Source organism: Stenotrophomonas sp. CASM114 (assembly GCF_049384325.1).
Classification (GTDB): Bacteria; Pseudomonadota; Gammaproteobacteria; order Xanthomonadales; family Xanthomonadaceae; genus Stenotrophomonas; species Stenotrophomonas muris.
In genome coordinates this window covers 1-55,867 of sequence record NZ_JBMRGJ010000014.1, presented here as the reverse complement: position 1 = coordinate 55,867, position 55,867 = coordinate 1, and the positions used below count along the sequence as shown (strand labels likewise).

55 protein-coding genes and 1 tRNA gene (1 of these 56 cut by a window edge) are annotated in these 55,867 nt (G+C 66.7%); 23 read left to right on the top strand and 33 right to left on the bottom strand.

Annotated elements, in window-relative coordinates:
* The 3 genes from VG566_RS14065 to VG566_RS14055 form a co-directional block, all read right to left on the bottom strand.
* Positions 1-264, bottom strand: the 5' end (the start) of a protein-coding gene (locus VG566_RS14065; RefSeq protein ID WP_014646937.1) for a linear amide C-N hydrolase. Its footprint begins 789 nt before the window's first position; 264 of the gene's 1,053 nt are visible here — the first part of the coding sequence; the start codon lies at positions 262-264; its stop codon lies off the left edge, out of view.
* A gap of 67 nt (positions 265-331) precedes the next feature.
* Complete coding sequence (locus VG566_RS14060) at positions 332-745, bottom strand: DUF6691 family protein (RefSeq protein ID WP_032957674.1); 414 nt, start codon at positions 743-745, stop codon at positions 332-334.
* Positions 742-1,179: a YeeE/YedE family protein gene (locus VG566_RS14055; RefSeq protein WP_032957673.1), complete on the bottom strand. Its 438-nt coding sequence runs from the start codon at positions 1,177-1,179 to the stop codon at positions 742-744. The genes VG566_RS14060 and VG566_RS14055 overlap by 4 nt, the downstream gene beginning before the upstream one ends.
* A gap of 86 nt (positions 1,180-1,265) precedes the next feature.
* On the opposite strand from VG566_RS14055, the gene VG566_RS14050 reads away from it, so the two are divergent.
* Positions 1,266-1,589: an ArsR/SmtB family transcription factor gene (locus tag VG566_RS14050; protein ID WP_032957672.1), complete on the top strand. Its 324-nt coding sequence runs from the start codon at positions 1,266-1,268 to the stop codon at positions 1,587-1,589.
* Between the two features lie 3 nt (positions 1,590-1,592).
* Here VG566_RS14050 and VG566_RS14045 read toward each other — a convergent pair whose 3' ends face one another.
* The 5 genes from VG566_RS14045 to VG566_RS14025 form a co-directional block, all read right to left on the bottom strand.
* The gene (locus tag VG566_RS14045) at positions 1,593-2,021 is read right to left on the bottom strand and encodes a BLUF domain-containing protein (protein WP_053494381.1); all 429 of its coding nucleotides are present in this window, start codon (positions 2,019-2,021) and stop codon (positions 1,593-1,595) included.
* An 83-nt stretch (positions 2,022-2,104) separates the two neighbouring features.
* Positions 2,105-3,238 carry a hybrid sensor histidine kinase/response regulator gene (locus VG566_RS14040; protein ID WP_032957670.1) on the bottom strand — a complete coding sequence of 378 codons (1,134 nt, stop codon included), beginning with the start codon at positions 3,236-3,238 and terminating at the stop codon, positions 2,105-2,107.
* A complete protein-coding gene (locus VG566_RS14035; protein ID WP_046430340.1) occupies positions 3,235-3,810 on the bottom strand; it encodes a chemotaxis protein CheB in 576 nt (191 codons plus the stop codon). The genes VG566_RS14040 and VG566_RS14035 overlap by 4 nt, the downstream gene beginning before the upstream one ends.
* Positions 3,810-4,634, bottom strand: a complete 825-nt coding sequence (locus VG566_RS14030; protein ID WP_075076806.1) for a CheR family methyltransferase — start codon at positions 4,632-4,634, stop codon at positions 3,810-3,812. The genes VG566_RS14035 and VG566_RS14030 overlap by 1 nt, the downstream gene beginning before the upstream one ends.
* Positions 4,631-7,744: a response regulator gene (locus VG566_RS14025; RefSeq protein WP_241883811.1), complete on the bottom strand. Its 3,114-nt coding sequence runs from the start codon at positions 7,742-7,744 to the stop codon at positions 4,631-4,633. Before VG566_RS14025 ends, VG566_RS14030 begins: the two co-directional genes overlap by 4 nt.
* Positions 7,745-7,895: 151 nt before the next feature.
* Between VG566_RS14025 and VG566_RS14020 the strand changes: the two genes are divergently transcribed.
* Both VG566_RS14020 and VG566_RS14015 read left to right on the top strand, forming a co-directional pair.
* Positions 7,896-9,059 carry a two-component system sensor histidine kinase NtrB gene (locus VG566_RS14020; protein ID WP_401733632.1) on the top strand — a complete coding sequence of 388 codons (1,164 nt, stop codon included), beginning with the start codon at positions 7,896-7,898 and terminating at the stop codon, positions 9,057-9,059.
* Complete coding sequence (locus VG566_RS14015) at positions 9,049-9,408, top strand: response regulator (RefSeq protein ID WP_014646927.1); 360 nt, start codon at positions 9,049-9,051, stop codon at positions 9,406-9,408. Before VG566_RS14020 ends, VG566_RS14015 begins: the two co-directional genes overlap by 11 nt.
* A gap of 85 nt (positions 9,409-9,493) precedes the next feature.
* Here the strand turns inward: VG566_RS14015 and VG566_RS14010 are convergent, their stop codons facing one another.
* Entirely contained in the window at positions 9,494-10,387 is an 894-nt protein-coding gene (locus tag VG566_RS14010; protein ID WP_241883810.1) for a helix-turn-helix domain-containing protein, read from the bottom strand.
* A 146-nt stretch (positions 10,388-10,533) separates the two neighbouring features.
* Between VG566_RS14010 and VG566_RS14005 the strand changes: the two genes are divergently transcribed.
* The gene (locus tag VG566_RS14005) at positions 10,534-11,094 is read left to right on the top strand and encodes a GNAT family N-acetyltransferase (RefSeq protein ID WP_241883809.1); all 561 of its coding nucleotides are present in this window, start codon (positions 10,534-10,536) and stop codon (positions 11,092-11,094) included.
* Positions 11,095-11,101: 7 nt separating this feature from the next.
* Here the strand turns inward: VG566_RS14005 and VG566_RS14000 are convergent, their stop codons facing one another.
* A complete protein-coding gene (locus tag VG566_RS14000; protein WP_041863362.1) occupies positions 11,102-11,566 on the bottom strand; it encodes a GNAT family N-acetyltransferase in 465 nt (154 codons plus the stop codon).
* 630 nt (positions 11,567-12,196) lie between these two features.
* A complete protein-coding gene (locus tag VG566_RS13995; RefSeq protein ID WP_262216699.1) occupies positions 12,197-13,069 on the bottom strand; it encodes a hypothetical protein in 873 nt (290 codons plus the stop codon).
* An 839-nt stretch (positions 13,070-13,908) separates the two neighbouring features.
* Here VG566_RS13995 and VG566_RS13990 point away from each other — a divergent pair.
* On the top strand, positions 13,909-14,388 hold the full coding sequence (locus tag VG566_RS13990) for a tyrosine-type recombinase/integrase (RefSeq protein ID WP_239517629.1): 480 nt from the start codon (positions 13,909-13,911) through the stop codon (positions 14,386-14,388).
* Between the two features lie 91 nt (positions 14,389-14,479).
* Here the strand turns inward: VG566_RS13990 and VG566_RS13985 are convergent.
* A tRNA-Arg gene (locus VG566_RS13985) sits at positions 14,480-14,556 on the bottom strand.
* A 183-nt stretch (positions 14,557-14,739) separates the two neighbouring features.
* On the opposite strand from VG566_RS13985, the gene VG566_RS13980 reads away from it, so the two are divergent.
* From VG566_RS13980 to VG566_RS13950, 7 genes are all read left to right on the top strand, one after another.
* On the top strand, positions 14,740-16,272 hold the full coding sequence (locus VG566_RS13980; RefSeq protein WP_014646923.1) for an aldehyde dehydrogenase family protein: 1,533 nt from the start codon (positions 14,740-14,742) through the stop codon (positions 16,270-16,272).
* Positions 16,272-17,111, top strand: a complete 840-nt coding sequence (locus VG566_RS13975) for an SDR family oxidoreductase (RefSeq protein WP_241883808.1) — start codon at positions 16,272-16,274, stop codon at positions 17,109-17,111. The genes VG566_RS13980 and VG566_RS13975 overlap by 1 nt, the downstream gene beginning before the upstream one ends.
* Before the next feature lie 300 nt (positions 17,112-17,411).
* Entirely contained in the window at positions 17,412-17,696 is a 285-nt protein-coding gene (locus tag VG566_RS13970; RefSeq protein ID WP_014646921.1) for a DUF4190 domain-containing protein, read from the top strand.
* 4 nt (positions 17,697-17,700) lie between these two features.
* On the top strand, positions 17,701-18,471 hold the full coding sequence (locus VG566_RS13965) for a class I SAM-dependent methyltransferase (RefSeq protein ID WP_049406336.1): 771 nt from the start codon (positions 17,701-17,703) through the stop codon (positions 18,469-18,471).
* A gap of 8 nt (positions 18,472-18,479) precedes the next feature.
* Positions 18,480-19,535 (top strand): quinone-dependent dihydroorotate dehydrogenase, encoded by a 1,056-nt coding sequence (locus VG566_RS13960; RefSeq protein WP_049471279.1) that lies wholly within the window; start codon positions 18,480-18,482, stop codon positions 19,533-19,535.
* A gap of 8 nt (positions 19,536-19,543) precedes the next feature.
* Positions 19,544-20,605: a UDP-N-acetylmuramate dehydrogenase gene (gene murB, locus VG566_RS13955; RefSeq protein WP_241883807.1), complete on the top strand. Its 1,062-nt coding sequence runs from the start codon at positions 19,544-19,546 to the stop codon at positions 20,603-20,605.
* Between the two features lie 32 nt (positions 20,606-20,637).
* Complete coding sequence (locus VG566_RS13950) at positions 20,638-21,525, top strand: DMT family transporter (RefSeq protein WP_241884042.1); 888 nt, start codon at positions 20,638-20,640, stop codon at positions 21,523-21,525.
* A 110-nt stretch (positions 21,526-21,635) separates the two neighbouring features.
* On the opposite strand, the gene VG566_RS13945 is transcribed toward VG566_RS13950, so the two are convergent.
* From VG566_RS13945 to VG566_RS13925, 5 genes are all read right to left on the bottom strand, one after another.
* The gene (locus tag VG566_RS13945) at positions 21,636-22,640 is read right to left on the bottom strand and encodes an aminoglycoside phosphotransferase family protein (RefSeq protein ID WP_032959991.1); all 1,005 of its coding nucleotides are present in this window, start codon (positions 22,638-22,640) and stop codon (positions 21,636-21,638) included.
* Between the two features lie 99 nt (positions 22,641-22,739).
* Positions 22,740-23,774, bottom strand: a complete 1,035-nt coding sequence (locus tag VG566_RS13940; RefSeq protein ID WP_197561180.1) for a heparan-alpha-glucosaminide N-acetyltransferase domain-containing protein — start codon at positions 23,772-23,774, stop codon at positions 22,740-22,742.
* Positions 23,771-24,361, bottom strand: a complete 591-nt coding sequence (locus VG566_RS13935; protein WP_241883806.1) for a TetR/AcrR family transcriptional regulator — start codon at positions 24,359-24,361, stop codon at positions 23,771-23,773. The genes VG566_RS13940 and VG566_RS13935 overlap by 4 nt, the downstream gene beginning before the upstream one ends.
* A gap of 98 nt (positions 24,362-24,459) precedes the next feature.
* Positions 24,460-25,263, bottom strand: coding sequence for an APH(3')-II family aminoglycoside O-phosphotransferase (locus VG566_RS13930; protein WP_241883805.1), 804 nt, complete (start codon positions 25,261-25,263; stop codon positions 24,460-24,462).
* A gap of 40 nt (positions 25,264-25,303) precedes the next feature.
* Positions 25,304-25,810 carry a DUF2938 domain-containing protein gene (locus VG566_RS13925; protein WP_032959996.1) on the bottom strand — a complete coding sequence of 169 codons (507 nt, stop codon included), beginning with the start codon at positions 25,808-25,810 and terminating at the stop codon, positions 25,304-25,306.
* A gap of 55 nt (positions 25,811-25,865) precedes the next feature.
* On the opposite strand from VG566_RS13925, the gene VG566_RS13920 reads away from it, so the two are divergent.
* The 4 genes from VG566_RS13920 (at position 25,866) to VG566_RS13905 (ending at position 30,060) form a co-directional block, all read left to right on the top strand.
* The gene (locus VG566_RS13920) at positions 25,866-26,531 is read left to right on the top strand and encodes an ArsR/SmtB family transcription factor (protein ID WP_032959997.1); all 666 of its coding nucleotides are present in this window, start codon (positions 25,866-25,868) and stop codon (positions 26,529-26,531) included.
* A 14-nt stretch (positions 26,532-26,545) separates the two neighbouring features.
* A complete protein-coding gene (locus VG566_RS13915; protein WP_049406436.1) occupies positions 26,546-27,274 on the top strand; it encodes a GNAT family N-acetyltransferase in 729 nt (242 codons plus the stop codon).
* 28 nt (positions 27,275-27,302) lie between these two features.
* Positions 27,303-28,019 carry an SDR family NAD(P)-dependent oxidoreductase gene (locus VG566_RS13910; RefSeq protein WP_241883804.1) on the top strand — a complete coding sequence of 239 codons (717 nt, stop codon included), beginning with the start codon at positions 27,303-27,305 and terminating at the stop codon, positions 28,017-28,019.
* Between the two features lie 94 nt (positions 28,020-28,113).
* On the top strand, positions 28,114-30,060 hold the full coding sequence (locus VG566_RS13905; RefSeq protein WP_329855626.1) for an EAL domain-containing protein: 1,947 nt from the start codon (positions 28,114-28,116) through the stop codon (positions 30,058-30,060).
* Here VG566_RS13905 and VG566_RS13900 read toward each other — a convergent pair.
* Positions 30,057-30,668 (bottom strand): TetR/AcrR family transcriptional regulator, encoded by a 612-nt coding sequence (locus tag VG566_RS13900; RefSeq protein WP_014646907.1) that lies wholly within the window; start codon positions 30,666-30,668, stop codon positions 30,057-30,059. The two genes, VG566_RS13905 and VG566_RS13900, sit on opposite strands and share 4 nt — an antisense overlap.
* 104 nt (positions 30,669-30,772) lie before the next feature.
* On the opposite strand from VG566_RS13900, the gene VG566_RS13895 reads away from it, so the two are divergent.
* Together VG566_RS13895 and VG566_RS13890 are read left to right on the top strand one after the other, a co-directional pair.
* The gene (locus VG566_RS13895; RefSeq protein ID WP_241883802.1) at positions 30,773-31,849 is read left to right on the top strand and encodes an MBL fold metallo-hydrolase; all 1,077 of its coding nucleotides are present in this window, start codon (positions 30,773-30,775) and stop codon (positions 31,847-31,849) included.
* 166 nt (positions 31,850-32,015) lie between these two features.
* Positions 32,016-35,135, top strand: coding sequence for a discoidin domain-containing protein (locus VG566_RS13890; protein WP_241883801.1), 3,120 nt, complete (start codon positions 32,016-32,018; stop codon positions 35,133-35,135).
* A 57-nt stretch (positions 35,136-35,192) separates the two neighbouring features.
* Here VG566_RS13890 and VG566_RS13885 read toward each other — a convergent pair whose 3' ends face one another.
* The 9 genes from VG566_RS13885 to VG566_RS13845 form a co-directional block, all read right to left on the bottom strand.
* Positions 35,193-36,170, bottom strand: a complete 978-nt coding sequence (locus VG566_RS13885) for an ABC transporter substrate-binding protein (protein ID WP_014646904.1) — start codon at positions 36,168-36,170, stop codon at positions 35,193-35,195.
* A gap of 16 nt (positions 36,171-36,186) precedes the next feature.
* Positions 36,187-37,932 (bottom strand): amino acid ABC transporter permease/ATP-binding protein, encoded by a 1,746-nt coding sequence (locus VG566_RS13880; RefSeq protein ID WP_277877549.1) that lies wholly within the window; start codon positions 37,930-37,932, stop codon positions 36,187-36,189.
* Positions 37,929-38,480 carry a GNAT family N-acetyltransferase gene (locus VG566_RS13875; RefSeq protein ID WP_100449926.1) on the bottom strand — a complete coding sequence of 184 codons (552 nt, stop codon included), beginning with the start codon at positions 38,478-38,480 and terminating at the stop codon, positions 37,929-37,931. Before VG566_RS13875 ends, VG566_RS13880 begins: the two co-directional genes overlap by 4 nt.
* Positions 38,477-39,697 (bottom strand): M20 aminoacylase family protein, encoded by a 1,221-nt coding sequence (locus VG566_RS13870; RefSeq protein WP_423172653.1) that lies wholly within the window; start codon positions 39,695-39,697, stop codon positions 38,477-38,479. The genes VG566_RS13875 and VG566_RS13870 overlap by 4 nt, the downstream gene beginning before the upstream one ends.
* 4 nt (positions 39,698-39,701) lie before the next feature.
* Entirely contained in the window at positions 39,702-41,045 is a 1,344-nt protein-coding gene (locus VG566_RS13865) for an LLM class flavin-dependent oxidoreductase (protein ID WP_046430278.1), read from the bottom strand.
* Between the two features lie 18 nt (positions 41,046-41,063).
* Positions 41,064-42,041, bottom strand: a complete 978-nt coding sequence (locus tag VG566_RS13860) for an MsnO8 family LLM class oxidoreductase (protein ID WP_197557308.1) — start codon at positions 42,039-42,041, stop codon at positions 41,064-41,066.
* Between the two features lie 14 nt (positions 42,042-42,055).
* On the bottom strand, positions 42,056-42,418 hold the full coding sequence (locus VG566_RS13855) for a DUF3088 family protein (RefSeq protein WP_053494460.1): 363 nt from the start codon (positions 42,416-42,418) through the stop codon (positions 42,056-42,058).
* A 156-nt stretch (positions 42,419-42,574) separates the two neighbouring features.
* Entirely contained in the window at positions 42,575-43,156 is a 582-nt protein-coding gene (msuE, locus tag VG566_RS13850; RefSeq protein WP_241883799.1) for an FMN reductase, read from the bottom strand.
* 117 nt (positions 43,157-43,273) lie between these two features.
* Complete coding sequence (locus VG566_RS13845) at positions 43,274-45,850, bottom strand: TonB-dependent receptor (protein WP_241883798.1); 2,577 nt, start codon at positions 45,848-45,850, stop codon at positions 43,274-43,276.
* Positions 45,851-46,180: 330 nt separating this feature from the next.
* Here VG566_RS13845 and ftrA point away from each other — a divergent pair, with 330 nt between their 5' ends.
* The 3 genes from ftrA (at position 46,181) to VG566_RS13830 (ending at position 48,286) form a co-directional block, all read left to right on the top strand.
* Positions 46,181-47,182, top strand: a complete 1,002-nt coding sequence (gene ftrA / locus VG566_RS13840) for a transcriptional regulator FtrA (protein WP_241883797.1) — start codon at positions 46,181-46,183, stop codon at positions 47,180-47,182.
* 94 nt (positions 47,183-47,276) lie between these two features.
* Positions 47,277-47,711, top strand: a complete 435-nt coding sequence (locus VG566_RS13835) for a BLUF domain-containing protein (protein ID WP_041863350.1) — start codon at positions 47,277-47,279, stop codon at positions 47,709-47,711.
* 107 nt (positions 47,712-47,818) lie between these two features.
* Complete coding sequence (locus tag VG566_RS13830; RefSeq protein ID WP_241883796.1) at positions 47,819-48,286, top strand: chemotaxis protein CheW; 468 nt, start codon at positions 47,819-47,821, stop codon at positions 48,284-48,286.
* 11 nt (positions 48,287-48,297) lie between these two features.
* Here the strand turns inward: VG566_RS13830 and VG566_RS13825 are convergent, their stop codons facing one another.
* From VG566_RS13825 to VG566_RS13815, 3 genes are all read right to left on the bottom strand, one after another.
* Positions 48,298-48,798, bottom strand: a complete 501-nt coding sequence (locus tag VG566_RS13825) for a hypothetical protein (RefSeq protein ID WP_014646892.1) — start codon at positions 48,796-48,798, stop codon at positions 48,298-48,300.
* A 92-nt stretch (positions 48,799-48,890) separates the two neighbouring features.
* Positions 48,891-49,478, bottom strand: a complete 588-nt coding sequence (locus tag VG566_RS13820) for a TetR/AcrR family transcriptional regulator (RefSeq protein ID WP_241883795.1) — start codon at positions 49,476-49,478, stop codon at positions 48,891-48,893.
* Positions 49,479-49,600: 122 nt separating this feature from the next.
* Positions 49,601-50,545, bottom strand: coding sequence for an AraC family transcriptional regulator (locus tag VG566_RS13815; protein ID WP_241883794.1), 945 nt, complete (start codon positions 50,543-50,545; stop codon positions 49,601-49,603).
* Between the two features lie 108 nt (positions 50,546-50,653).
* Between VG566_RS13815 and VG566_RS13810 the strand changes: the two genes are divergently transcribed.
* Positions 50,654-51,493: an oxidoreductase gene (locus VG566_RS13810; RefSeq protein ID WP_241883793.1), complete on the top strand. Its 840-nt coding sequence runs from the start codon at positions 50,654-50,656 to the stop codon at positions 51,491-51,493.
* Between the two features lie 47 nt (positions 51,494-51,540).
* On the opposite strand, the gene VG566_RS13805 is transcribed toward VG566_RS13810, so the two are convergent.
* From VG566_RS13805 to VG566_RS13795, 3 genes are all read right to left on the bottom strand, one after another.
* Positions 51,541-53,310 carry an oleate hydratase gene (locus VG566_RS13805; protein ID WP_241883792.1) on the bottom strand — a complete coding sequence of 590 codons (1,770 nt, stop codon included), beginning with the start codon at positions 53,308-53,310 and terminating at the stop codon, positions 51,541-51,543.
* 140 nt (positions 53,311-53,450) lie between these two features.
* Positions 53,451-53,975 carry a GNAT family N-acetyltransferase gene (locus tag VG566_RS13800; RefSeq protein ID WP_014646887.1) on the bottom strand — a complete coding sequence of 175 codons (525 nt, stop codon included), beginning with the start codon at positions 53,973-53,975 and terminating at the stop codon, positions 53,451-53,453.
* 200 nt (positions 53,976-54,175) lie between these two features.
* Positions 54,176-55,270 carry an FAD-dependent oxidoreductase gene (locus VG566_RS13795; RefSeq protein WP_164110220.1) on the bottom strand — a complete coding sequence of 365 codons (1,095 nt, stop codon included), beginning with the start codon at positions 55,268-55,270 and terminating at the stop codon, positions 54,176-54,178.
* Positions 55,271-55,350: 80 nt separating this feature from the next.
* On the opposite strand from VG566_RS13795, the gene VG566_RS13790 reads away from it, so the two are divergent.
* Positions 55,351-55,806 (top strand): MarR family winged helix-turn-helix transcriptional regulator, encoded by a 456-nt coding sequence (locus VG566_RS13790; RefSeq protein WP_032958112.1) that lies wholly within the window; start codon positions 55,351-55,353, stop codon positions 55,804-55,806.
* Positions 55,807-55,867 lie beyond the last annotated feature (61 nt).

The window sequence follows — 55,867 nt, the reverse complement described above, 5'->3', positions numbered from 1 at the left end:
CACGTCGTAGCCGGTGGCCACCACCGAACCATAGCGCGCTGTCCAGGCCAGCGACTTCGGTCCGGCCTGGCCGGTGCGCGCGATGCCGCGCGGCAGCACATAGAGGTTGGTCGCCACGTCGACCTTCCAGTCCATCGAGCGTGCGGTGATCACATCACCGTTGTCACCCAGGTACACCGCGCGCGTGCAGGCCAGCGCCGGTGCCACCGCAGCGGCCAGTGCGACCGCCAGCATTGCCCTGCCCGTCCACTTCATCCGTACCATGTCGTTGTGCTCCTTTCCCCGTGAACCCCGGATCTGACCGCACGCAGGGTGACACAGGGGTGAAGCCTCAGCGTACGACCCGATCGTGCAGCCAGAAACCTGCAAGCATTGCAGGCACGAACCACAGCGCTTCACGCGATGCGACTGCCAGCCCGGCGATGGCCGGTCCCGGGCAATAGCCAGCCCATCCCCAGCCGATACCGAACAGTGCGGCGCCCAGCAGCAGGCGCGCATCGACATCACGCGCACTGGGCAGCTGGAAGCGCACCGCGAACCACGGCTGCGCGCGGCGCAGCACCCAGCGCTGGCCGACCGCACTGACGAGCAGCGCCGAGCCCAGCACCCACACCAGGGCGGGATCGAAATCACCTGCAATGTCGAGGAAGCCGAGCACACGGCGCGCGTCGGTCATCCCCGAAAGCGCCAGCCCCGCACCGAACAGCGCACCCGCCGCTGCCGCGGCCCCTGTCGCGCGGCTCATGCCAGGCCTCCGCCGTGGCGGATCAGGAACGTCGTCAGCATCGCGCAGGCCATGAACACCAGCACCGCCAGCAGCGAGCGCTTCGAGCCGCGAGCCATGCCACAGACGCCGTGACCACTGGTACAGCCACTGCCCAAGCGGGTGCCGAAGCCCACCAGCAGGCCGGCGCCGATCAACTGCCAGGCAGGCAAGGCATCGCGCAACTGTACCCGCGGCAACCCGTCGGGCAGCGACTGCCACCACAGCACCAGCCCGGCCGCCGCGAGCAGGCCAGACAGGAAGGCCCAGCGCCATCCGCGCTCGCCTTCCGCTGCGCGCAGGCTGCCTGCGGCGATCCCGCTGATACCGGCCACACGCCCGAGGGTGGCGAGCAGCAGCACTGCGGCGGCGCCGATCAACCCACCGCCGGCTACCGCAGTCCACGGCAGGTTCATGCCCTGCCCTCATTCACGCCCTTCATGGGATTGCCCTTTTAATTAGATTTATCTAAATTAGACACGTCTAAACAAAAAGGTCAACCATGCCCAGCACCCCGCTCGACAGTGCCGCGATGGCCAAGCACGCCGCGCAGGCCGCTGCCCTGCTCAAGCGCCTGGCCCATCCTGCCCGCCTGCGCGTGCTGTGCCGCCTGGTCGAAGGCGAAGCGCCGGTGCCGGAGCTGCAGGCGCTGACCGGATTAAGTGCGTCCGCGCTGTCGCAGCACCTGGCTGTGCTGCGCGATATGGACATCGTGGCGACCCGGCGCGAAGCGCAGGCCATCCACTACCGCATGCAGGAAGGGCCCGCATTGGGCGTGCTGCAGGCGCTGCATGCCGCCTATTGCGGCGGCGGCACCTCGGGCTGACGCTCAGCCGGCGTGCAGTGCTGGCTGCACAACGTTGTCGAGCAGGTCCACCGGCGTCGGCGCGGAGCGATCACCCTGCAGCGTACGGGTAAAGCCCGACCAGTCGCTGGATGACAGCTGGCGCAACAGCGCCTGCTCCACCGGCAGCGCACGCATCGACCAGTACGGAAACTGGCGCTGGCCCAGGCGGCCGCGCGCCAGTTCAATGATGTCGATATGGCTGCCGGCCTGCAGGATGCGTTCGTAGACCGAACCGATGCCATCCGGCGGCCCTTCGATGTACTGCAGGAAACGCCCGCCGTCGTGCAGCAGCACGCCGGTCACGCCGGCCATCTTGTTGAAGCGGGCCGCATCGTCGACCAGCGCCTGCAGCCGTCGAGCGGAGAGATCCGGCAGCGCCCGGCTGACATAGGCGATCGCACGCAGTGGCATGGTGCTTCCTTGGCAATATCTGCCGCCACGGTAGCAGTTGCGGACGAGCCCGTCTCAGATCCACGCGTCGCTTGCTGAAGGATTCAGCTGGCCGCCGTTGCCGGGCTTTCAGAGCGCCGTGGCAGCGTCGCCTCGAACACCACCTGCCCCGCCTCGTTGCGCGCGCCGATGTGGCCGCCGTGCGCGCGGACGAACTGATCAACGATGTACAGGCCCAGCCCCAGGCCATTGCTGGGGTGGAAACTGGCCTTGAACGGCTCGAACAATCGCGGCAGCAGCGCGTCGTCGATCCGCCCGGCGTTGCTTACCCGCAGCAGCACGCTGCGCGGATCGCGGCCGTCCACCTCCACCCTCGCCTCGCTGCCATGGGTAAGCGCGTTGCCGACCAGGTTCGCGGCGACCTGGCCAAGCCGATCCAGATCACCCTGCAGACGGGTATCGCCCTGCATGTCGAGATGCACCCGTGCGTGGCCGTGGGCGCTGCCCGCTTCGGCCACCACGGCACGCGTCACTTCCGCAAGATCGCAGGCACTTGCCTGCAGGCGCAGGCCGCCGCTGCGGATCCGCGAAAAGTCCAGCAGCTGCTCGACCATCCGCGCCATGCGCAGGGTGCTGGCTTCCAGGTGCTTCAGGGTCTGCTGCGCACCGGCATTGTCCTCTGGAAGCTCCAGCGCCAGCTTGTCGGCACACAGCAGGATCGCCGACAGCGGCGTGCGCAGGTCATGGGTGAGCACGGCCGCCATCGTCTCGTTGAGCTTGAGCGAACGTTCCAGCGCCTCGTTGCGCGCCTTCAGCAGCTGGCGCTGCTGGTAGAGCTCGATGAAGACGTTGACCTTGCTCAGGATCACCTGCGGTGCGACCGGCTTGTGCAGGAAATCGACCGCACCTGTTTCGTAGCCCTTGAAGGCACGCACCGGGTCATCCGGCGAGGCGGTCAGGAAGATGATCGGCACATCGCGGCTGCGGTGCGAACCGCGCATCAGCTCGGCCAGGGTGAAGCCATCGATCTCCGGCATGTGCACATCCAGCAATGCCAGCGCCACCTCGTGCTCCAGCAGCAGCTCCAGCGCCTGCGCACCCGAGCCCGCAAGCAGCAGGTTCACGCCCTCGCGCTGCAGCAGCGCCTGCATGGCTACCAGGTTCTGCGGCACGTCATCGACGATCAGCAGGTTGACCGGGGTCTGCGACTGCGCAGGGTCCGGTGGCAACAGGTTCATGCAAACAACTCCTTCAGGCGACGGCACATCAGTTCAAGGGGCAGCACGGCATCGGCGCCAGCGTGCTGCAGGGCGGAGGCCGGCATCATCGATGCCTCGGCCTCCTCGGGACATTGCAGCCAGGCGCGGCCACCAGCGGCGCGCACGGCGGCCACGCCTTCGCTGCCATCACTGCTGGCACCGGTCAGCAGCAAGGCCAGCACCTGCGCGCCGAACACCGCTGCCGCCGACTCGAACAGCGGATCGATGGCCGGGCGAGAAAACAGCACCGGGGCGTCCACCGACAGCGCCAGCGAACCGGCGTCTTCCACCAGCAGGTGATAGTCCGGTGGCGCAAAGGTCACCGTGCCAGGCTGCAGCGGCTGCTTGTCTTCGGCCTCGCGCACCGGCAGCGCGCAGTACGGCGCCAGCACTTCGGCGATGCGGCTGCTGCGATCGCGTGGCAGGTGCAGCACTGCCAGCACCGGCGCCGGCAGTGCCGCAGGCAGCGCGCCAAGCACCGTCTGCAGCGCTGCGACCCCACCCGCAGAGGCCCCGATCACCAGCACGGCCGGTCGTATCGGCAGGCTCATCAGGCGACTTTCCGGTACAGGCGATGCTCGCGCGAGCAGACCTCGAACGCACCGTGGTGGCGCCCGAACTGCAGCGACTCCTTGCTGCCCAGGCCAAGGAAGCCGCGATGCACCAGCGCATCACGGAACAGGCCCACCGCGCGATCCTGCAGGTCGCGGTTGAAATAGATCAGCACGTTGCGGCACGACACCAGGTGCACTTCGGAGAACACGGTGTCGGTGGCCAGGCTGTGGTCGGCGAACACCACGTTGCGGCGCAGCTGGCGGTTGAACACCGCGCCATCGTAGGCCGTGGCGTAGTAGTCGGAGAGCGAAGCGGTGCCGCCGGCCGCCAGGTAGTTGCGGCTGAACTGGGCCATGCGGTCGATGCCATAGGCGCCGGCTTCGGCGGTGGCCAGCGCTGCCGGATTGATGTCGGTGGCGTAAACGATGCTGCGCTCGAGCAGGTCTTCCTCGTGCAGCAGGATCGCCAGTGACCACACTTCCTCGCCCGTACTGCAGCCAGCCACCCACAGCTTCACCGAGGGATAGGTGCGCAGCACCGGCACCACCTGCTCGCGCAGCTCACGGAAATAGGCCGGGTCACGGAACATCTCCGAGACCTGCACGGTGAAGAACTGCATCGCCTGCGCGAACAGGTCCGGCTCGTGCAGCAGGCGGTGCTGCAGGTCGGCCAGCCGCTCGCACTCGTAGCGCTGCATGGCCTGGCGGATGCGCCGCCGCAGCGACGATACCGCGTAGCTGCGGAAGTCGTAGTGGTAGCGCTGGTACAGCGCTTCCAGCAGCACCTTCAGTTCCAGGTCGAACAGCGCCTGCTCGTTCATTGCCGCGAGCACCAGACACGGCACAACGAGACCAGCTTGTCGACATCGATGGGCTTGGCGATGTAATCGTTGGCACCGGCCTGCAGGCATCGCTCACGGTCGTCCGGCATGGCCTTGGCGGTCAGCGCGATGATCGGCAGGTCCTGCAGGTGGCGCTGCGCGCGGATCTCGCGCATCGCGGCCAGCCCATCCTTCTCCGGCATCATGATGTCCATCAGCACCAGATCGACCTCACGCTCGGCCAGGCGATCCACCGCTTCCTGGCCATTGCGCGCGATCTCCAGCGTGACGCCGAGCGGTTCGAGCACGCTGGACAGCGCGAAGATGTTGCGGACATCGTCTTCGGCCAGCAGCACGGTACGGCCATCGAGCACGGTGTCGCGACGGCGCGCTTCGCGCAGCAGGCGCTGCTGGTCGGTCGGCAGGCTGGCCTCGACGCTGTGCAGGAACAGGGTCACTTCATCCAGCAGGCGTTCCGGCGAACGCGCACCCTTGATGATGATGCTCTTGGAATAGCGGCGCAGGCGCTGCTCTTCCTCGCGGCTGAGCGCGCGGCCGGTATAGACGATCACCGGCGGGAAACCGACCTCATCGTTGCCGGCCATGTGTTCAAGCAGGTCGTAGCCGCTGCCGTCGGGCAGCGACAGGTCCATCACCATGCAGTCGAACGTGACCGTGCTGAGCTGTTCCAGTGCACCGGCCAGGGTGCCCACCGCGACGATCTGCAGCTGGTCGCGGCCCAGCAGCAGTTCCAGGTTGCTGCGCAGCTCGCTGTCGTCCTCGACGATCAGCAGGCGCCGCACGTCGCGCTGGCTGGTCTGTTCCAGCTGCTCGATGGCCGTCACCAGCCGCTCGCGCGTGGTCGGCTTGATCGCGAAGCCGATCGCGCCCAGCTCGCGCGCCACCTGGCTGCGGTCCGTTGCCGAGACCACATGCACCGGGATGTGGCGGGTTTCGGGGTTGCGCTTCAGGCGCTCCAGCACGCTCAGGCCCGACACGTCCGGCAGGCCGATATCAAGCAGGATGCCGTTTGGACGCAGCTCACTGGCAAGTGTCAGCGCTTCTTCCGCCGTACCCGCCACCACGCAGTCGAAGTCCAGTTCATGGGCCAGGGCCACCAGTGCTTCGGCGAACGTGGCATCGTCCTCGACCGCCAGGATCAGGCGCCCGGCGCGCTGGCGGCGGCCGCGGTCGTCGGCCACGCCGGCCGACACAGTGGCCGGCGCCGACGCAGTGGCAGCGCGCACCGGCGCGGGCGGCAGCACGGCCGGTGTCCGTGCCGGCGCCGGCACTGCCACGGGGGCCTCGGCAGCCTCGGCTGCGCTCGCCGCGGGGGCGCCCTGCAATGGCAGCTCCAGGATGAAGCAGCTGCCGCGCCCGGGCTCGCTGTCGACCTGGATCTGGCCGCCCATGCGCTCGGCCAGGTCGCGCGAGATCGACAGGCCCAGGCCGGTACCGCCGTAGCGACGGCGGGTGCTGCCGTCGGCCTGGCGGAAGGCTTCAAAGATGACGTCCAGCTGCTCGCGGGCGATGCCGATGCCGGTGTCGCAGACCTCGAACCGGATGCGGCCATTGCCGGCCGCACGCACGTGCAGGCTGACCTTTCCGTGCTCGGTGAACTTCACCGCATTGGCCAGCAGGTTCTTCAGGATCTGCTGCAGCCGCTGGCTGTCGACCACCAGCTGGCTCGGTGCCAGCGCATCGGCTTCGATCTGCAGGGCCAGGCCCTTCTGCCGCGCCATCGGCTCGAAGGTCTCGCGCAGGCGCTGCAGCGCGCTGTCGACCACCACCACTTCATCGGACAGTTCGACATGGCCGGCCTCGATGCGCGACAGGTCGAGGATGTCGTTGATCAGTGCCAACAGATCGTTGTTGGACGAGAGGATCGCACGGGCGTACTTCACCTGTTCCTCGGTGAGCGTGCCGTCCTTGTTGTCGGCCAGCAGCTTGGCCAGGATCAGCGAGCTGTTCAGCGGCGTGCGCAGTTCGTGCGACATGTTGGCCAGGAACTCGGACTTGTAGCGCGATGTCGCGGCCAGTTCGTTGCTGTTGCGCACCAGCTGGCTCTGCGCGACCAGCAGCGCCTGCTTCTGCGCCTCCAGCTCGTGGGTGCGCTCTTCCAGCTGCACGTTGCTCTGTTCCAGCTCGGCCTGCTGTTCTTCCAGGTGGCTCTGCGACTGCAGCAGGCTGCGGCTCTGCTCTTCCAGTTCCTCGTTGGCCACGCGCAGCTCTTCCTGCTGGGCCTGCAGCTCCTCGCCCTGGCGCTGCGACTCTTCCAGCAGCACCACCAGTTGCGCACGCAACAGCGATGCGCGCAGCGCCATGCCGATGGTCTCGGCACAGCGCTCCAGCAGCTCGCGATCCAGATCACGCTGTTCACCGACCCGGGCGCGGCCCAGTTCGATGATGCCGACCACGGCGCCGTCGCTGCTGAGCGGCGCCAGGATGCGCTCGCGCACCGGCAGCCGGCCCAGGCTGGTCTGCAGTTCAAGCACGGCGGCATCGTCGCCATGCAGGTGGCGGATCCGTTCATCACGAGCGACCTGCCCGGCCAGCCCTTCGTGCAGGGCCAGCGAGGCCGGCGCGCCCGAAGGCAGCGCCATGCCACCGGTCAGCTGCAGCCGTCCGCCTTCCAGCCGATAGACCGCACCGACCTCCGCGTCCAGCTGCCCGGCCAGGCTCGTCGCAGCCGCCTCGGCGATCTGCTCCGGCCCCAGGTCACCGCGCAGGCTCGACGCCACCGCGTTCTCGGCCTCCTGCAGCCAGAGCGCGCGCATGGCCTGGCGGCGGGCCTGGATGGCGCGCGAGACGATCAGCGCGATCATCAGGAAGGCGCAGCCACCGATGGTGCGGTTGACGAACGAGAACGACGAGTTGTTGCTGGCGGGCGCCACGTTGAAGCCGATCACCAGCAGGACACAGGCGATCATCGCGACCACGAACGGCGCGCGCGCACTGCGCTGGAACACCGTGACGCCCACGGCCAGGAAATAGGCCAGCCAGACCGCGTATCCCAGCGGCACCACCAGTTCCAGCGCGATGGTCGCCGCCAGCAATACGGCAGAGGTCATCCAGATCCAGCGGTCACGCGTAGTCGCACCAGGACGCATGCAGGTCGGTTCCAGAAGGCAAAGGGTGGAAGATGGTACTCCGTGTCGCATTCAGCCGCACAGGACAAATGGCACGTGTCAGGTGTGCACGCATCCTTCACACTTGAATGCCTAGCTTCACGTCCCTCACAGGGGTAACACTTATCTACACGTGGACGCAGCCGCCTCTACGATGTCCGTGCTGACGGACCCTTCCCGACAACTGCGATTGCTGATCGACAGCGTGCGCGACCATGCGCTGTACCTGCTTGATCCTGAAGGCATCGTCTGCAGCTGGAACCCGGGCGCCGAGCGCATCAAGGGCTATTCAGCCGATGAAGTGGTGGGTACGCACTTCGGTCGTTTCTACCTGGCCACCGAGCGCGAGGCCGGCGAACCGCAGCGCCTGCTCCGCCTCGCGGCGCAGCAGGGCCATGTTGCCAGCGAGGGCTGGCGGGTACGCCGCGATGGCTCCTCGTTCCGCGCCAGCGTGGTCATCGAGCCGGTCGTCGAAGCGGGCGAACTGCTTGGCTTCGTCAAGATCACCCGCGACATCACCGAGCAATGGCAGGCACAGCGACTGCTGCGCGATGCCCAGCGTGCGCTGCGCAACACCCAGCAGTTCGAGACGGTCGGCCGGCTCAGCCGCGGCCTGTCGCACGAGTTCAACAACCTGCTGACCACCATCGGCAACGCACTGGACCTGCTGTCGCTACGCGTCCGCGGTGACGATGCACGCGCCGCCGAGCTGCTGGACGCTGCGCAGGCGGCCACCGACCGCGGCGCCCTGCTGACCCGCCAGCTGCTGGCCTTCAGCACGGGCCAGACCCTGATCCGCGAACCGCTGGACATCAACACGCTGGTACAGCAATGGCTGCCGGGCCTGCAGCGCGCCTGCCCGCCCACGGTGACGCTGGACGCCTGCCTCACGCCGGGCCTGCCGCAGGTGTGCACCGACGCGATGCAGCTGCAGGCTGCCCTGGCCAACCTGGTGGCAAATGCCGTGGAGGCCACCATCGATGGCGGGCGCATCCTGATCGGCACCGCGCTGGAACATCGGCTCGACCCGGATGCGGACACTACGCTGCAACGCGGCTATGTCACCCTCAGCGTCTGTGACGAAGGCCATGGCATGGCGGCCGACATCGCCGAGCGCGCCAGCGAGCCCTTCTTCACCACCAAGGACATCGGCAAGGGCAGCGGCCTGGGCCTGAGCCAGGTGTTCGGATTCACTACCCAGAGCGGCGGCTTCGTCGATGTGTCCACCACGCCCGGTGTCGGCACGACGGTAAGCCTGCTGTTACCCGCATCAGAGGAAGCAACCCATGACCGATGAACCGATCCGCGTACTGATGGTGGAGGACCAGAACGATCTGCGCGAGATGATCGGCCTGGCCCTGCGCGATTTCGGCATCGAGGTCGCCACCACCGCCGATGGTCACGAGGCGGCGGAGCTGCTCAAGGGCGAGGCGCGTTTTGACGTGGTGTTCAGCGATGTCAGCATGCCCAACGGCATGTCCGGCATCGAACTGAGCGAGCACGTCGCCCGCGAACAGCCGCAGGCACGCATGATCCTGTCCTCCGGCTATGCGCGCTCGCAGCTGCCGCCGCTGCCGGAGCAGGTGGAGTTCCTGCCCAAGCCCTATCGCCTGCGCCAGCTGGTCGAGCTGTTGAAGCAGGATTGACCTTTCGCCAGGCCTGGCGAAGCCGATCTGCGGGTGCCGGGGCCCTACCGCCGCGACTGCGTGGTCGAACGCGTGCTCGGCGGGGTTACCGAGGATCTGCTGCCCGAAGTGCCGGCACCGCTGTTCGCATCCCACTAGCGCCGCCCTGCCCCGCACGGCGGTAGCCGGTCAGCGACTGCCCGGTGTGCCGCCGGAAGTAGCGGCACAGGTAGGACGCATCCTCGAAGCACAATCGCTCGGCGATGCGCCCGATCGGCAGCTCGCTGTAGCTCAGCAGCGCCTTGATCTCCAGCACCACCTGGCGGTCGATCAACGCCTTGGGTGTTTCATCGAAGCACTCGCGGGTCAGCTGTGAAAGATAGAACGGCGTGATGCACAACGCATCGGCATAAGACTGCACGTCGCGCTGGCGGGTACTGCGCTGGCCGACCAGTTCCCAGAAATTCCAGGCCAGGCGCTCGCGCCGGCTGACCGGCGCTGCGGCCCCCTTCTGTGCCGGCAACAGCGTGGCGAATTTCAGGAAAAAGGTCTGCAGTAGATTGCGCAGCATCACGTGCCGATAGCGGCCCCCAGTATGTTGCGCGTCCATCAGCTGCTGCAGCCAGCCCTGCAGGAGCGGCACCTCCAGCGGCGACGGCACGCAATGGGGATGCTCATGCAGGAACTTGAACAGCGCGTTGGGCAGTACGTAGGCCACCTCCGACGCCAGCGCCTTCGGCATCAGGCAGACCACCGCCAGGAAGCCACGCGATCGCTTCCGCAGCAGCGCCAGCGTGTCCTCGGCCAGCACCAGCACGTCGTGCCGCTGCACCGCCACCTCACGGAAGTTCAGTGCGAAGCGCGCACGCCCGGACACGCACACCAGTACCGCCAGATACGCGTGCCCGAACGACAGCGGAACCCCCTGCCCCTCGGCCAGCGTACTGACCTCCAGGCGCATCGATTCGTCCTGATCCAGAAGCTGGGGTATGCGGTCCATTGGCTGATCCGGCTGGAATCCGGGGCACAGCATACCTGCGCCAACGAGGCAGTTGTGAAAAGTACCGAAAACATCAAGGTCCCGCCCTGTGCCGGTAACGCGGCACGGCCTAGCCTGTGCGCTCTCTTCCTGCCCCTGGAACGGCAATGCCGCTGCATACCGAACGCTTGATCCTGCGCCCCTGGCGCGACACCGACGCCGTCGACCTGTACGAATACGCCCGCGACCTGCGCGTCGGGTCCATCGCCGGATGGCCAGCCCACACCAGCGTCGAGGAAAGTGGCGAGATCATCCGCACCGTGTTCAACCGGCCGGAGGTCTATGCCCTGCAGAGCCGCGAAGATGGCCGCGCCATCGGCTGCGTCGGCATCCTGATCGGTGCCGACAGCAACTTCGAGATCGGCGAACGCGAAGGCGAGATCGCCTACTGGATCGGCGTACCGTACTGGGGGCGCGGCCTGGTGCCCGAAGCAGTGCGCGAAGTGATGCGGCACGCCTTCCTCGGCCTGCGCCTGGACGCACTGTGGTGCGGCTACTTCGCCGACAACCTGCAGTCCCTGAGCGTACAGAGCAAATGCGGTTTCCAGCATCACCATACCGAAGTGAACAAGTTCAACAGCTTCCTCGGCGACTACCGCACCGAACACATCAGCCGCATCACCCGCGAGCAATGGCAGGCGCAACAGGCTTCCGTGCTGCGCGCGTGATCACCACTCAGCCGGCACGGTGCTGCATGAACAGCAGTTCCGGCGTCGAAGCGTCTTCCATCGGCTGGAAGCCCAGGTCGCGGTACAGGGTCACCGCCGCGACGTTGTCACGATAGACACGCAGGGTCAGCCGCTCCGCCCCGGGCGACTGCAACGCCTGCGCCATCAGCGCCTGCATCAGTACACGTCCCAGTCCACGCCCGCGTGCCCGCGGCGAAACGATGATGCGGCCCAGGTGCAGCGTGCCGGAGGTCGTTGGCCAGTATTGGCCGAAACCAAGGCAGTGGCCATGCGCATCCAGCAGCACCCAACCCGGGCGCTGCTGCAGTTGCAGTGCGTGCGCGAATGCGTCCGGCACGAGCGGATACGCCACGCCGGGACCGGCCCAGCGCCGGGTTGCGCTGGCCGAATCCAGCCACGCGCCGATGGCGGCGAAGTGCGGAGGCTGCACGGGGCGAAGGTACTCACTCATGGCGTGCGCGCAAGGAAGGATGGCCACCATGGTGCGCGATCCCGGTGGCCGGATCACGTTGCACGGCAGCGCTTGAATTTTGTCCCAGGGCAGTAAGCAATGCCGATCGTCCACCGCCGCCACACCTGACAACCACTCTTTTCCTTCTGCCCTCGGGATCCGGCATGATCCACGGCCTCAGCGCCTTGCCTCTTACGCCGGTGACCGAATCGGGCATCGACCTGCACGCCTTCGCTGGGATGGTCGAGCGACTCGCAGCCGCTGGCGTGGACTCGATGGGCGTGCTCGACTCAGCTCCTTCGCACGGCGCCGCTCAAGCACCACGGTCGTGCTGCATCCTAGCGTGCGGCAGCGAGGTTGATCTGTGTCATTCGATACGAATCACGCTTTAGAGGCATCGACTTCGAGATGCTACCATCCAAGCGTCACTTCATAGGGATATAAAGCATGGGTGGTTTCAGCATCTGGCATTGGATCATCCTACTGGCGGTTATCCTGATCCCAGTAGCGATTATTGCGATAGTCCTTGCGCTCAGTCGCCGCAAGAAATAAGAAGCCAATTGAGAGTTCAAACAAAATGGGGCCGCTAAAACGGCCCCATTTGCCTATTGCAAGTCGCCCAACACGCCATCAGCGGATCATATATTCGACGTTGCAAACCTTAGCGACCCCGGCGCCACTACAGGTAATTGCCTTGACACTACCCGTCGACGACGGGCCAGATGCCGACATCGTTGCACCGAGACCTTGAAGATGGGTGACCATCCTTGCAAGATTCTCTCCGCCGTAGTCAGTCCAAGTACCATTCACCTGCTGAATATCGGTCGGAATCAACTGCCCTGCGGCGGTACGCTCACTACCGACTTCGGACTGTCCATTCTGATGCTCGAGGTTGACGACGACAACAACCGAGGAACCGTCCTTAAACACGACCTTCATTATGATCCTCGCTTGATCGCGCAGGCCTGTGTAGTTCGTAACGTGCTGGAGTAGGTCGGCCATTGCCGTGAAAACGTCGGTTCCGACCACCTTGGAAATGACATCCGTGCTACCCGTCGCAGTTTCGACCATTGCACGGAGGTTGTAGTCCGATACGTACTCGTAAGCCGTCATAGCACTCGCGCTCGGATTGAGGCCGAGCGTCGCGATTGGCACGATGAACGTGGGACGAAGTGTGCCACCACCAACGACTTGTACGCGATGAGCTCGGTTCACCTCTTCAACGGCACCCGCCGGTGGAGTCTCCCGCACAACCAGAGGTCCTGCGGCTCTCGGCTCAATGCCACCACCGCCGCCACCGGAGCTTGTACCAACGTAGTACTGCTGAATCTGGTTGTCAGTAACATTAAAAATCAGGTGAGTCCCGGGCCCTTGACGAACGGCCTCAGCGCGATAGTCACCATCAATTCGACAGGTGTCGCATCGGACAGCGGCAGCATTCACGTCTGCGACAAGAGCGCCTAAGCCAACAAATCCAAGCATCCCAGCAAGAGCGTATTTCAAAAGCACTGTCCATCTCCATGTTAGACCGATCGGCGATCGAGGCTTCTTTCCCTCGAAAGCCAAGTCCATGCTATCCCAATCGCTTGGTAAGAAAAAAGGTCGGCAATTCCATCGCGATCGCGATAACCACAGCCAATGCCAGGTACTGAGATCACCTGTGCTGCCGCGCCGCCCGGATGGCCCGCGTTCTGCGAGGAGATGCGGCAGCGCTCGGCAGAGAAAGCACGAACACCGCTGCCCGCCGACGACACGCACCGAGCAACCGCCCGGCCGGCGCAGTCGGCGAGATTTCCACAAGCCGGCAACCACTTCAGCGTCCAGGACTAGCAGCATGTTCTCCAATGGCTTCGGCTGCCATATCCGAGTAGTTTCTTGCGACCTCATTTGCACGCTTCGGTTGTCGTCGCCGTAGTAGCGGTGTCTGCGACCATCTTTCTTGGCACCGTGAGAAAGCAGTTGCTTTGGCCTATTGCAACGTGGAACTTAAGGAGTTGCAGCTGCGGACGATGGTGATACATGGGTTTATGGGGCTGGGAGCGGATTTCTGCGAAGACGCTTTCGTCGGAAGCATCAGTTCACGCGAGCTTCTCAGTAAGAACGCGAAGAATCTCAAGACTGATCGACTTCGGTCTCTTCCGGGTAGGTTGCACGCTCTGCCCGAGGTGGAAGGCGTGGACCTGGCTTGCTTGCTTGGAGACTGTGGGGAAGGAAGTTCGCAGGCTGCAGGCCGCGCTCCGCCGTGGCGTGCAGTGGAAGGAATGGATGCGAACCCGTTTGAGGGGATCCAGGCACCAAGAGGGGTGCGAAGCATTGCCGTCCGGTTCTATACAGCTGATGCCATGCAGCAGCTCTACGCGGCCAATGCCTCCCGGGCCAACCTATGGCGGTTCATGGCACACACCGGAATCCGGCGCGGCGATCTGATGCACCTGAGGCACGAGAACGTGGTTACTGGTCGCCTGCTGGTCGAGAGCGATCCGGACGAGGACGGCGACGGACGCACGAAGTCAGGGAATTGGCGAGAGGTGCCGTTGAACGCCCATGCCGCTGCACCTCTAGCCACCCTTCTCGATCCGCTGGTAAGCGTTCACAAGGACACCGTGAGCGACTGGTCCAAGGATGATGCGACCGCGGCAGGCGTTGGCGGGAGTCTTCACCGCCTGAGGCACACGTTCTGCGCCCATATGGTTATGGCTGGCGTGCCATTGCGGTGCGTGCAGCTCCTGGCCGGTCATGCTGATTACGCCACTACAGAGAAGTACTACGCACACCTCACCCCTGAGGGCGATGATGGCGCGGTGGCGAAGCTAACCTATTGATTCGCTACTGTGACCACTGTGACCAATTAGTACCTTTTGATGGCCCGATATGGCCCATGGCAGCGCAGCAGCTGCCGCAAGTTATTGATTCTGGTGACCCCGGCCCGATTCGAACGGGCGACCTTCCCCTTAGGAGGGGGACGCTCTATCCAGCTGAGCTACGGGGCCATGCAGCCGGGAAGTTTACAGGCAACGTGCCCTGCCCTCCAAGCATTCATGTTCGGCCAGGCCTGGCTGGCGCGTTGCACCATGGTCGGCCGGGGCGCTCTGCTACCATCGGCGATTCAGTTCATCGCGTCCCCCACCTGCCCGCGATGGCGCCAAACAACGTAACGAAATACAGGAGTCTGCATGTCTTCCGAGCTGCTCAAGTCCCTTGGCCTGGACGCGATCAACGCTGGCACGTACCTGGGCAACGGGGAGTGGTCGAGCGCGACCAGCGGTGAGCTGATCACCCCGGTCAACCCGACCACCGGCGAGCCTATCGCGCAGGTCCGCGCGACCACCGAGGCCGAGTACGAGACCGTCGTTGCCCGCGCCCAGGAAGCCTTCAAGGTCTGGCGCACCACGCCGGCCCCGCGCCGCGGTGAAGCCGTGCGCCTGTGCGGTGAAGCACTGCGCAGGCACAAAGACGCCCTGGGTTCGCTGGTTGCGCTGGAAATGGGCAAGAGCAAGCCGGAAGGCGATGGCGAAGTGCAGGAGATGATCGACATCGCCGATTTCGCCGTCGGCCAGAGCCGCATGCTGTACGGCTACACCATGCATTCCGAGCGCCCCGGCCACCGCATGTACGAGCAGTACCACCCGCTGGGCCTGGTCGGCATCATCTCGGCCTTCAACTTCCCGGTCGCGGTGTGGAGCTGGAACTCGTTCCTGGCCGCCATCTGTGGCGACGTATGCATCTGGAAGCCGTCCAACAAGACGCCGCTGACCGCCATCGCCTCGCTGAAGATCTGCAACGACGCCCTGCGCGAAGCCGGCTTCCCGGACATTTTCTTCCTGATCAACGATGCCGGCACCGCGCTGTCGGAAAAGATGGTCGATGACCGACGCGTGCCGCTGATAAGCTTCACCGGCTCGACCCAGGTGGGCCGCACCGTCAACGAGAAGGTCGCGCGCCGCCTCGGCCGCTGCCTGCTGGAACTCGGCGGCAACAACGCCATCATCCTGGACGAAACCGCCGACCTGAAGCTGGCCGTGCCGGGCATCGTGTTCGGCGCCGTCGGCACCGCCGGCCAGCGCTGCACCACCACCCGCCGCCTGATCGTGCACCGCTCGATCTACGCCGACGTGCTGGCCACCCTGGTCAAGGCCTACAAGCAGGTGGAAGGCAAGATCGGCGACCCGACCGATGCGGCCAACCTGATGGGCCCGCTGAACAGCGAAGGCGCCGTGCAGCAGTTCCTCGATGCGATCGCCCAGGCCAAGGCGGCCGGCGGCACCATCGAAACCGGTGGCAGCCGCATCGACCGCCCGGGCAACTTCGTGTTGCCGGCCATCGTCTCCGGCCTGAAGAACAGCGACGCCGTGGTCCAGCACGAGACCTTCGCGCCGATCCTGTACGTGATGCCGTACGACACCCTCGATGAAGCCATCGACATGCAGAACGGCGTGCCGCAGGGCCTGTCGTCCTCGATCTTCACCCAGAACCTGAAGACTGCCGAGAAGTTCCTGTCGGCCGCCGGCAGCGACTGCGGCATCGCCAACATCAACATCGGCACGTCCGGTGCGGAGATCGGCGGCGCCTTCGGTGGCGAGAAGGACACCGGCGGTGGCCGCGAGTCCGGTTCGGATGCGTGGAAGGTCTACATGCGCCGCCAGACCAACACCATCAACTATTCGGATTCGCTGCCGCTGGCCCAGGGCATCAAGTTCGACCTGTGATGGCGAACGACGAGGACACGTCCGTGGGCCAGAGCCCCTCCGGGGACCTGGCCCCAGCGAGGGGTCGGATCCCCGCAGGGGCTCCGACCCTCGATTTCAGCGGCCGCCGCGTGCTCATCGCCGGCGGCAGCAAGGGCATTGGCCGTGAAATGGCGCTGGCCTTTGCCGGCGCCGGCGCACAGGTCTCGGCCTGCGCCCGCGGCCAGGCCGGCCTGGATGCCCTGCGTGCCGATGCACGAGCGCAGGGCTTCGAACTGCACGCGTTTTCCACCGATCTGGCCGACACCGGCCAGATCCAGGCCTGGCTACAGGCCGCCGCCGACGCCCTCGGTGGCATCGATGTGTTGGTCAACAATGCCACCGGCTACGGCATGGCCGACGACGAGGACGGCTGGGCCGCCAGCCTGCAGATCGACCTGATGGCGGCCGTGCGTGCCTCGCGCCTGGCATTGCCATGGCTGCGTGCCTCCAGCGACGCCTGCATCCTCAATCTGTCGTCGATTGCCGCGCAGCAGCCGCGCCCCGGTGGCGCGCCGTACGCCGCGGCCAAAGCGGCGCTTTCGCACTACACCACGTCACAGGCGCTGGCGCTGGCCAAGGACCGGATCCGGGTCAATGCCATCGCCCCGGGCTCGATCGAGTTCGATGACGGCCTCTGGGACCGTCGTCGCGTCGAGGACCCCGCGCTGTACCACGGCACCCTGGCGAAGATTCCGTTCGGCCGCTTCGGCCACCCGCGCGAGATCGCCGACGCCGCACTGTTCCTGTGCTCGCCACTGGCGCGCTGGGTCACCGGTAGCGTGCTCAATGTGGATGGCGGCCAGGTGTTGATGGGCTGATACCGGCACTTCGGTAGCCGCCAACCTTGGTTGGCATGCCTTTCGTCGACCAAGGTCGACGCCTACCAGGGCCGAAATCCCTTCGTCGACCAAGGTCGACGCCTACCAGGGCCGAAATCCCTTCGTCGACCAAGGTCGACGCCTACCAAGGCCGATATCCCTTTCGTCGACCAAGGTCGACGCCGACCAGGGCCGAAATCCCTTTCGCCGGCCAGGGGCGACGCCTGCCATCGCATCCGCCGGGCATGGGATTGCCGGGGCAGAGGCACTATCATGTGCACACTGCCAAGGAGGACCCCGATGAGCGTGGCACCCCGACAGACAAGCGCCCTGGCCGTGGTCAGCCTGGTCATGGGCATCGCCAGCTGGACCGTCCTGCCCTTCGTGGCCAGCATCGTCGCCATCATCACCGGCCACATGGCCCGCGCCGAAATCCGCCGCCGCCCGCACGAACTGGAAGGCGATGGCCTGGCCGTCACCGGCCTGGTGCTGGGCTGGGTCATGGTCGGCGCGGCACTTGCCGCCATCGTGGTCTTCATCCTGTTCTTCGGCGGCCTGGCGTGGCTGGCGGCGGTGTCGAACTGACGCCATGACCGCCTCCGACAGCACTGAACGCTTCAGCAGCCGCGTCGCCGACTACGTCCGCTACCGGCCCGACTACCCACCCGCGCTGCTGGAGTGGCTGCACGGCCCGATGGGTGTCAGCCAGCAGGTGCGTGTGGCTGACATCGGCGCCGGCACCGGCATTTCCAGCCGCCTGTTCCTGGCCAGCGGCCATCCCGTTGTCGCGGTTGAGCCCAATGCGGCCATGCGGGGCGCGGCCGAAGAATGGCTGGCACCGCAGTACCCGCAGTTCCGTGCGGTGGACGGCCGCGCCGAGGCCACCGCACTGGACGATGCCAGCATCGACCTGGTCAGCGTCGCGCAGGCCTTCCATTGGTTCGACACCGTGGCGGTACGCGCCGAGTGGCAGCGCATCCTGCGCCCCGGCGGCCAGGCCCTCATCTACTGGAATTCTCGCCTGCTCGATGCCAGCCCGTTCCTGGTCGGCTACGAACAGCTGCTGCTGGACTACGGCACCGACTACACCGCCGTGGCCGAGCGCTACCAGGACGACGCCACCATGCAGGCCTGGTTCGGCGCTGGCCTGCGCGGCAGGGTGGAGCTGCCGAACGTGCAGCACCTGGACTTCGACGCCCTGCGCGGGCGCCTGCTGTCCTCCTCCTACGCCCCTCAATCCGGTCATCCGCGCCACGCACCGATGATCGACGCTCTGCAGCACCTGTTCGCCGCCCACGCGGTCGACGGCCAGGTCGCTTTTGAATATCGAACCCGAGCCTTCCTCGGCACGCTGGACTGAACCGACGCATGTATTCGCTTGCCCGCCCCTTCCTGTTCTCGCTCGACGCCGAGCGCGCCCACGGCCTTGGCCTGTCCGCACTGGACCTGGCCTATCGCACCGGCACCACGCCGCTGCTGGCCGCACGCATCGCGCCGATGCCCAGCACGGTGTTCGGGCTGACGTTCCCCAACCCGGTCGGCCTGGCCGCCGGCCTGGACAAGAACGGGGAGCACATCGATGCGCTGTTCGCGCTCGGCTTCGGCTTCGTCGAAATCGGCACGATCACCCCGCGCCCGCAGGCCGGCAATCCGCAGCCGCGCCTGTTCCGCCTGCCGGAACACAACGCGATCATCAACCGCATGGGCTTCAACAATGCGGGCGTGGACGCGCTGGTGCGCAACGTCGAGCGCGCGCGCAACCGCCGCGGCCTGCTCGGCATCAACATCGGCAAGAACAAGGACACCCCCAACGAACAGGCCGTGGACGATTACATCGCCTGCCTGGACAAGGTGTACCCGCTGGCCGACTACATCACTGTCAACATTTCCTCGCCCAACACCGCCGGCCTGCGTGAACTGCAGGAAGAAACCGCGCTGCGCCAGCTGGTCAGCCAACTGCGTGACCGCCAGGAAGAACTCGCGGCCCGCCACGGCCGACGCGTGCCGATGCTGGTGAAGGTGGCACCGGACCTCAGCGAGCGTGACATCGATGCCGCCGCCCGCGTGCTGGGCGAGCTGCAGGTGGACGGCGTGATCGCCACCAACACCACCATCGACCACAGCAAGGTGGCCGGCGATCCGCTGGCCAACGAGGCCGGTGGCCTGTCCGGCGCGCCGGTGCTGGAGCAGTCCACGCTGGTGCTGCGCCGCCTGCGCTCTCGCCTGCCCGAGTCGGTGCCCTTGGTCGGCGTCGGCGGCATCCTGTCCGGTGCCGATGCCGTGGCCAAGATGGCGGCCGGTGCCGCGCTGGTGCAGTGCTACAGCGGCCTGATCTTCCGTGGACCGGCGCTGGTTTCCGAATGCGTGGAAGCGATCCGTCGCCGCCGCGAAGCACCCAGCCGCGGCGCGGTGGCCCCACTGTGAGCGCGCCCATGGACACCATCGACGGCAACGCCCCGCTGCGCTGGACGCTCACCCAAAATGCGCCGCTGCAGGCACTGAACACCTTCCACGTGCAGGCCAATGCGGAACAGCTGCTGGAACTGCACGATGCCGCGCTGCTGCCGGAGGTGCTGGCACTGCCCGAGGTGGCCAACGGCCCACTACTGGTGCTGGGTGCCGGCAGCAACGTCCTGATCGCCGAGGACCTGCCCGGTACCGTGCTGGTGTTCGGCAACCGCGACATCAGTTTCCTTGAACACCGCGCCGACCATGCCGTGATCCGCGCCGGCGCCGGCGTGCCCTGGCATGGCCTGGTGATGTGGTCGCTGCAGGAAGGCCTGTCCGGCCTGGAAAACCTGGCGCTGATTCCCGGCACCGCCGGTGCCGCACCGATCCAGAACATCGGCGCCTATGGCGCGCAGGTCGGCGAGTTCATCCAGGCGGTCGAAGCCTGGGACTGCCAGGAGCAGGCCTGGGTGCGCCTGGATAACGAACAGTGTGGTTTCGCCTACCGCGACAGCGTGTTCAAGCAACAGCCCGATCGCTACCTGATCACCGCCATCGAACTGAAACTGCCACTGCTGCACGATCTGCGCATGGACTACGCCGGCATCCGCGAAGAGCTGCAGGCGCAGGGCGTGGTGCTGCCGGGCGCGGTGGACGTGGCCAATGCGGTGATCGCGATCCGCCGCCGCAAGCTGCCCGACCCGGAGGTACTCGGCAATGCCGGCAGCTTCTTCAAGAACCCGGTGCTGCCACTGGAGCAGGTCGACGTGCTGCTGCAGCACTTCCCCGACCTGCCGGTGTTCCCGGCCGAGCAGGACGACAAGCGCAAGGTCTCGGCAGCCTGGATGATCGAATCCTGCGGCTGGAAGGGCTTCCGCGACGGCGATGCCGGCGTGGCCCCCAGCCACGCGCTGGTGCTGGTCAACCACGGCAATGCCAGCGGCGCTGAACTGCTGGCGCTGGCGCGCCGCATCTCGGCCTCGGTGCTGGAGAAGTTCGGCGTGCCGATCGAACCGGAGCCCCGCCTGCTCGGCGCACAGTGGTGAACAGCCCCACCCTTTCCCCCAGCGCCACCCCGATGCGGGCGGCGCTGCTGATGCTCGGCAGCACGATGGCGTTCGGCCTGATGGCGGTGGCGATCCGCTATGCCACGCGCTACGTGCCCACCCAGGAAGTGGCGTTCTTCCGCAACGCCTTCGGCCTGCTGGCGCTGCTGCCGATGCTGCTGCGGCCCGGCCGTGCGCCCTTGAGGACGCAGCAGCTGCCACGCTATTTCGTGCGCAGTGCAATCGGCCTGGGCTCGATGCTGTGCGCGTTCTGGGCGCTGGGTCACCTGCCGTTGGCGCAGGCGGTTTCGCTCTCCTATTCCACGCCGCTGTTCGTCACCATTGCCGCCGTGCTGTGGCTGGGTGAAACCGTGCGCGTGCGCCGCTGGGCCGCGGTCGTGGTCGGCTTCATCGGCGTGCTGGTGATCGTGCGTCCCGGCACCGCCGGCTTCACCGCCGGCAGCCTGGTCGCGGTGGGTGCGGCGGTACTCAGCTCGCTGGTGGCGATCCAGATCAAGCAGCTGACCCGCGTCGACAGTGCCGATACCGTGGTGCTCTATACCTACGTGTTCTGGGTGCCGCTGTCGCTGGTGCCGGCGCTGTTCGTCTGGGCCTGGCCGACCGGGTCGGCCTGGCTGTGGCTGCTGGCCACCGGCGTGCTTGGCACCGTCGGCCAGCTGTTGTGGACCCGCGCGCTACGGCTGGGCGAAGTCTCCGCCCTGACCCCGATCAGCTTCCTGCAGCTGCCACTGGTAACGCTGTTCGGCTGGCTGCTGTTCAACGAAACGGTGGACCGCTGGACGATCATCGGTGCCGGCATCATCCTCGCCGCCAACGCCTACATCGCCCACCGCGAAGCCGTGCTGTCACGCCGCGCTGCAAGCGCGGCGGCCTCTGCAGCGGCCAAGCCCGCAGAGTAGCTCCACACCGCGCGCAGACACCGCGGCCCCCTGTAGAGCCGAGCCATGCTCGACTCATCGCGCAGCGTGAGGGTTCATCGTAGAAAATGCCATGCACGCATGGCGTGGATCTACAGCGCGCGATACACCCGCTCTGCCGCGTCGAATACATTGCCCGGTGCAAACTGTTCGCTGAGGAAATGCAGCGACTGCCGGCGCAGCTGCGGCGACCGGTCCTCTCCATCGCTGCCCAGCAGGACCTGCTGGAACTCGATCAGGTCCTGCAGGATGCGCCAGTGCCGGTACCAGGCGATCCAGCGTGGATCGCCGCGGTCACTGCCATAGCCTTCCTCGAATCCCAACGGGTTCTCGCGCCCCCAGCGCCCACCGACCGCGCCACCGATGAACATCAGGTCGCGCTCGCGCGGGGCCAGCGACAGGCCATCCCAATCGATCAGGTGCAGGCTCCCGTCATTGCCCATCAGCAGATTGCCGGCATGCAGGTCGGTGTGGCACAGGTGCAGCCGCACCGGGACATCCTGCAACGCGGCGTGCAGCTGCAGTGCCTGCGCATGCAGCGCCGCGATGCGCGCATGCTGCTGGTCCCAGACGGATACGAAGGCGCGGCCCAGCCCATCCCTGGCGGCCGCCAGGCCCTCGCCGGCCAGCCATTGCCCGACCGTATCAAGCGCCGCGGTTTCCATCCGCAGGCTCGGCAGCGCCTCCTGCAGCGCCGGTGGCGGGCACGCCTCGTGCAGGCGCCGCAGCACCTCGCCCAATCGTTGCCACTGCGTGCGGCTCAACGCCGCCTCGAAGCCGGACTGGCCTTCCACATACGGGAACAGGGTGAACTGCAGGCCCCAGCGCTGCACTGACGCTCCACCGGTCAGCGCCGGCCATGGCGCGACGATTTCCTCGATACCCAGCGTGCCGCGCAGCCAATGCAGGGTGTCCCAGACGGCAGGGGCAACCTGGTAACTGCGGCATTTCAACCACCATTGCCCGCGCCGTGCATCGATGCGATACACGCTGGCGTTGGCATCGGCGCCAACCGGGCGTGGCACCACGGCATTGGCGGTGATGCCATAGGACTGCTGAAGGACTTCGCCGAGATGCTGCGCCGAAGCGAATGACATGGATGCAAGCGGAAAGTATTACCTGCCGCCACTATCGCAGATGCGCGGGCCGCGACACAGACATGTCCGTCACAACATCGTGCCTGCGCGACCAAAGTGCTAGCCGGCGACGCGTCGCATCACCGCTTCCAATGGGCCCCGCGCGAACCGCCAGGACCACAGCCACGCTGCGCCCGTGGCCAGCATCAGGAACAACAATGCCCACAGCAGCACGGCCGGCAGCGACGCACTGCCATCGAGCAGGCCCAGGCCTTCCAGCGTGCCCATGCCCAGCAGGATGTGGCCGACGTACAGGGTCAGGGTCATGCGCCCGGCCGCGGTGAACGGTTCCAGCCAGTCACCCGGTCGCACACGCGTCAGCCACAGGCAGGCGGCAATGACACTGCAGGCCGCGCCCGCACCCGTGAGTACGTAGGCCGGTCCCGGTGGCATCGGCTGCGTTCCCAGCCACGCCTGCCAGGGCGTTCCCTGCGCAAGCTGCTGCACGCCATGTCCAGCCACCATCAGCATCAGGCCCAGCACCAGCAGCGCGCGCTGGACCCGCGGTTGCGACAGTTGCAGCCGCGCCAGCAGCATGCCCAGCAGGAAGAAGCACAGCCACGGCAGCAGTGGATGGAACCCATTGAACAGCAGGTTGCGGGCCGCGCCCGGCCATTGCCACAGACCGGCGTATTCCAGCGTCTGCCAGTTCCATCCCTGGCTGTAGTCCCAGTGCAGCAACGCCCAGAACGAACAGGCCGCGATCCCCACGATACTGGCCAGCAACACCCGCGGCGAGGCCCGGAGCCACAGCACGGCCAGCGCGAAATACACCGCGTAGTAATGCAGGATATCGGCCGGGAACAGGGTCAGGTTGAGCAGGCCCAGCACCAGCAGGAACAGCGCGCGCCGCCAGGTCTGCACACTGGCCGGCCACCAACCCTGCCGCTGCGTGCCCAGTACCAGGCCCAACCCTGCCAGCGTAACGAACGTCGCCGAAGCCTTGCCTTCCAGAAAGTGGAAGACGCCTGCCAACCATCCGGCGCCCTCTGCTGGGACGGCCATCGCCAGGCGGAAGTTGACCAGCACCATGCCGGCCAAGGCCAGGTAACGCGCCAGATCAACGCCGTGCAGTCGCCGGTCGACGGCGCTCATGCGCGTGCGCCCAGCAGCAGCGCAAGCAGGCCGAGATCCAGCGATGCCTCATCGGTGCCCCCGGCTTCGCCCAGCCCTCGGCGCAGGGCATCGCTTTCGATGGCATCCAGCAGCACCTGTGCCTGCAGTGCCGGGGCCAGCACGGGGCGCCGACGTTCGCGCCGTGCCACCTGCTGCAGGGCTTCGGCCAGCGTCGCCTGCAATTGCCTGCGATTGGCCGCAAATGCCTCGGCCACGGCCGGATTGCGTGCGCTCTCGGCCAGCACTTCGACGGCGAGCGTTGCCCACTCCGGTTGCTGGCACAGTGCGTGGAAGTCCTGAAGGAAAACCAGCACCCGTGCGCGCTCGCCATCGGACGCCGCCAGTCGCTGCAGCAACGGTGCCAGTTCCTCGCCTTCGGCCATGGCCACCGCAAGGATGATCGCCTCCTTGCCCGGGAAGTGGTTGTAGAGATTGCCGAGGCTGACGCCGGCCGCCTGCGCGATGTCACGCATGCTGGTCTGGTGGAAGCCCTTCACGAGAAAGCACTGCAGGGCGGCCTGCAGGATCTGCGCGATGCGTTGCTCGTTGCGGTCGGTTCGGTTCATGCCACAAATAGTGAACGAACGTTCGTCCCTTTTTTAAGGGCGCGCGCATCCGCTAGCAGGGCACCGTTCAGCCCTGCCCTACGCTGCCCTGTGCGGTTTCAGAAGAACTCGTCGAGAAGACGGTAGAACGCCAGCCGCCGTTCGTCGGGCACAACGCCATAGCGCCGGAACAGCGGCGCGACCCAGCGCGTGTCGCCGAAGTTGTGGACCAGGCTGCGCGCGGCGAGCGCCAGATCCTGGTAGCGATCGGCCACACCCAGCCGGCCACAGTCGATGAAGCCGCTGAAACGGCCTTCGGCTGCCAGCAGGTTCGGCAGGCAGGCGTCGCCGTGGCTGACCACCAGATCCTCGTGATCGGGCCGGGTGGCGCGCAGTTCGGCGAACACCTGCTGTGCGCTCTGCCCCAGGCGCTCGTCATCGAAGTCATCGGCGTCGACCAGGCCCGCCTCGACCCGTGCCTGCGCGGCCTGCAGGCGCGAGGCCAGCCGCTGGTCGAACGGACAGGCCGCCACCGGTATGGCATGCAGGCCCCGCAGCGCATCGGCCAGCAGTTCCACCAGGCGCTGGGGCGGAAGCTCAGGCGACGAGGCCAGGTCGCGGCCGGGCAGCGCGCTCATCAGCAACCAGCGCCGGCCCGCTTCTTCGGCGGTGGCAATTACCGTTGGTGCCGGCTGGCCCTGCGCCTGCAGCCAGCGCAGGCGCGCGATCTCATCGCCCAGCTCACTGAAGGCATCGATCACTTCCGATTTCAGGAAGGCATCAGCCTGTCCCGGGCGATGCACACGGGCGACGTCTGCGCGCGATACGCCGATCGACTGTCGCTCGATGCGCGCATCGGCCAATGTTTCCCGCCACGCCCACGGCAGCGGCATGCCGTCAGTGAAGGGATCGGGTGCTTCCATGCGGGGATGTTCCTGTTGCCGGTGACCCACGGATTCTCGCTCATCCTGCACGGACCCCGGCCAACAGCAGCGCGGAAAGGTACATGCCTGCGCCGAACACGCTGTGTGCCACCAGGCTGCGCAGCCGCGCCTTGCCAGGCGCCGGGGTCTTCGAAGCGGCAATGCCGGCGCCCATGCCCGGCTGCAGGATGAAGAACGGCGCGGCAACGCTGAGAATGCCGAAGGCCAGCGCCGGCCACAGGGTCGGTGCCTGCACCCAACCGTTCCCGACCACGGCCAGCAACAACACGGCGAAGACCACACCGATCACGTAATGCGCGGTCCAGCCCAGCGCGCGCTCGCCGGCCACCGGCAGCGAACGACCAATGCCATCATGGCGGAAGCGCCCACGCCGCAGGTGGCCGAGCCAGCGGCCGACCATCGCAAAATCCAGCGACGGAATGCCGAGCAGCCTGCGCTGCAGCAACGCCCACAGATCCATCAGCGCGGTCGCGCCGACGCCGATCACTACCGCATCGATCACCAATGTCGTCGCCCAGCCACTCATTCCGCCCACCTTCAATTATTTGCTTGAATGATAGAGCGATGCTAGCGTTCCCGGCATGAACGCTGCAACCGAGCTGCCGCCGTCCCCGCTGGAAGCGCTGGCCGAGATCGCCCGCACCCTGGGCCACCCGCACCGCCTGGCCTTGCTGGAGCACATCGCCCAGGGCGAGCGTGCGGTCGAGCGCCTGGCCGAACTGAGCGGCCTGTCGGTGGCCAATACCTCCCAGCACCTGCAGCAGCTGCGTCGTGCCGGCCTGGTGCAGACCCGCCGTGACGGCAAGCGCATCCTCTACCGCAGCGCTGACGGCCCACTGGCCAACCTGTTGGCCGCGCTGCGCGACTATGCCGACCACCAGCGCAGCGAAATGCAGGGCGTCCTCACCGACAGCCTGCAGCGCCGCGATGCACTGGAAGGGCTGACCGTCGAGCAGCTGCTGGAGCAACGCGACAGCGTGGTACTGCTGGACGTGCGGCCGCGCGAGGAATTCGATCTGGGCCACCTGCCCGGCGCGCTGAACATTCCCGCTACGGAACTGCACGCGCGGATGGACGAACTGCCGCGCGCCGTCCACATTGTCGCGTACTGCCGCGGGCCCTACTGCGTGCTGTCCAACGATGCAGTGATGATGCTGCGCGAAGCCGGCCTCAGCGCGCAGCGACTGGCCGCCGGCTATCCCGAATGGAAGGCCGCAGGCCTGCAGGTTGAACTGCCCCGACACTGAGCGAACCGTTTGTCATGGATGATGCGATTTCCCCGTTGATCGATGCTGCCTGGCAGCGCGTGTTCGCCGGCCAGCGCACGTTGCAGCAGGGGCCGCAGCTGCACCTGGCGTGCAGCGATGATGTCGATGAGGGTGAGGACGGCATGCTGTTACAGCCGGTCGCGGGCCCCGCCCGAGCGCTGTTGCGTCCTGCCCTGGCCGCTCGCCTGCAACTGCGTGCGCAACCGCACTGGACACTGGCGCAGCTGCAACAGCGCTTGCAGCAGCTCGGCCAGCATACGCACGGCGCGGATCGTGTCTTCTACTTCCCCACCGCAACACTCGCCGCCCTCGCCGAACACCCTGCCCCACCACATATCCGCCGCCTCGGCGCGACCGACGCGGCAGCGTTCAACGCGTTCCAGGCCACCGCCAGCGAGGACGATCTCGATGCCGCATGGGTCGAGCTGGATCACTGGCAGGTGTTCGGTGCCTTCGACGGCGAGTGCCTGGTCGCTGCGGGAAGCATGTACCCCTGGAGCCTGGATCCAGCCTTCGCCGATATGGGCGTACTGACCCTGCCCGAGGCCCGCGGTCGCGGTCACGCGCGACAGCTGGTACACGCCATGGCCGTGTCCGCGCGGGCGTCCGGGCTGCAGCCGCAATACCGTTGCCAGCTCGACAACACCGCCTCGATCATCACCGCCGGACGCAGCGGCCTGCGCGCGTTCGCCGATTGGGACACCATTCTGGCGGCCGACTGAGGCCGCCGCAGCACAACAAGGAAGCCACATGAAATTGATGGTCATCGGCGCCAGCAGGGGCCTCGGTCGAGCGTTCGTCGAAGGCCTGTGCAGTGCGGGCGACACCGTCATCGGCGTTTCGCGCAGCCGCCCGCACGACCTCGAATGCCCCGAGGGCGTCACCCTGCAGTGGATCGAAGCGGATCTGTCCCAGCCCACCCTTGCTGCCAATCACATCGCAGCGCAGGCGCCGGCCGATCTGGATGTGCTCATCCACAACCTGGGCATCTGGGAAGAGACGGCCTTCAGCGACGAGTACGCCTTCCTCGACGAAAGCGATGCCGCGCTTGCCCAGCTGGTCGACGTCAACATCACTGCCACCCTGGTGCTGCTGCGGCGCCTGCTGCCGAGGGTACTGGGCGCAGTACGTCCACAGCTGGTGCTGACCGGCTCGACCTCGGCGCTGCCGCGCAGCGGCCGCCCGGAAGTGGCGTTCGGCGCATCCAAGTTCGCGCTCAACGGCATCGCCGATGCGCTGCGCGAAGGCTTCCGGGATCGGCGCCTGGCGGTAACCAGCCTGCAGCTGGGCTACCTCAACACCGACGATGCACTGTCAGTGCCGGTAGCGGACGCCGCAGCGCGCGGCGACGGCGCACTGGTGCCGGTCCATGATGTCGTGGCGATGGTACGCGCCCTGCTGCAGCTGTCACCGTCCTCCTTCGTGCGCGAACTGGTGCTGCCCGCCATCGCCGACCCGCGCTACTGACCGCAGGGACCTTGGCCTGGCCCTTGGTGGCCGCACAGGCGCCTGTGGTTTACCCTGCTCGTCACTGGCCGTCGGTCACAGGCGGGAACCTGCTATGGATGCGCTTTCACGGGTCTCGGCCCAGGTCCTGGACAGCGCCCTGCCCAGCCTGCCGCTGTACCTGCTGCAGGCCACGGCGGTGATCGGCATGATCGGCGTGCTGCTGATCGCCACCCGTCGCGCCGGGCACGCCATTGAAGGACGGCGCCTGTATGTCGGCGTAGCGCTGGGCCTGATCTACCTGTTCAATTCCTGGTTCGTGGCCCGTTACACCCAGGGAGTGGTCAAGCTGCACCTCGGCTTCGACATCCTGCTGGTCAGTGGCCTGCTCGGTGGCTGGCGCGGCGGCTTGGCCTGCCTGGCCGCCGCCCTGCTCGCCCGCTACCAGTTCGTCGGCACCCAGTTCTTCCTGCCTGCCAGCCTCGAGGCCGTGTTGCAGATGGTGGCCGGCGTCTGGCTGCGCAGGCGCCTGCACCCGCGCATGCTCAACGAACTCTCGCCACGCATGATCCTGCAGGCGTGGTCCGTGCGTATCGGGATGACCGCTCTGGGCCTGGCGCTGGGTGTGGCGATCATTGGGGCCGATCAACTACCGGTGGCCGAACTGGCGATCCAGCGTGTGCTGGCACTGCCGGTCTCGCTGCTGGTACTCGGCGCAGTGTTCGCGCTGGTCTACAACGATGCCCAGATCGATGCGCAGCGCCAGCGCGAACAGGCGTGGCTGCGCATCGATCCGATCAGCGGCCTGCCCAACATGCGTGCGCTCGGTGAACGCCTGCAGCGGTACTGGCGCGACAACGACGGCATCGGCAAGGCCTGCCTGATCGTGGCCGAGATGGGCAACCTGCGCGATCTGCGCCTGCGCTACGGGCCATTGCAGGACAACGGCCTGTGGCAGCGCGATACACCGGCCGACGTCCACCGGTTGCTGCCATCGCTGGCGGTGGACGACGTGGAGGTCTACCAGTTCGGTGATGCCGCGCTGGCGATCCTGGTGCGCGGCATGACCTTGTCCGAACTGCGCATACAACCGCAGATCACCGAGCTGGCCAGCAACCTGGCCGATCGGGTCGGCCGCGATTGGCCTGGCTTCCGGCCGCTGTTCCGCTGTGCGGTGGTTGAATTGAAGCCCCCCGTTGATGCCGACGAAGGACATCTTCCGTTCCGCGCGATCACCGTGGCACTGAGCGCGATCGAATCCGGCGTCGTGTTCTTCGACGACCCGATCCAGCGCGACGGCGAGATCGACGCCCTGATCGAAGTCGCCCTCGAACGCTGGCTGCAGCAGGGCGACGCACCGCTGTGCTACCAGCCCAAGCATCGCCTGCAGGACCGCCAGCTGGTGGGCGCCGAAGCGCTGCTGCGCATGCGCGATGGCGAAGGCCGGCCCATTGCACCGATGCGGGTGATCTCGCTGCTGCGCCGGCAGGGCCGGCTGGCAGACCTGGAATGGGCCACGCTGCAGTCGGCGGTGCACTTCCTGCAGCACTGCCGGCAGGACGGCGCGGCGCTGACCATCGCAGTCAATGTGTCAGCCGAATCCCTGCGCCTGCCCGACTTCGGCCTGCGCCTGCAGGAACTGCTGCAGCTGCACGACATCCCCGGCGCGATGCTGCGGCTGGAAATCGTCGAATGGACCGAGATCGTCGAGCGTGACCTGGTCGATGCCAACATCGCACAGCTGCTGGCGGCCGGAGTCACCCTGTCGCTGGATGATTTCGGCGCGGGCTATTCGACCCTGATCCTGCTTTCGCAGCTGGCCATCGCCGAGGTCAAGATCGAGCAGGCGTTGATCGCCACGCTGTCCGACGCCAAGTCGCAGTCGATCGTTCGCTTCATCGTCGAAGTCGCGCACCGCTGCGGCGCGATCGTGGTGGCCGAGGGGACCGAAACCCTGGCGCAGGAACAGCACCTGCGCGCGCTGGGCGTGGATGTCGGCCAGGGCTATCTGTACTCGGCCGCACTGCCGGCCGACGAGTTCCGTCGCTTCGCCGCCAGCTAGACCGCGTAGAAACCCAGGAACATGGCCACCGCCGATTCGGCGACGCGTGCGCGTTCCTGCGCGGTCAATGGTGGCTGCCCCATCGTCACCTGCGGCCAGAACGCGAAGCTCTTCACCAGCCCATGCAGCTGGTGGCCGGCGAATTCCGGATCAACCTCTCGCAACCGGCCATCGGCGATCGCTGCGCGGATCCACGCACTCTCGCCACTTTCCTTCTCGCCCATGCGGCAGACGATGGCCTGCGCCCGCTCCGGTGAGTGGATGACCTCGGCCATCGCCACCCGTGCCAGGTCGATGAAGTTGGCATCGCTGAGCAGTTCCAGCTTCTGGCCCAGCAACTGCAGCAGCTGCGCCTGCAACGGCTGGTCCGCGCGATACGGCAGTGCGTCGCTGGCCACGCTGCGTTCCCACAGCTCCTCCAGGATCATCGAAAACAGCGCTTCCTTGCTCGGGAAGTGGTTGTAGACGGTGCGCTTGGAGACCCCGGCCACCTCGGCGATGCGGTCCATGCTGGTCGCCTCGTAACCCGATGCACGGAACTCCTCCACCGCCGCGCGCACGATGGCCTCGCGTTTGCGGTCGGTCAGGCGTTGTGGGGCACGGGGCATGGCGGAGACCGGATAGCTGAACGGACGCCACCATTTTACACCCAGTAGTGTACTTTTGAAAAATGCGAAACTACACTGTGCAGTGTACCCAGCGGACGTCACCCATGAAGCGCCTGCTCCTTGTCCTCCTGCTTGGAATCCTCGCCGTGACCGCCTACACCTTCTGCAAGTCCTGGTCCCTCCCCGACTTCCCCGATTCGCCGCAGTACCGCGACGGCAAGTTCCGCAATGCCCTGCCCCGTCCGGCGATGGGCCTGCGCGACGGTGCGGAGATCTGGTGGACGTTCCTGTTCAACAAGCCCAAGGGGACCGTGCCCGCCCACCCGATTCCGGTGCAGCCGCTGGACCGCGCCTCCCTGGATGCTGCGCCGGATCGCAGACTGTTCCGGCTTGGGCACTCCACGATCCTGCTGAAGCTGCGTGGCCAGTACTGGCTGACCGACCCGGTGTTCTCCGAGCGCGCCTCACCGGTGCAGTGGATGGGGCCGGCGCGCTTCCACGCACCGCCGATCAGCATCGACGAACTGCCGCCCATCGCCGGCGTGATCCTCTCGCACAACCACTATGACCATCTCGACCATGCCGCGGTAATGCAGCTTGCCGGCAAGACCGCGCGCTTCATCGCACCGCTCGGCGTCGGCGACCAGCTGATTGCATGGGGTGTGGACGCCAGCAAGGTGGAACAGCTGGACTGGTGGCAGTCGACTGAAGCCAGTGGCCTGCGCTTGACCGCGACCCCGGGCCAGCACTTCTCCGGCCGCGGGCTGGGTGACAGCGACCGCAGCCTGTGGGCGTCATGGGTGATCCAGGACGGCGACTTCCGCATCTTCTTCAGCGGCGACACCGGCTACTTCGATGGCTTCAAGGCCATCGGCGAGAAGTACGGACCGTTCGACCTGACCATGATCGAGACCGGCGCCTACGATCCGCGCTGGGCGTTCGTGCACATGCAGCCGGAACAGACCCTGCAGGCGCACCTGGACCTGCGCGGCAAGTGGCTGCTGCCGATCCATAACGGCACCTTCGACTTGGCTCTGCACGCATGGCAGCAGCCGTTCGAGCGCATCACGGCATTGGCGGCCGCAAAGAATGTGCCGGTGGCCACGCCGATGATGGGCGAAGCACTGGACATGCAGGCACCGCAGGCGGGTACGCGATGGTGGGAGACGGTGGAGCTTTAGCGGGGGATGCCGTTTGACCTGCCGGAAGCCATGTAGAGCCGAGCCATGCTCGGCTGCGTCAACCACGGAAGCGGCCTGCGGCGCTGCAGTGCGTCATGTAACCGATTACATCCCTTGCTAGCGTAGCGCTCGCCCGATTCCGGTCGAACCTGCGAGGCTGTCTGTAATGACGTTGCGCGCCGAACGCTCCAAGGTCTCCCGCTCAGCTATCCCATGGCGATCTGCCGCCGCCCTGCTGTTGGCCGCCCTGGCCTCCAGCGCACAGGCACAGACGCTGCCACCGCGCAGCCAATGGCAGGCCAGCAGTTCCTCGCAGCAGGTGCCGGCAATGGCGATCGGCCACCTGATCGACGGCGACCCGAAGACCGTCACCGGCGGCGCCTTCAGTCCGGGCCACTGGTTCCAGATCGATCTGGGCGCGCCCACCCTGCTGGCCGGTGCGCGCCTTACCTGGGATGTCTCCAACCCGGAAGGCTATTCACTGCAGACCTCGCTGGACGGCACGCAGTGGCAGACCGCGTACACGATGGCCGATTCGCTGGGCGACGTGGAAACGCTGTACTTCGCGCCGCGGCAGGCACGCTACCTGCGGCTGGCCAGCCCGCAGCGCACCTCCGATTGGGGCGTGTCGATCTTCGAGATGGAGCCACTGGACAGCACGCTCAGCGCACGCATCAGCGGTATCGATGCAACGCAGGCAGCGGCGCTCTGGCAAGGGGGCGGCACCGTCGCGATGCCGGCCGGGGCAAATGGATCCCATACGTTCGAGATCACGCTGCCGCGGGCCCAATCAACGGCTGGCCTGGTCGTCGACTGGGCCGATGGCGCGCGCGGCGCCGCGCGACTGCAGGTGCAGGATGCACAGGGCCGTTGGCAGGACCTCGCACACGATGCACAAGCGGCCAATCATCGACAAAGCTGGCTGGCCGCCACTGCAGCACAACCCTTACGTACATTCCGCCTGAGCGTGGACGGCGCTGCACCGCAGATCGCGCGCCTGCGCCTGCTCGGCCCGAAGGCCGTGATGACACCGATGAAGCAGTACCAGATCGCCGCCAGCGGTGCGCAGCGCGCGTTGTTCCCGGCGTCGTTGCAGATGCAGCAGACCTATTGGACCGCAGTGGGCGTGCATGCGGGCCGGCAGAAGTCGATCTTCGACGAATACGGCAATCTGGAAGCCTTCAAGGGCGCGCCGTTGGTGCAGCCGATCTGGCGAAGTGCTGACGGCCGCGCCGCTGGCGCGGCAGGACAGCCGATACAGCACGCGCTGCGGGATGGCTGGAAGCCGATGCCCTCCGCTACGTGGTCACCGCAGCCCGGGCTGGAGTTGCGCAGCGAGGTATTCGCCATCGAGCGCAACGGCCAGCCGGTAACGTTCCTGCGTCATCGCCTGCACAACACCGGAAAAACCCGGATCGACGGCAGGCTCAGCCTGGTCGTGCGCCCGATGCAGATGAACCCGCCATGGCAGAACGGCGGGCTGTCGCCGATCCGCGATGTGGCCATCGACAGGCAATCCGTGCGCATCAATGGCCGCACGCTGCTGCAGTCGCTCACGCCAGTGGCTGCGTCCGGCGCGGCGCCGTTCGGCAGGGATGGCGCCACGGAAATCACCGCGGACATCGCTGCCGGCCAACTGCCTTCCGCGCAACAGGCGCATGATGACCAGGGTCTTGCCTCGGCTGCGTTGGACTACCGCGTCTCGTTGGCGCCGGGAACCAGCGATGCCATCGTGGTCGCGTTCCCGTTGGGCACCGCCGCCGCGGATGCCAATGGCGTGCTGCCCGAAGCGCCTGCGTTGGATCTGGCCACGCTTCCCCGCGATGCCAATGCGGCGTTCGATTCACTGGCCACGCAGGCGTCCGCGGACTGGCAGGCACGGCTGGGCCAGGTCGGCCTGCGCCTGCCCGACCCATCACTGGTGGACATGCTGCGCGCGCAGGCCGCCTACATGCTGATCAACCAGACCGGCCCGGCGATGCAGCCCGGCCCGCGCAACTACAACCGCTCCTTCATCCGCGACGGCATGGCCACCTCGGCCGTGCTGCTGCGCATGGGCGAGGCCAAGGTCGCGCGCGACTACCTGGCCTGGTACAGCGAACACGGCGTACATGCCAACGGCCTGGTCTCGCCGATCCTCAATGACGATGGCAGCGTCAACACCGGCTTCGGTTCGGACATCGAGTACGACAGCCAGGGCCAGTACGTGGCGCTGGTCGCCGACGTTGCACGGCTGGATGGCGGACCCGAGTCGGTGCGTGACTACCTGCCGAAGGTGAAGGCCGCGCTGCACTTCCTGCAGGAACTGCGCGAGCGCACGCTGGTGCCCGGATACAAGGCTGACCAGCCTGCCCCGGAACGCTTTGCGGGCATCCTTGCACCATCGATCAGCCATGAGGGCTATCCATCACCCACCCACAGCTATTGGGATGACTACTGGGGCCTGAAGGGGTGGCACGACGGCGCGTGGCTGGCCGAGGCGCTGGGCGACCACGAAACCGCCCGTTGGGCGCGCGAGCAGTACAAAGCGCTGTACGACGCATTGCGTGCCTCGATCCGCGCAACGATGGCGTGGAAGGGCATCGACTTCATTCCGTCATCGGCCGATCTTGGCGATGGTGACCCCACGGGCGTGTCGATCGCCCTGGACCCGACCGGCGCGCAGAGCGTGTTGCCGGCAGATGCGTTGCGGACCACCTTCGCCCGCTACCTGGAAGACGTGCGCAAGCGCAGCCAGCCCGGTGCGCTGTATGCCTACACGCCGTACGAGATCCGCAACGTGCTGAGCTATGTGCACCTGGGCCAGCCAGACGTGGCTGACGAGCTGCTGCAGGGCCTGCTTCATGACCGGCGCCCGCTTGAATGGCAGGTGCTGGCCGAAGTAGTGCATTCACGGCTGCGCTTCCCGCGCTACCTCGGCGACATGCCGCATACCTGGATCGGCGCCGAATACGGCCGCACCCTGTTCGGCATGCTGATGCGCGAAGACGATGATGCGCTCTCGCTGCTGCCGGGCACACCGCCCTCGTGGGTGGCGGGGGATGGATTGGCGGTGGAACGCCTGCCGACGGCGTATGGCACATTGCAGATGCAGGCGCGGCAGCGCGACGGGGTGCTGACGGTGGGGCTTGGCAAAGGGCTGCGCGGCGGAACGGCGGTGAAGATCTGGTGGCCGGCGCGCACGATGCCGAAGACGGTGCGTGTGGACGGACGCAGCATTTCCGACTTCGACGCCGAGGGCGTGCGCCTGGCGAAACCGTTCAGAACGCTGGAGGCGCGTTGGTAAAACAGCCGAGCATCGCTCGGCTCTACAAGCGAAGGTCGCGCCGGGCCACGCCCGGTGTCATTGCAACGTCGGCAATCCCGGCGGGTTGGTCTGCGACTGCGGCACGGCTTCCTCGGCCACATTCCACCGTTTCAGCGCCTGCGCGTAGGTGCCACTGGCGATCTGGGTGTTCAGCGCCTGCGTCACTGCATCAGCCAGGCCGCTGCCCTTGCGCGTGGTCACCGAGATCGCCGCAGCGTTCGGCCAGCCACCGGGGAACAGGCCGACGCGCCGCACCTTACCGTCGCGTGCGGAATAGGCGCCGGTGGCGTTGGGCTCGAACGACACATCGGCACGGCCGGTGATCACCGCCAGCCGCCCGACCACGGCGTCATCGAAGTACTGGTACTCCACCGGTTTCAATCCCGCCGCGATGTTCTGCTGGTCCCACTGCCGCAGGATCTGGTCCTGGTTGGTGCTGGCACCCACCACCACCTTCAGCCCGGCCACATCGGCCGGCTTCTCGATCTTCTGGATCGGCCCGTCTGCGCGCGTGTAGATGCCCAGCAGGTCGAAACGGTAGCTGGAGAAATCGAACTTCTTCTTGCGCTCTTCGGTAACCGTCACGTTCGACAGCACCGCATCGTACTTGCCTGATTCCAGACCCAGCGGCCAGTCGGCCCAGGCCACCGGCACGATCACCAGCTTCAGGCCCAGCGCATCGGCGATCAGGCGCGCGATGTCGGGCTCGATGCCCACAACGTCCTTGCTGTCGGCCCCGTAGTCGGCCAGCGGCAGCTGCCCTGGATGGGTGGCCACGGTGAACGACCCGGGCGTGACGAAGCGATACCCCTTGGGGATCAATGACTGCGCCTCTGGATCGAACGTGCCTTTCAACACCGCCGTGTTCGCACCGGCCAGGCTGGTCGCGGCCACGGTGCCGGCATCCGGTGCCTGCCGCACGCGCGAATAGACGATACCGGTGATACCGATGACCAACACGCCCACGATCAACAGGGTGCTGCGTGAGGGACGACGCGGTGCTGCAGGGCTCATGGTGTTCCCTTCTCGGTTACAGGGTCTTGGCCAGGAAATCGGCGGTGCGCTGCTGGCGCGGGCGTTCGAACAGCACCTCGGGCGTGCCCTGCTCGATCACCCGGCCCTGGTCCATCATCACCACGTGGTCGGCTACGCGGCGGGCGAAGCTCAGCTCATGGGTGACGATCACCAGCGTGGTGCCGGAGCGGGCCAGCTCCTCGATCACGCTCAGCACCTCGGCTACCAGCTCCGGGTCCAGCGCCGAGGTCGGTTCATCGAACAACAGCACCTTCGGCTGCAGGGCCAGCGCGCGGGCAATTGCGATGCGCTGCTGCTGGCCACCGGACAGCTGGCGCGGGAAGGCATCGGCCTTGTCGGCCAGGCCGACCCGTTCCAGCAGCGTGCGCGCCTGCTGCTCGGCCTGCGCGCGCGGCACGCCACGCACCGCGATCGGTGCCTCGATGATGTTCTCCAGCGCGGTCAGGTGCGGGAACAGGTTGAAGCCCTGGAACACCATGCCCACTTCTGCACGGCGGCGTCGGATCTCGCGCTCGGGCAGCTCGTACAGGGTGTCGCCCTCGCGGCGGTAGCCGATCAGCTGGCCGCCGACAGTCACGTAACCGCCGTCGGCGCGTTCCAGGTGGTTGATCAGCCGCAGCAGCGTGGACTTGCCGGCGCCCGAAGGGCCGATCAGCACGGTCACGCTGCCGGCGCGCAGGTCCAGGTTCACGTCTTCCAGCACCGGCTGGTCGCCAAACACCTTGCCTACGCCATGCAGCGACACCGCCGCGCCCTCGCCCGCTTCAACCTGGGGGGCGATACGCGGGCGGCTTGCTACGCGCGGTGCGGCTTCGCTCTGCACACGCGGGGGCGATGACACCCGCGACACCGAGCGCTCGCGCTGCAGCTGGCCGCGCGCGAAGCGTTGCTCCACGCGCCGCTGCAACAGCGACAGCACGGTAAGGATGACCAGGTACCAGACCGTGGCCACCATCAGCAGCGGCACCACTTCCAGATTGCGGCGGTAGATCACCTGCACGGTGTAGAACAGCTCCGGCAGCGCCAGTACGTAGACCACCGAGGTGCTCTTGGCCAGGCCGATCACATCGTTGAACGCGGCCGGCAGGATCGAACGCATCGCCTGCGGCAGGATGATGCGGCGCACCTGGCGGCTACGCGGCAGGCCAAGTGCCGCTGCCGCCTCGTACTGGCCATGGTCGACCGAGAGGATGCCACCACGGATCACTTCGGCCGAGAACGCGGCCTGATTCAAGGTGAGGCCCAGCACTGCGGCGGTGAACACGCCGATCAGCTGCGTGGTCGGGTACGAGAACAGGCTGATGCCGGTGAACGGCACGCCCAGTTCGATGGTGCTGTACAGGTAGCCCAGGTTGTTCAGCAGCAGCAACAGCACCAGCAGCGGGATCGAACGGAACAGCCATACATAGCCCCACGACACCGCCGACAGCAGCGGCGAGCCGGACACCCGGGCCAACGCCAGCAAGGTGCCCAGCGCGAAACCGAGACCAGTACCGAGTGCGGTCAGCAGCAGCGTGCGACCCAGGCCTTCCAGTACAGGCCGTGCGAAGAACCACTCGGCGAACGTGCCCCAGCCCCAGCGCGGATTGCCCAGCACGGATTGCAGCCCGATCAGGATCAGCGCCAGTGCCAGCACCGTGCCGAAGACCTGCAGCGGATGCCGGGCCGGCACGATCTTCAGCGCCGGTGCTGGCGCGGGGGGTGCGGCAATGCCATCCAGCGCAGTCGAAGGCGTGCTCATGCGTGGGCTCCGTGCAACACGGTCTGCGACGGCGAAAGCACTGGCGCCGGCGCACGTAGATGCTTCTCGAACGGCAGATGCGCGATGGTTTCCGGGTCGGCCTGCAGGTCGAACAGCGCGGTATAGCCGTGGCTGAGGTACAGGCCGACGGCTTCAGGCTGGCGGAAGCCGGTGGTCAGGAACACCCGCCGGTACCCTTGCCGCGCCGCCTGGTCTTCCAGTTCCTGAAGCACGCGACGCGCGATGCCCTGCCGGCGCAGCCCGGGCAGCGTCCAGATGCGTTTGAATTCGGCGGTGTCCGGATCGCGGTGCGGCATGAAGGCGCCGCCGGAGATCGCCACACCATCGCGCAGCAGCAGCACGAACGCGCCTACCGGCGCCGCGAAGGCCTGCGCCGGATAGCGTTGCAGCTCCTCGCGGGCGCTGCCGCCGATGCGTCGGCGCACGTCGGCATAGCGGCTGTCGTACTCCTGCTCCAGGCCATCGAACAGCGGTCGCGCCAGCGGATCATCCACCGAGGTATAGAGGAAGCGTTCGTTGTTGCTCATGCCACGTCCTTCACCAGATAGTCTTCGGCCAGCCGAGCCCACAGGCTGGCAGCGGGTGCAATGGCGGCGTCGTTGAACACATAGCGCGGGCTGTGCAACGGTGCGCTGTCGCCGTTGCCGACGAACACGAAACTCCCGGGCCGTGCCTGCAACAGGAAAGCGAAGTCCTCGCTGGCGGTGCGCGGCGCGAACTCCGGCACCACCTGTTCGTGGCCGAAGCCCTGTATGGCCACGTCGCGGATGTAGGCGGTCTGCTGCGGGTGGTTGATCACGCTGGGGAAGCCACGCGGGAACTCGATTTCGGCGCGTGCCCCGAAAGCGGCAGCGGTCTGCTCGGCAATTCCGGTCACCCGGCGGCGCAGCGTGTCGCGCACCTCGGGCAGGTAGGCGCGCACGGTCAGCTTCAGCTCGACCACGTCCGGAATCACATTGGCGGCCTGCCCGCCATGGATCGAACCGACGGTGACCACGCCCATCTGCCGCGGGTCGACATTGCGCGACACCACACTCTGCAATGCAGTGATGATGTGCGCGGCGACCAGGATCGGGTCCACGCTGCCCTGCGGCTCGGCACCGTGGCCGCCCTTGCCGATCACCTTCAGCCGCGCCCAGTCGACCGACGCCATCGCCGGCCCGTCGACGAAGCCAAAGTGGCCCATCGGCACGCCCGGCCAGTTGTGCAGCCCATAGATCGCATCCACCGGGAAGCGCTCGAACAGGCCATCGGCGATCATCTTCGATGCACCCGAGCCGGTTTCCTCGGCTGGCTGGAACACCAGCTGCAAGGTGCCGTCGATAGTGCCGTGATGGGCCAGGTAATGCGCGGCGGACAACAGGATGGCGGTGTGACCATCATGGCCGCAGGCATGCATCAGGCCGTCGGTCTGGCTGGCGTAGGCCAGCCCCGAATCTTCGTGGATCGGCAAGGCATCGATGTCCGCACGCAGCCCCAGCCGACGGCCCCCCTGCCCACGCTGCAATGTGCCGACCACGCCGGTGCCGCCGAGACCGGTGGTCACCTCATAGCCCCACTGCTGCAGCAACTCGGCCACACGGGCGCTGGTGCGGTGCTCCTCGAAGGCCAGCTCCGGGTGGCGGTGCAGGTCATGGCGGATCGCGATGGTGGCCTCGGCGCGTGCCGCGATCTCGGGCAATACGCCCGTCGTTTGGGAATCCCGCCGGGCATGGCCCGGTGCTGCCGCAGTTTCTCCGCTCATTGCCCTACCCCGCCTTCCGCGCCGGCTCGGCATCGGTCGAATGACGGCTGGCCTTGTACGGCAGGCCCAGATGTTCGCGCAGGGTCTGCCCCTCCAGCTCGCGCTGGTGGTAGCCGCGCGCCTGCAGGATCGGCAGCACCTGGGTCACGAAATCGTCCAGGCCTTCGCGCTGTGCCGCAAAACCGAGGATGAAGCCGTCGCTGGCACCGGCATCGAACCAGCGGATCAGCTCATCGGCCACGCGCTCCGGCGTACCGATGAAGTTCGGTCGTGGACTCACGGCTTCCAATGCCACCTGGCGCAGGCTCAGCCCCTTCTCCCGCGCATCCTGCTTGATGCGGTCGGTGGTGGAACGGAACGAGTTGCTGCCGATCTCACCCAGGTCCGGGAAGGGAGCATCCGGATCGTACTGGCTGAAATCGTGGTGGTCGAAGAAGCGTCCCAGGTAGGCCAGTGCATCCTCCAGCGTGGCCAGTGCGGCGATTGCCTGGTACTTGGCTTCGGCCTCTTCGACAGTACGGCCGACGATGGGGCCGATGCCCGGGAAGATCTTCACGTCGTTTCCGCTGCGGCCATGCGCGATCGCCGAGTTCTTCACCTTCTGGGTGAACGCGCGGGTTTCTTCCAGCGACGGCGAATGGGTGAACACCGCATCGGCGTACTTGCCGGCCAGCGCGATGCCATCGTCGGACGAACCGGCCTGGAAGATCACCGGCTGGCCCTGTGGCGAACGCTGGATGTTGAGCGGGCCTTCCACCTGGAAGAAGCGGCCCTTGTGGTCGAGGCGGCGGAACTTTTCCGGCGCGAAGAACGTACCGCTGTCGCGCTCGCGCACGAAGGCATCGTCATCCCAGGAATCCCACAGCCCCTGCACCACCTCCAGGTACTCGTCGGCGATCTGGTAGCGCAGGGCATGCTCGGGGTGTGGCCGGCCATAATTGCGACCCGAGCCCTCCAACGGCGACGTCACCACGTTCCAGCCGGCGCGGCCGCCGCTGAGCAGATCCAGCGAGGCGAATTGACGGGCGACGGTGAACGGATCGCTGTAGGACGTCGACAGCGTACCGGCCAGGCCGATCTTCTTCGTGGCCGTGGCCAGCGCCGACAGCAGCGAGATCGGCTCGAAACGGTTGAGGAAATGCGGGATCGACTTCTCGTTGATGTACAGGCCGTCGGCCACGAAGCCGAAGGCGATGCCGTTGTCTTCGGCGGTGCGAGCGATGTCGATGTAGAACTGCAGGTTGACGCTGGCATCGGCCGGGTTGGACGGGTGCTTCCAGGCATGCATGTGGCTGCCGGGGCCCTGCAGCATGATGCCGAACGGAATGTGGCGCGGGGTCGTGCTCATGGGAAACGCTCCTGCAGGTCAGGCCACCGCCGCGCGCGGCGCGGGCGACAGCAGTTCAAGGGATGTCAGGCGTGCGTCGAGGTCGGCCACCGGCGCATCGAGGATGAACTCGCCCACGCCGAAACGCCGGTGCAGCGCATCCAGTTCGCCGCGCACGTGCTGCGCGTCACCGGACAGCACGCTGGGGCGCGTTTCCTCGATGCGGAAGTCGGCCACCCCCACCTGGCGCGCGTATTCGGCAGCTGCCTCGGCGCTGGGCAGGTTCACCGCCTGCCCGGGACCGAGGTGCAGCTTGTAGACCCGCAGCGCACCGATATGACGCGAAGCGGCTTCCGCAGTCGGTGCGGCGAAGGCCACCGTGGCCAGCAGCGGCGGCTGCGAGGCGACGCTGCGGTAGGCATCGAACGCGGCCTCGATGTGCTTCGGGTCACCATCGAAGTGCGCGGCGTAGACGAAGCGCCAGCCCAGTTCGGCCGCCTGCTTTGCGCTCTGTGGACTTGCGCCGAGCAGGAAACGCTCCGGCGCCTGCTGCGGAACCGGCCGCGCCAGCGCCTCGCTTTCGGCGCCGGCCAGATAACCCTCCAGGTCGCGCAGTTGCTGGTCGAAGTCGGCGAACGGCGGACGCCCGGCTGCCAGCGCGGCGGTCGAGGCCGGCAGGCCGCCGGGGGCCTTGCCCACGCCCAGATCCACGCGCCCCGGCGCCAGCGCCGCCAGCAGGTTGAAGTTCTCCGCCACCTTGTACGGCGCGTAGTGGCGCAGCATCACCCCGCCACTGCCGATGCGGATGCGCCGGGTCTGCGCCAGCACCCAGGCCGCCAGCACTTCCGGTGCAGGGCTGGCCAACGTCGGTGCGGCATGGTGCTCGGCAAACCAGTAGCGGTGATAGCCCAGCTGTTCGGCGCGCTGCGCCAGCTGCAGGCTGTTGCGCAGCGCCTGCTCCGGCGAAGCGCCCTCGGCTACCGGGCTCTTGTCCAGCACGCTGATCTGATAGCTCACGGTCGCGTCCTCGCTCAGGGGTGGGCCACGGGAATGCCGAGCAATCCGTTCAGTGCGGCCAGGATCGGTTCGGCACCGGAGATGTACTGCCGGTCCTGGTGCGCGCCACTGGCCAGGTCGCTGCGCATGCCCTGCGGCAGCACCAGCTTGGGCAACGACTGGTCCTGCTCGCCGATCTCGGCGATCACCTCGCGGCGCGGCCGCGCGAAGCCGATGCGACGTACGTCCAGCTGCGCATCAAGGCCGTCGATGCTCGACAGTGCACCTTCCAGCAACAGGCTGTGCCGGCAGAAGAAGCGCTGGCCGGGAATCTGGCCGTCCTCGAACTCGCGATCGAGCAGGAACAGGATGGGTTTGCTTGCTGCGTCGAGCGTCACTGGGGGGTCCTCATCTGGGCCGGCAATGCGATGCCGCTTCGATATCGATGCTAGAGATGCCGGCGGCTGCGGCAGCGACGCCTGGCGACAATCGGCGGTCAGATCCGGCCATGCAGATGCGGCGTGGACATAAGCAAAGCGCCGCCGGTTATGGCGTCAGGCGATGCGTCGCAGCGGCGCCGCTACCGCCAGCGCCTGCGTCGCCAGGTGGCCGGCCGCACGCTCGGCTGCCAGCGCGATGCGTGCCTGCAAGGCAGCACTGTTGATGTGCTCGCCGTCGAAGTCGGCAGGCGTGGCATACACCCCGATCGGCAGCGTGTGCGCCTGCAGGAAACTGAACAACGGCCGCAACTGGTGGTCGATCACCAGCGCATGGCGCTCGCTGCCACCGGTCGCTGCCAGCAGCACCGGCGTATCCACCAGCGCCTCCAGCCCGACGAAGTCGACCAGGTGCTTGAACAACCCGGGATACGAGCCGCGATAGACCGGCGCGGCCACCACCAGCAGCTCTGCGGCCTCGATGCTCTGCAGCGCCTGCTCCACCGCCGGCCCCGCCTCATCGCGCGACAACGACTGGCCCAGCGAGCGCGCGATCGGCGCCAGCTCCACCAGCTCCACGCTGGCATGCACGCGTTGCTGCAGCGACGCCAGCAGATGCCGCACCAGCAGCAACGTGCGCGATGTCGCCGAACTGGTCGGCGACCCCACCAATGCAACCACCTTCAATGCAGAAGACATGAACTGCTCCTCGATAATGCCGAACTACCTCCGGCCGCCCTTCGTCTTTTGTAGAGCCGAGCCATGCTCGGCTGCTTCCCGCCTTTGTAGAGCCGAGCCATGCTCGGCTGCCCCAGATCAGAACCGGTAACTGATCCGCCCATACCAATACGCCCCGACGTTGCCCAACACGTCGCCGTTGTCCCAGGTCGTCTCGATGCTCGCCACATCGGTGGCACTGCGCGCATACGCGGGCACCTTGCGCGTGCGCTTGTCGAACACATTGTTGATCCCCAGCGCCGCGCTCCAGCCCGCCCCCAGCTCCACGCCGCCGGACAGGTTGGTCACCAGCACCGGCGGCTGCTTGTACTCCACGCCGTTGTTCAGGCGCTTGATCGGGCCGTAGTAGGTGAAGTCGACGTTCGAGCGCCAGCGCCCGTTCTGCCAGCCCAGCCCGGCTACCTGGGTGTAGCTGGGCGTGCGGAAGCGCAGCGCGTACTCGCTGCTCTTGGTCAGCAGGTTGATGTTCGGCAGCCCCTGCAGTGCCGCCGGAATGTCGCTCACCTTCTGGATGGTGGTACGGCCGACGTTGGCCGCGTAGCTCCAGCGCAGCTTGCCCCACGCAGTGTCCTGGTTGGCTTCCAGGGTCAGCTCGACACCGCGCGTGCGGGTATTGCCTACATTGGTGAAGTAGCTGGCGTAGAACGCATCACCCGGCAGGATGCTGATGCCGGCTGAACCCAGCAGCGCATCGATGGTGTTCTTCTGCGCCGCGCTCAGCACCGTACCGCTGTTGTCGGTGATGCGCGCCGGATCCTGCGCGTTGTAGCCGATCTGGCTGGACTGGCCCAGCTGGCCACGGATGTCGATCTGGTATGCATCCACGGCCAGATGGAACGCCGGGCTCGGGTCCCAGGTCACGCCCAGGCTGTAGTTGGTGGCTTTCTCGGGCTTCAGCGGCGTAGCACCCAGCGCAACCGCCGCCGGCGAAGACACCTGCGCCACCAGCGTGGTCCCGCACGGGCAGCTGCCCGTGGCCTGGTAGAACTGTGCGCCCAGGCTGGGCGCATGGAAGCCGTTGCTGACCGTCGCGCGTACACCCAACGCATCGGTGAAGTCGAAGCGCGTGGTCAGGCGGCCAGTGGACACGCTGCCGAAGTCGGAATGATCTTCCCAGCGCGCCGCTGCATCCAGATACCAGCGCGAGGTGATGTTGCTGGCCGCGCCCACATAGACCGCCTTGCTGTTGCGCGTCGCCTTCACCGCATCGGCGGTGGAGTAGCCCACGAACGCGGCTGCACCGAAGCCGGTGTACGACTCCCACTGCCCGGCCCCGCGTTCGTACTGTTCGTGCTGGTACTCGGCGCCTGCGCTCACTTCCAGTGGCGAGGCCAACGCCGCCACCTCGAAGCCACGGCGCAGGTCCAGGTTGGCGATCCCCTGCTGGTAGTCCAGCTTGCCGTCATAGAAGTCAGTGGGCGAACCGGGATACGGCAGCGAGTAGTTCACCGAATTGCGGGTATAGGTGCGCACCGTGCTGCGGTTGCCGGTCAGGCTGGCGTCGTAATCCCAGCCCGCGATCTGCCCCTTCACGCCCGCAGTGCCGGTGTACTGCTTTTCCTTGGTCTCCAGCACCGGCAGGAAGCCATCGGGAAACACGCTCAGCACGCCGGGTGCCTTGTAGGTGGTGAAGATGGTCGCCGGCAGGCGGAAGTTCTGGATCGCCTGCGCGGTGCGGTCACTGGCCGTGGCGTTGGCGTAGAACTGCGCGCTCTCGCCCAGGCCATGGCCGGCATTCACTGCGAAAGCCTTCAACGCGTACGACGGCGAGCTGAGGATGGTGTTGGCCTCGGCATCGCGGTTGGCCTCGGCCGGGTTCGGCGATGCACCCGCCGGCAAGCGGTTGTTCGGGCGCAATGCAACCCGGTTGCCGTTGGCATCTACTGCCGGATAGCTCAGGTAGCCATCGATGTAGCGGCGGGTGCGGATCGCGTGGTGCTGCCGCGTGTTCTCGCCGGACAGGTTGACGAAGCCATCCTGGCCCCACGGCAGCCCGACATTGGCGCGCACGCTGGTACGCGAACCATCACCATCGATGCTCTGCCCGCTCTCCACCGACACATCGCCACCGTGCGCCTGCGATTTCAGGATCACGTTGACCACGCCGGTGATCGCGTCCGAGCCATAGATGGCCGACGCACCATCACGCAGCACTTCCACGTGGTCGATGGCCGAGACCGGAATCAACGCCAGGTCTGCCCAGGCGTGGCCTGGGAAGCCGCCCCCATTGGCACCGCTCACATAGGCACTGGCATTGCGGCGCTTGCCGTTCACCAGCACCAGCGTGTAGCCCGGTGACAGGTTGCGCAGCTGGTAGCCACGGATCAGGCTCTCCTGGTCGCTCTGGTAGCCGCCGATCTGGCTCAGCGACGGCAGCGCACGTTGCAGCGCTTCCAGCAGGTTGCCCTGCCCGGTCGCGGCGAGGTCCTCTGCAGAGATCACATCGATCGGCGTGGAACTGTTCTTCACCGTGCGCGTGCTGGTGCGTGAGCCGGTGACCACCACCGCATCCAGCGTGGACGCGGCCACGTTGGCCGTCGCGGCGGTGGCAGCAGGATCTGCGTCTGCTTCAGCCGCATGGCTGGGCGAGGCGGCAAGGATGGCTGTGATCAGAACAGCGAGAGTGCTCAGGACAGGGGCGTGGGCGGCAGGCATGGGGGCTCGTGGGGGTGGGCCGGAAACACGCTTCCATTCAAGGGCCTGTTCACCTGGTGCGACAGGCGGGATCGCGTCACCCAGCCGTAACATCCGGCCACCCACATGACCGCTGGTAATGACGTTAGGCGGCGCACACGCACGGGGTCCCCCACGGGGTCGGATCCCTTTCCATAGGAAAGGGCTCTGACCCCACGCACGCCTCCCCACCACGGGGTCAGAGCCCTTCCTGCGGAAGGGATCCGACCCCGGTTCCCATATGCCCGCCCGGCATCACCTCATGCCCGCGCATCACGCAACGCCACGCACCGCCACCCGTAGCATCAGGCCATGCCCAGCCCACCCGCCGATCCCACCGCGCCGCTCGTTGCCATCGTCGCCTGCCACGGCCAGGGGCTGTTCGAATTCGGCTGCGCGGTCGGCCTGTTCGCGCCGGTGCGGCCGGAACTCGGCGTGGCCTGGTACCGCACCCAGCTGTGCGCGGGCGAGCCCGGCGCGCTGCGCATGCTCGGTAATGCGCAGGTGCAGCTGCCCTACGATCTCAGCACGGTCGATGACGCCGACATCATCGTCATCCCCGGCTGGCGCGAGCCCAGCGAACGTCCGCCACAGGCGCTGCTCGATGCACTGATCCGTGCGCATGCCCGTGGCGCGCGCATCACCTCGATCTGCTCCGGCGCCTTCGTGCTGGCTTGGGCCGGGCTGCTCGATGGCCGCCAGGCCACCACGCACTGGCGCCTCACCGAAGCACTCGCACGCGACTTCCCGCGCATCGATGTGCGCGAGGATGCGCTGTACGTGGATACCGGCAGCATCATCACTTCGGCCGGCTCGGCCACCGGCATGGACATGATGCTGCACATGGTGCGCAAGGATTACGGCGCGCGCGTGGCCAACCTGGTGGCCGAACGGCTGGTCCTGGCACCATGGCGTGATGCCGGGCGCAGCCAGCGCGTCAGCCGCGCCATTCCCCACGGCGAGCCCACCCGCTTGGCAAAGCTGATGGAATGGATGCGCCGCAACCTGCGCGAGCCCCACTCGCTGGGCAGCCTCGCCGAGCAGGCCGCGCTCAGCCAACGCACGCTGCAGCGGCAGTTCCTGGACGCCACCGGCCTGTCGCCGATCGACTGGCTGATCCGCGAGCGCGTGGCTTTCGCGCGCGAGCTGCTGGAAACCACTGACCGGCCGCTGCAGTGGATTGCAGAACAGGCCGGCTTTGGTTCGCAGGAATCGTTCCGTCGGCACTTCCGCGGTCAGGTCGACGCGAGCCCTACCGAGTACCGCAGCCAGCATCGCGGCGGTCTCGGTGCCGACCGGTTGGTGGGCTGTTGATCCAGTGCGCGGAGCCAGGCGTGGCGTGAGCAAAGCCTCACGACGGTCCGGGCTTGCGTGCGTATAGTGACGTGCGTCACAAGAAGCCCCTTCCATGCTCCATGCATTTGCTTACTCCAGCCGCATGTCGGCTGGGCTGTCCAATCAAGCCCTCCACCAGATCGTCTCGCAATCTGCCACGTTCAATCGCCGGGTGGACGTTACCGGTGCGCTGATCGTCGACGGGCAGCGGTTTTTCCAGTACATCGAAGGCCCGCCCGACGCCCTGGAAGCAGTCAAGCGCCGCATCCATGACAGCCGCTCGCATGCTGCCGTCGTGCCGGTACTGGACATGGCCATCAGCGCGCGTGCCGTTCCGTACTGGGCAATGACCCACATCGAGACCGGGCAGATCGTGGTGTCCGGCCTGGTGAATGCGCGCTGGGACGAGTTCGGCCACTCCATTCCGGGCATGGACCAGCTCGTCCGCCTGCTGCGTCCGCATTTTCCACGCGTCGGCACCGTCGGCGCGCCACGCGCAGCCGCCTGATAGACACTGAACCATCGCCTTGCACGCGCACGCCGACGCGGCCGCGCGTTGCGTCCAGGCGTCATCATCCAGATCTCCTTTCCCATCGTCTTCGCCACGCCCATCGCATGCCCGTACCCGCCCACCCTGCAACGGAAACACGCGCATCGCCTGCCGACCTGTTCGAGATCGTCGTCGTGCGTGCAGGTACCGTCCTGTTCGCCATCGACATCCAGGCTGCGGTCGAAATCCGCGGTCCGGAGGCATTCGGCCCTGCAGACCGCAACGGCAGGCCGACCCTGGAGGTCCGTGGGCAGCCATTACCCGTCGTCGACCTGCGCCGCATGAGCGGCCAACCGGCATTCGAGGGTGGCAGCCCGGCCATGCAGCTGATCAACGCCGGCACCGCAACCCTGGCGCTGGCCGTGGACGAAGTGCTGGAGATCGAGACGCCGGACGCGAGCGCGAACACCCCCGAGCCTGCAGCGGGCCAATCGTTCTGCTTCTGCAGCCGGCACATTCAACTCGATCCGGCGCGCTCGGCTGCACTGATCGAAACGGCGGCACTGCTGGGCGCACTTGCCGCGCCGGGGTGACCGGCGGCGTCTCAGGATCGTCCTGCAAAGGCACGGTTTCGCAGCCTCCAGCACTGCGCGGCAAAGCCGATCACGAACACCACCAGGCAGGCCAGCAGCGTGTGCAGCACCACCGGGGCCATCGGTGCCGCCGCAATCGGATGCGCTGCCGGCAGGCGGGTCAGCGTTTCGTTGACGCCGGGCACCAACGAGAGCAGGAAGCTGAACGACAGTGCGAAGGTCGACAGGTAACGCGCGGCGCGCCCCAGCCAGCGCAGCCGCGCGGCCAGCACGCCGCCGAATGCCACCAGCAGCACGATCACCCCGAATGCGTGGCCGGGGTTGATCCCGCCCGTGCTGGACACGGTGAACGAGGTGGCCACCGACAGCACCAGCCCCACCAGGTACAGCTTGCCCGCGCGCGTGGCGGGATCGATTGCGCGATGGCGAATGAAGGCATACAGGCCACTCAACACCGGGATCAGGCTGACAGCGGTATGGATCACGCCAAGTGTGGACAGAGGGTGGGACATGGGACATCTCCAGGGACAGAATGAACCTACTAGTAGGTAGGCATTGGGTTCAAAAAGAAGGCCCGCGTCGCCGCAGGCCCACCACACATCTCTCAGGACGCCGCGCTCACCCGCGCAATCGCCAACCGCGCCAGTGCCGCGAAGGTCGCCGCATCACCGAAACCGCGCGCGGCCAGCATCGCGCCGTGCACCGATGACATGAACGCCTTGGCCTCATCGGCCGCCGAGCCCTGCAACTGCAGTTGGCCCATCGAAACGCCCTTCTCCAGCGTCACTGCCAGCCAGCCGCTCAGGTCCTCGAAATGGCCGCGCACTTCCTCAGCGATCTCTGCCGGAATCATCGGCGCTTCGGCGGCCAGCATCGCGCAGATGCAGAACGAGGACGTACCCCCTGCAATGCAGCTGGACCAGTACTCCACATAGGCGTTGAGTTCCTGCAGCGGGTCGTCGAGCTGGCGATCCAGCAACGCCAGGCCTTCGCGCGCCTCGGCCCGGTACAGCTCGACCACCGTGCGCACCAGATCCGCCTTGCTGGGGAAGTGGTGATGGATGCTGGCCTTGCTGATGTTCACCCGCGCCGACACGTCGGCGTAGCTGAAGCCGTTGTAGCCACCGGCTTCCAGCAGCGCACGGGCATGCGCCAGGATTTCCTGTGCCTTGGGCGAGAGCGACTCTTTCATGGCAATAAACCTACTAGTAGGTAGACAGCCTGTCAACCCCTCTCTGCTGCACCCGCCAGGCATCATTCCCGGCAGAGCCGGCCGCTGGCCGGCTTGCTGGCAACGTGACCTTCGATCGCCCCTCAATGCGAAGACACGTATACCGCATCGGCTGGCGGAGGTGGCAGCGCGAAACTGCGCCGCATCCGCGCGACCTCGGCCGCCGGCGGCAACGCGAACAGGCGCTTGAACTCACGGCTGAACTGCGACGGGCTGGCATACCCCACCGCCAGCGATGCCGCTTCGGCAGTCATCCCCTGCCGCAGCATCAGCAACCGTGCCTGGTGCAGGCGGGTCGACTTCACGTACTGCATCGGCGACGTGCCGGTAATCGCGCGGAAGTGGTCGTGGAAGGTCGCCACACTCATGCCCGCTTCGGTGGCCAGTTGCCCCACGTCCAGGGCGGTGGCATATCCGGCATGGATCGTCCGCAGCACTCTGCCGATGCTGCCGAAGCGCCCGCGCATGGCCAGCGCCTCACGCATTGCGCCGCCCTGTGCACCCGTCAGCACGCGGAAGTACACCTCACGCACCAACGCAGGGCCGAGCACGGCAGCCTCCAACGGTTCAGCCAGTGCCTCCAGCAGGCGCAGCACCGTGGCCTGCATCGGCGCCTGCATCGGGCTGGACATCATGCCCTGCGCCGGTGTCTCCGGGGTGCCCTCCTGTTCACCCAGTTCGATCAGCAGATCCGCCGCCAGCTGCAGATCCAGGTGCAGGTAGATCGCCAGCAGCGGCGCCTGGGCCGACGCATCGGTTTCCATCGTGAACGGCACCGGCACCGACACTGCCAGATAGTGCTGCGCGTCGTACTGGTAGACCTGCCCGCCCAGATAGCCACGCTTCACGCCCTGGCAGACGATCACGATGCCGGGGTCGTACAACACCGGCGTGCGCGCCAGTGGCCGGTCCGATCGCAGCAACCGCACCCCCGGCAGGCGCGTGAGCGTATAGCCCTCCTCCACCGCCAGCGTCTTCAGCAGGCCGACCATGCGCGCCTGCACCTGCCGTTGCAGGGAATCGACCACAGGCACAGGCACTCCAGAGGAATAGGCAAGAATGGCCGAATCCTAGGCCTGTGACCCCGGTCGTTCAAGAACTAACGTGCAAGCCCTGCCCACCACGAACGCCCCCTCATGACCCCTTCCCGCTTTCTCCTCATCACCGGTGTCAGCAGTGGATTCGGCCGCGCCCTTGCCCAGCAGGCCCTGCTGGCCGGCCACCGCGTGGTCGGCACCGTGCGCAACGAAACCGACCGCCAGGTACTCGAAGCGCTCGCTCCCGGCCGCGCATTCGGTCGCCTGCTGGACGTAACCGATACCGCCGCCATCAATGCGCTCGTCGCCGATATCGAAACCAACATCGGAAGCATCGACGTGCTGGTCAACAACGCTGGCTACGGCCACGAAGGCATCCTCGAAGAATCCACGCTCGCCGAGCTGCGGCAGCAATTCGAGGTGAACGTGTTCGCTCCGGCCGCGCTGATCAAGGCCGTGCTGCCGCACATGCGCGCCCGGCGCCGCGGCCATATCCTCAACATCACCTCCATGGGCGGTTTCATCACGATGCCGGGCATCGCGTGGTACTGCGGCAGCAAGTTCGCGCTGGAGGGCATCAGTGAAGTGCTTGGCAAGGAAGTCGCGCCGTTTGGTATCCACGTCACGGCCGTCGCGCCGGGTTCCTTCCGCACCGACTGGGCAGGCCGCTCGATGGTGCGGGCACCGCGCAGCATTGACGACTACGACGCATTGTTCGATCCCATCCGCAACGCGCGTGAGGCGAAGAGTGGCCACCAGCCCGGTGATCCAGTGAAGGCTGCGCAGGCCATGCTGCAGGTCATCGACAGCGACGCTCCTCCCCGCCACTTGCTGCTGGGCAGTGATGCACTGCAGCTGGTGAGGGCAAAGCTGGCATCGATGGCCGGTAGCATCGACGCGTGGGAACAGCTGAGCCGTTCGACCGACGGCGTAGCGTGAGATCTTGAGGCCGCCGATGCCCTCAGCGGCGGCCTCCCCCTGCCCGCTCAGTCTTCCTGCACCAGCTTGAACTCGCGCAGCAGGCCACCGATCTGGGTCTTGTCCAGCTTGTTCATCAGCAGATTGCGCAGGAACGCAGGCCCGGGAACATCCAGTTCCTTGCCATCGCGCAGGCGGCCGGTGGCGGCCAGCAGCGAGCGCACGTCATACGTGGAATTGAACACCTCCGGCACGCCGCGCTCGATCCCCAGCAGGGTGTACACCGCTTCCATCGGCGTGCGCACCGAATACTCGGTGGTGAAGATGCAGTCGCGCTGCTTCGATTCGGCAAACTGGCCGATGAAGGCGAAGTTCACCGCGCCGTCCGGCACCACGTCCGGGCGGTCACCGGCCTGGCGTGGCATGAAGAACGCCGTGATGTACGGCATCATCACCGGCACCGTCTTCGCACCGGTCGCAGCCAGCGCATCAATCTCTTCCACCGGCACGCCCAGGTGGTACAGCCACTCGCGGGTGATCTCCTCGCCGGTGCACTCCTGCATCGGCTTTTTCACGTAGTCGCCCGGCGTATCCACAAACAGCGAGTACACCCAGACCACGATCTGGTCCCTGGGCTGGTTCTTGAAATGCGGCTGGCGGTTCACCGTCCAGCTCATCAGCCAGCGCGAGTCGCGCACGCTGACGATGCCGCCGGTCACTACCTTGCCACTGAACGGGTCGCGCTTGGCGATCTTCTGGATGTAAGCCGGAATGCGCGCATCCAGCGTCGTCACTGTCGCCGATTCCCACTTGGTCTGCGGGATATGCGCGCCGAACACATCCGGGCGGCCAAAGGCCTCGTCCTTCGCGGCGATGCGGCGCCACATGTCCCAGGCCGGCGCCGGTCCTTCGTTCAAACGCGCCGCGGTGTGGTGATCGCCATTATCCGAGTTTTCGGTCAGCGAACCGATCGTCATGAAAACAAGATCATCCGCGCCCAGATCCACGCCATCGGCTACACCATCACGCATCCAGTGGATACGCGTGGCCTGCTTGCGGCCCGGCTGCAGATCGAAGTCGACGTCGGTCACCACGGTGCCGTACTGGAACACCACGCCCTGGTCCTGCAACCACTTCACCAGCGGCAGCACCAGCGATTCATACTGGTTGTACCGGGTGAACTTCAACGCCGAGAAATCCGGCAGGCCGCCGATGTGGTGGATGAAGCGATGCAGGTACAGCTTCATCTCCAGCGCCGAATGCCATTCCTCGAACGCGAACATGGTGCGCCAGTACAGCCAGAAGTTGCTGTCCAGGAAGTCGCGGCCCAGCACCTCGTCGATCCGCTTGTTCTCCATCTCCTTCCGGGTGGCCAGGAACAGCGCGATGATGTCCTTCTGGGCCTGCTCGGTCAGCGTGAACAGGCCATCAGTGTGCGCATCTTCGCCGCGATTGATGGTGGCACGCTGCAGCGAATAGTTCGGGTCGTCCTTGTTCAACCAGTAGAACTCGTCCAGCACGCTGGCATCTTCAATCTCCAGCGACGGAATTGAGCGGAACAGGTCCCACAGGCACTCGAAGTGGTCTTCCATCTCGCGGCCGCCGCGGATCACGAAGCCCTTCTCCGGCACCTTCAGGCCATCCAGCGCGCCGCCAGGAATCTGCTGCTGTTCAAGGATGGTGATGCGTTCACCGGCCATGCGCCCGTCGCGCACCAGGAACGCGGCGCCGGCCAGCGAGGCCAGGCCCGAGCCCACAAACCAGGCGCGCTTGCCATCCACACCGGCCGGCTTGCGCGGGCGCGCGAAAGCTTCGTAGTTGCCACTGCTGTAATACATGCGTTGCACCTTCCTGGAGGGGTCATCAGGAACCGGCAGCGGAATGACACAGCCATCCGATGCAGGTCATGACCCTACTCTAGCGCCGATCCGATGTATCGTTTCCTGCGCGCAGGCTGCGACGGAATGACGCAGCCGCGTCAGAGCGTCCTTCCCAACAGCATGCCTGGCCAGCCGTCCACGTTGAACGGCGCGATGCGCGTATACCCGCAGGATTCATAGAAGCGCACCAGGTCGCCGCTGCCTCCGGCGTAGCAGTCCACACGCAGATGGTCGACACCGGCAGCGCGCGCCTGCTCGTCGGCAAACGCCATCAGTCGGCGGCCGATGCCACGCACGCGCACATCACGCGAGGCCACCAGAACCCGCACATACAGCTCCGGCCCGGTGGGCGCCGGCACATAGGGCATCGACTCGCCCAGTGCCAGGAACGCCCGCACGTCGCCCTGCTCGTTCTGCGCCACCCATGCGCCTGGCAGTGCACACGCCTCGGTGACCTGGGCAATCCGGCGCGGCATCGTCGACCACGGTTCGCTGCCCCATTGCTGCACATTGCCGATCGACACGAACCACTCGATCACCTCGTCAAAGAGCCCCAACACTGCAGGGGCATCGGCCGCGCTGGCGCGGCGGATGTTCAAGGCGTCCTTTCCGGTTTCAGTCATGCGTTCCGCTCCTGTCATACCACGCTCCCCAACCCTGGAAAACAGGGGGAGCATCGGCCGGTTCAACCAGTCTAGCGCGTACCCCAGCGTGGCCACCTGTACCGGACCAAAGCAGTCGGAAGTCCATGTGACTTCCAGCGCGCCGCCAGGAATCTGCTGCTGTTCCCAGTGTCGCAGGTGCGTACAGACTCGATGCTTCATCAACCGCGTGGAGCATCCCCTCCGGCAATGAACCAGCGCTGGAACCCCTCGATCGCATCCGGCATCAGGGCGCGGGCGCGTTCACGCACCAGCACTTCGGCGTCGCGCATCGCGCTGATCGCATCCGGCCGCGCGCACAACGCCATCGCCACATCCGACGCGTCCAGCATCGCCAGGTTCACGCCCACGCCCACCGGAGGCATCAGATGCGCCGCATCGCCGATCAAGGTCACGCCATCGCGCGGGGTCCAGCAAAAATCCGCTGGCAGGCTGTAGATCGGCCGCCGCACGAAGTCCGTGCAGGCCTCCAGCAGGCGCCGAAGGTTCGTGGCCCACCCGGTATAGCAGCCTGTCACCAGCGTCCGTATGCCGTGCTGCGCGATCTGCGCATCAAGCCACTCGGAAGAGCGCTTCAGCGCCGCATACACGCAGAGCCGATCGCGGCTGTTGCGTTGCACGAACAAGGCCTCCTCGCCGCCAAAGCAGAACAGGCTGCCCTGCCCGACCATCGCTGCGATGTCCGCAGCAGGCTGTGCGATCCAACCTTCGAAGAAGGTAATGCCGGTGGGCACCGGCTGGCACGTACTCAAGGCCGCGCGCACTTTCGACCACGCACCATCGGCACCGATCACGATGTCCGCCTCGCGCTGCACGCCGTTGGCGAATCGCAGGCCGTGCCCGTTCGCCTGTGCAGATACCAGCGCGGTCAGGCTGTGGCCCCACTGCACCGTGTCCGCCGGCAGCGCGTCCAGCAGCAGCTGGCGCAGGTCGCCGCGGTCGATCTCCGGCTTGTCCTTGCTCCCTTCCGGCCCGAACCCGCCGGTGGTGATCTCCCCGGACCACGGGTCGCCCATCCGCGCCTCCTGCCCCTCATGCCGTGCGACCGCACGGAAGGCCTCCAGCAGGCCCGCGCGCTGCAGCGCCACCTGCCCGGAATCGTCGTGCAGATCCAGCGTGCCGCCCTGTGTGCGCTGCTGCCCGGATGCTTCGCCCTCGTACACGCTCACGGGGTGACCGCCGCGATGCAGGATGAGCGCAGCGGTGAGGCCAGCGGGGCCTGCGCCGATGACGGCAATACGAGGAGGGTGCTGCATGGCGCGATCCAGGTGAGTTGATACGTCAACCGTATGCCGCAAGGGTTGACATGTCAACCATTGCCCGGCAACGTTCGGCCATGACCTCCCCCAGCATCACACCCGACGAATGGGCCACCTGGCGCGGCTTCCGGCGCATGGCAGAAATCACCTCCGGCCGCATCGTCCAGGACATCACCCGTAGCACCGGGCTCTCAAGGGCCGACTTCATCGTGCTGATGGAGCTGAACCAGTCCAAGGATCGCTGCCGCCGCCAGCGCGAACTGCTGGACTACCTGGAATGGGACAAGACGCGCCTCTCGCACCAGCTGACCCGCATGGCGGGCCGTGGCCTGATCGAACGCGATACCGACAGCGAAAACGTCGTAGTGATCCGCATGACCACAGAAGGTCACGCGCAGCTGCGCGCGGCACGGCCGGTACACGCCGCCGGTGTCCGCCGGTATTTTCTCGACCATCTCTCCGCGGATGATCGTGCCGCACTGCAGCGGATCACCGACAAACTGCATGCCGCCCTTCAGGACGGCGAGAACTGAAGCATCGCCCCGGTAGTGGCGGCCCCCCCCCCCCCCCCCCCCCCACCCCCCCCCCCCCCCC

Bases quoted from the DNA above. Each gene is read 5' to 3' on its own strand.
- VG566_RS14060 (WP_032957674.1), bottom strand. From the start codon at position 745: ATGAGCCGCGCGACAGGGGCCGCGGCAGCGGCGGGTGCGCTGTTCGGT.
- VG566_RS14055 (WP_032957673.1), bottom strand. From the start codon at position 1,179: ATGAACCTGCCGTGGACTGCGGTAGCCGGCGGTGGGTTGATCGGCGCC.
- VG566_RS14050 (WP_032957672.1), top strand. From the start codon at position 1,266: ATGCCCAGCACCCCGCTCGACAGTGCCGCGATGGCCAAGCACGCCGCG.
- VG566_RS14045 (WP_053494381.1), bottom strand. From the start codon at position 2,021: ATGCCACTGCGTGCGATCGCCTATGTCAGCCGGGCGCTGCCGGATCTC.
- VG566_RS14040 (WP_032957670.1), bottom strand. From the start codon at position 3,238: ATGAACCTGTTGCCACCGGACCCTGCGCAGTCGCAGACCCCGGTCAAC.
- VG566_RS14035 (WP_046430340.1), bottom strand. From the start codon at position 3,810: ATGAGCCTGCCGATACGACCGGCCGTGCTGGTGATCGGGGCCTCTGCG.
- VG566_RS14030 (WP_075076806.1), bottom strand. From the start codon at position 4,634: ATGAACGAGCAGGCGCTGTTCGACCTGGAACTGAAGGTGCTGCTGGAA.
- VG566_RS14025 (WP_241883811.1), bottom strand. From the start codon at position 7,744: ATGCGTCCTGGTGCGACTACGCGTGACCGCTGGATCTGGATGACCTCT.
- VG566_RS14015 (WP_014646927.1), top strand. From the start codon at position 9,049: ATGACCGATGAACCGATCCGCGTACTGATGGTGGAGGACCAGAACGAT.
- VG566_RS14010 (WP_241883810.1), bottom strand. From the start codon at position 10,387: ATGGACCGCATACCCCAGCTTCTGGATCAGGACGAATCGATGCGCCTG.
- VG566_RS14005 (WP_241883809.1), top strand. From the start codon at position 10,534: ATGCCGCTGCATACCGAACGCTTGATCCTGCGCCCCTGGCGCGACACC.
- VG566_RS14000 (WP_041863362.1), bottom strand. From the start codon at position 11,566: ATGAGTGAGTACCTTCGCCCCGTGCAGCCTCCGCACTTCGCCGCCATC.
- VG566_RS13990 (WP_239517629.1), top strand. From the start codon at position 13,909: ATGCAGCAGCTCTACGCGGCCAATGCCTCCCGGGCCAACCTATGGCGG.
- VG566_RS13980 (WP_014646923.1), top strand. From the start codon at position 14,740: ATGTCTTCCGAGCTGCTCAAGTCCCTTGGCCTGGACGCGATCAACGCT.
- VG566_RS13975 (WP_241883808.1), top strand. From the start codon at position 16,272: ATGGCGAACGACGAGGACACGTCCGTGGGCCAGAGCCCCTCCGGGGAC.
- VG566_RS13970 (WP_014646921.1), top strand. From the start codon at position 17,412: ATGAGCGTGGCACCCCGACAGACAAGCGCCCTGGCCGTGGTCAGCCTG.
- VG566_RS13965 (WP_049406336.1), top strand. From the start codon at position 17,701: ATGACCGCCTCCGACAGCACTGAACGCTTCAGCAGCCGCGTCGCCGAC.
- VG566_RS13960 (WP_049471279.1), top strand. From the start codon at position 18,480: ATGTATTCGCTTGCCCGCCCCTTCCTGTTCTCGCTCGACGCCGAGCGC.
- murB (WP_241883807.1), top strand. From the start codon at position 19,544: ATGGACACCATCGACGGCAACGCCCCGCTGCGCTGGACGCTCACCCAA.
- VG566_RS13950 (WP_241884042.1), top strand. From the start codon at position 20,638: ATGCGGGCGGCGCTGCTGATGCTCGGCAGCACGATGGCGTTCGGCCTG.
- VG566_RS13945 (WP_032959991.1), bottom strand. From the start codon at position 22,640: ATGTCATTCGCTTCGGCGCAGCATCTCGGCGAAGTCCTTCAGCAGTCC.
- VG566_RS13940 (WP_197561180.1), bottom strand. From the start codon at position 23,774: ATGAGCGCCGTCGACCGGCGACTGCACGGCGTTGATCTGGCGCGTTAC.
- VG566_RS13935 (WP_241883806.1), bottom strand. From the start codon at position 24,361: ATGAACCGAACCGACCGCAACGAGCAACGCATCGCGCAGATCCTGCAG.
- VG566_RS13930 (WP_241883805.1), bottom strand. From the start codon at position 25,263: ATGGAAGCACCCGATCCCTTCACTGACGGCATGCCGCTGCCGTGGGCG.
- VG566_RS13925 (WP_032959996.1), bottom strand. From the start codon at position 25,810: ATGAGTGGCTGGGCGACGACATTGGTGATCGATGCGGTAGTGATCGGC.
- VG566_RS13920 (WP_032959997.1), top strand. From the start codon at position 25,866: ATGAACGCTGCAACCGAGCTGCCGCCGTCCCCGCTGGAAGCGCTGGCC.
- VG566_RS13915 (WP_049406436.1), top strand. From the start codon at position 26,546: ATGGATGATGCGATTTCCCCGTTGATCGATGCTGCCTGGCAGCGCGTG.
- VG566_RS13910 (WP_241883804.1), top strand. From the start codon at position 27,303: ATGAAATTGATGGTCATCGGCGCCAGCAGGGGCCTCGGTCGAGCGTTC.
- VG566_RS13905 (WP_329855626.1), top strand. From the start codon at position 28,114: ATGGATGCGCTTTCACGGGTCTCGGCCCAGGTCCTGGACAGCGCCCTG.
- VG566_RS13900 (WP_014646907.1), bottom strand. From the start codon at position 30,668: ATGCCCCGTGCCCCACAACGCCTGACCGACCGCAAACGCGAGGCCATC.
- VG566_RS13895 (WP_241883802.1), top strand. From the start codon at position 30,773: ATGAAGCGCCTGCTCCTTGTCCTCCTGCTTGGAATCCTCGCCGTGACC.
- VG566_RS13890 (WP_241883801.1), top strand. From the start codon at position 32,016: ATGACGTTGCGCGCCGAACGCTCCAAGGTCTCCCGCTCAGCTATCCCA.
- VG566_RS13885 (WP_014646904.1), bottom strand. From the start codon at position 36,170: ATGAGCCCTGCAGCACCGCGTCGTCCCTCACGCAGCACCCTGTTGATC.
- VG566_RS13880 (WP_277877549.1), bottom strand. From the start codon at position 37,932: ATGAGCACGCCTTCGACTGCGCTGGATGGCATTGCCGCACCCCCCGCG.
- VG566_RS13875 (WP_100449926.1), bottom strand. From the start codon at position 38,480: ATGAGCAACAACGAACGCTTCCTCTATACCTCGGTGGATGATCCGCTG.
- VG566_RS13870 (WP_423172653.1), bottom strand. From the start codon at position 39,697: ATGAGCGGAGAAACTGCGGCAGCACCGGGCCATGCCCGGCGGGATTCC.
- VG566_RS13865 (WP_046430278.1), bottom strand. From the start codon at position 41,045: ATGAGCACGACCCCGCGCCACATTCCGTTCGGCATCATGCTGCAGGGC.
- msuE (WP_241883799.1), bottom strand. From the start codon at position 43,156: ATGTCTTCTGCATTGAAGGTGGTTGCATTGGTGGGGTCGCCGACCAGT.
- VG566_RS13845 (WP_241883798.1), bottom strand. From the start codon at position 45,850: ATGCCTGCCGCCCACGCCCCTGTCCTGAGCACTCTCGCTGTTCTGATC.
- ftrA (WP_241883797.1), top strand. From the start codon at position 46,181: ATGCCCAGCCCACCCGCCGATCCCACCGCGCCGCTCGTTGCCATCGTC.
- VG566_RS13835 (WP_041863350.1), top strand. From the start codon at position 47,277: ATGCTCCATGCATTTGCTTACTCCAGCCGCATGTCGGCTGGGCTGTCC.
- VG566_RS13830 (WP_241883796.1), top strand. From the start codon at position 47,819: ATGCCCGTACCCGCCCACCCTGCAACGGAAACACGCGCATCGCCTGCC.
- VG566_RS13825 (WP_014646892.1), bottom strand. From the start codon at position 48,798: ATGTCCCACCCTCTGTCCACACTTGGCGTGATCCATACCGCTGTCAGC.
- VG566_RS13820 (WP_241883795.1), bottom strand. From the start codon at position 49,478: ATGAAAGAGTCGCTCTCGCCCAAGGCACAGGAAATCCTGGCGCATGCC.
- VG566_RS13810 (WP_241883793.1), top strand. From the start codon at position 50,654: ATGACCCCTTCCCGCTTTCTCCTCATCACCGGTGTCAGCAGTGGATTC.
- VG566_RS13805 (WP_241883792.1), bottom strand. From the start codon at position 53,310: ATGTATTACAGCAGTGGCAACTACGAAGCTTTCGCGCGCCCGCGCAAG.
- VG566_RS13800 (WP_014646887.1), bottom strand. From the start codon at position 53,975: ATGACTGAAACCGGAAAGGACGCCTTGAACATCCGCCGCGCCAGCGCG.
- VG566_RS13795 (WP_164110220.1), bottom strand. From the start codon at position 55,270: ATGCAGCACCCTCCTCGTATTGCCGTCATCGGCGCAGGCCCCGCTGGC.
- VG566_RS13790 (WP_032958112.1), top strand. From the start codon at position 55,351: ATGACCTCCCCCAGCATCACACCCGACGAATGGGCCACCTGGCGCGGC.